The 57,671-nt window shown below is 39.6% G+C and carries 49 protein-coding genes and 1 riboswitch (2 of these 50 only partly in view); of the genes, 31 read left to right on the top strand and 18 right to left on the bottom strand.

Translation table 11 applies throughout. The features are described from left to right. The 5 genes from AJGP001_RS16930 to AJGP001_RS16910 form a co-directional block, all read left to right on the top strand. Positions 1-1,638: the 3' portion of a sensor domain-containing protein gene (locus AJGP001_RS16930; RefSeq protein ID WP_071152912.1), read on the top strand. The gene continues 837 nt to the left of window position 1, outside the view; the window shows 1,638 of its 2,475 coding nt (coding positions 838-2,475); its start codon lies beyond the left edge, outside the window; the stop codon is at positions 1,636-1,638. Positions 1,639-1,822: 184 nt separating this feature from the next. Next, complete coding sequence (locus AJGP001_RS16925; protein ID WP_078080796.1) at positions 1,823-3,736, top strand: PTS mannitol transporter subunit IICBA; 1,914 nt, start codon at positions 1,823-1,825, stop codon at positions 3,734-3,736. A 96-nt stretch (positions 3,737-3,832) separates the two neighbouring features. Continuing rightward, the gene (locus tag AJGP001_RS16920) at positions 3,833-5,920 is read left to right on the top strand and encodes a BglG family transcription antiterminator (protein ID WP_071152911.1); all 2,088 of its coding nucleotides are present in this window, start codon (positions 3,833-3,835) and stop codon (positions 5,918-5,920) included. 5 nt (positions 5,921-5,925) lie between these two features. After that, positions 5,926-7,065 (top strand): mannitol-1-phosphate 5-dehydrogenase, encoded by a 1,140-nt coding sequence (locus tag AJGP001_RS16915; RefSeq protein ID WP_071152968.1) that lies wholly within the window; start codon positions 5,926-5,928, stop codon positions 7,063-7,065. A gap of 274 nt (positions 7,066-7,339) precedes the next feature. Further along, the gene (locus AJGP001_RS16910) at positions 7,340-8,839 is read left to right on the top strand and encodes a malate:quinone oxidoreductase (protein ID WP_071152910.1); all 1,500 of its coding nucleotides are present in this window, start codon (positions 7,340-7,342) and stop codon (positions 8,837-8,839) included. Positions 8,840-9,240: 401 nt separating this feature from the next. Here AJGP001_RS16910 and AJGP001_RS16905 read toward each other — a convergent pair whose 3' ends face one another. From AJGP001_RS16905 to glcT, 3 genes are all read right to left on the bottom strand, one after another. Beyond that, the gene (locus tag AJGP001_RS16905; RefSeq protein ID WP_071152909.1) at positions 9,241-9,783 is read right to left on the bottom strand and encodes an ECF transporter S component; all 543 of its coding nucleotides are present in this window, start codon (positions 9,781-9,783) and stop codon (positions 9,241-9,243) included. A gap of 197 nt (positions 9,784-9,980) precedes the next feature. Then, positions 9,981-12,017 carry a glucose-specific PTS transporter subunit IIBC gene (gene ptsG, locus AJGP001_RS16900; protein ID WP_078080795.1) on the bottom strand — a complete coding sequence of 679 codons (2,037 nt, stop codon included), beginning with the start codon at positions 12,015-12,017 and terminating at the stop codon, positions 9,981-9,983. Positions 12,018-12,174: 157 nt separating this feature from the next. Continuing rightward, positions 12,175-13,017, bottom strand: coding sequence for a glucose PTS transporter transcription antiterminator GlcT (gene glcT / locus AJGP001_RS16895; RefSeq protein ID WP_071152908.1), 843 nt, complete (start codon positions 13,015-13,017; stop codon positions 12,175-12,177). A 317-nt stretch (positions 13,018-13,334) separates the two neighbouring features. Here glcT and AJGP001_RS16890 point away from each other — a divergent pair, with 317 nt between their 5' ends. After that, positions 13,335-14,216: a Cof-type HAD-IIB family hydrolase gene (locus AJGP001_RS16890; RefSeq protein WP_071152907.1), complete on the top strand. Its 882-nt coding sequence runs from the start codon at positions 13,335-13,337 to the stop codon at positions 14,214-14,216. Positions 14,217-14,279: 63 nt separating this feature from the next. On the opposite strand, the gene AJGP001_RS16885 is transcribed toward AJGP001_RS16890, so the two are convergent. After that, on the bottom strand, positions 14,280-15,263 hold the full coding sequence (locus tag AJGP001_RS16885) for a cation diffusion facilitator family transporter (protein WP_071152906.1): 984 nt from the start codon (positions 15,261-15,263) through the stop codon (positions 14,280-14,282). Positions 15,264-15,467: 204 nt separating this feature from the next. On the opposite strand from AJGP001_RS16885, the gene mnmH reads away from it, so the two are divergent. The 8 genes from mnmH to AJGP001_RS16845 all read left to right on the top strand — a co-directional run bounded on the left by mnmH (position 15,468) and on the right by AJGP001_RS16845 (position 27,368). Beyond that, positions 15,468-16,517 carry a tRNA 2-selenouridine(34) synthase MnmH gene (mnmH, locus tag AJGP001_RS16880; protein ID WP_078080794.1) on the top strand — a complete coding sequence of 350 codons (1,050 nt, stop codon included), beginning with the start codon at positions 15,468-15,470 and terminating at the stop codon, positions 16,515-16,517. Between the two features lie 170 nt (positions 16,518-16,687). Next, positions 16,688-19,840, top strand: a complete 3,153-nt coding sequence (locus AJGP001_RS16875) for a DEAD/DEAH box helicase (RefSeq protein WP_078080793.1) — start codon at positions 16,688-16,690, stop codon at positions 19,838-19,840. 86 nt (positions 19,841-19,926) lie between these two features. After that, a complete protein-coding gene (locus AJGP001_RS16870; RefSeq protein ID WP_058383938.1) occupies positions 19,927-20,541 on the top strand; it encodes an NUDIX hydrolase in 615 nt (204 codons plus the stop codon). Positions 20,542-20,683: 142 nt separating this feature from the next. After that, complete coding sequence (locus AJGP001_RS16865; protein ID WP_058383939.1) at positions 20,684-21,757, top strand: branched-chain amino acid aminotransferase; 1,074 nt, start codon at positions 20,684-20,686, stop codon at positions 21,755-21,757. A gap of 211 nt (positions 21,758-21,968) precedes the next feature. Further along, a complete protein-coding gene (locus AJGP001_RS16860) occupies positions 21,969-23,174 on the top strand; it encodes a multidrug effflux MFS transporter (protein ID WP_071152905.1) in 1,206 nt (401 codons plus the stop codon). 174 nt (positions 23,175-23,348) lie between these two features. Then, positions 23,349-24,746 carry an alkaline phosphatase gene (locus AJGP001_RS16855; protein ID WP_071152904.1) on the top strand — a complete coding sequence of 466 codons (1,398 nt, stop codon included), beginning with the start codon at positions 23,349-23,351 and terminating at the stop codon, positions 24,744-24,746. 545 nt (positions 24,747-25,291) lie between these two features. Beyond that, positions 25,292-26,062: a glutamate 5-kinase gene (proB, locus tag AJGP001_RS16850; protein ID WP_058383942.1), complete on the top strand. Its 771-nt coding sequence runs from the start codon at positions 25,292-25,294 to the stop codon at positions 26,060-26,062. A 28-nt stretch (positions 26,063-26,090) separates the two neighbouring features. After that, the gene (locus AJGP001_RS16845; RefSeq protein WP_071152903.1) at positions 26,091-27,368 is read left to right on the top strand and encodes a glutamate-5-semialdehyde dehydrogenase; all 1,278 of its coding nucleotides are present in this window, start codon (positions 26,091-26,093) and stop codon (positions 27,366-27,368) included. 49 nt (positions 27,369-27,417) lie between these two features. Here AJGP001_RS16845 and AJGP001_RS16840 read toward each other — a convergent pair whose 3' ends face one another. Both AJGP001_RS16840 and mgtE read right to left on the bottom strand, forming a co-directional pair. Beyond that, positions 27,418-27,831: a DUF4395 domain-containing protein gene (locus AJGP001_RS16840; protein ID WP_058383944.1), complete on the bottom strand. Its 414-nt coding sequence runs from the start codon at positions 27,829-27,831 to the stop codon at positions 27,418-27,420. A 136-nt stretch (positions 27,832-27,967) separates the two neighbouring features. Further along, positions 27,968-29,326: a magnesium transporter gene (gene mgtE / locus AJGP001_RS16835; RefSeq protein ID WP_058383945.1), complete on the bottom strand. Its 1,359-nt coding sequence runs from the start codon at positions 29,324-29,326 to the stop codon at positions 27,968-27,970. A 130-nt stretch (positions 29,327-29,456) separates the two neighbouring features. Further along, a riboswitch (cyclic di-GMP riboswitch) is annotated at positions 29,457-29,544 on the top strand. Positions 29,545-29,591: 47 nt separating this feature from the next. Here mgtE and AJGP001_RS16830 point away from each other — a divergent pair. After that, positions 29,592-30,461, top strand: coding sequence for an amidase (locus AJGP001_RS16830; RefSeq protein WP_071152902.1), 870 nt, complete (start codon positions 29,592-29,594; stop codon positions 30,459-30,461). Positions 30,462-30,566: 105 nt separating this feature from the next. Here the strand turns inward: AJGP001_RS16830 and AJGP001_RS16825 are convergent, their stop codons facing one another. Further along, positions 30,567-33,764 carry a hypothetical protein gene (locus AJGP001_RS16825; RefSeq protein WP_078080792.1) on the bottom strand — a complete coding sequence of 1,066 codons (3,198 nt, stop codon included), beginning with the start codon at positions 33,762-33,764 and terminating at the stop codon, positions 30,567-30,569. A 709-nt stretch (positions 33,765-34,473) separates the two neighbouring features. Between AJGP001_RS16825 and AJGP001_RS16820 the strand changes: the two genes are divergently transcribed. Both AJGP001_RS16820 and AJGP001_RS17805 read left to right on the top strand, forming a co-directional pair. Next, entirely contained in the window at positions 34,474-34,806 is a 333-nt protein-coding gene (locus AJGP001_RS16820) for a hypothetical protein (RefSeq protein WP_071152901.1), read from the top strand. A gap of 84 nt (positions 34,807-34,890) precedes the next feature. Beyond that, on the top strand, positions 34,891-35,325 hold the full coding sequence (locus AJGP001_RS17805) for a DUF4181 domain-containing protein (protein ID WP_078080791.1): 435 nt from the start codon (positions 34,891-34,893) through the stop codon (positions 35,323-35,325). A gap of 242 nt (positions 35,326-35,567) precedes the next feature. On the opposite strand, the gene AJGP001_RS16810 is transcribed toward AJGP001_RS17805, so the two are convergent. Continuing rightward, the gene (locus tag AJGP001_RS16810; RefSeq protein ID WP_071152899.1) at positions 35,568-35,969 is read right to left on the bottom strand and encodes a hypothetical protein; all 402 of its coding nucleotides are present in this window, start codon (positions 35,967-35,969) and stop codon (positions 35,568-35,570) included. 605 nt (positions 35,970-36,574) lie between these two features. Here AJGP001_RS16810 and AJGP001_RS16805 point away from each other — a divergent pair. The 6 genes from AJGP001_RS16805 (at position 36,575) to AJGP001_RS16780 (ending at position 42,411) form a co-directional block, all read left to right on the top strand. Further along, positions 36,575-36,847 (top strand): hypothetical protein, encoded by a 273-nt coding sequence (locus tag AJGP001_RS16805; protein WP_078080790.1) that lies wholly within the window; start codon positions 36,575-36,577, stop codon positions 36,845-36,847. 229 nt (positions 36,848-37,076) lie between these two features. Further along, positions 37,077-37,421, top strand: a complete 345-nt coding sequence (locus tag AJGP001_RS16800) for a hypothetical protein (RefSeq protein ID WP_071152898.1) — start codon at positions 37,077-37,079, stop codon at positions 37,419-37,421. Positions 37,422-37,887: 466 nt separating this feature from the next. Beyond that, positions 37,888-38,982: an NAD/NADP octopine/nopaline dehydrogenase family protein gene (locus tag AJGP001_RS16795; RefSeq protein WP_078080789.1), complete on the top strand. Its 1,095-nt coding sequence runs from the start codon at positions 37,888-37,890 to the stop codon at positions 38,980-38,982. A gap of 28 nt (positions 38,983-39,010) precedes the next feature. After that, positions 39,011-40,459, top strand: a complete 1,449-nt coding sequence (gene nhaC, locus AJGP001_RS16790) for a Na+/H+ antiporter NhaC (RefSeq protein ID WP_071152896.1) — start codon at positions 39,011-39,013, stop codon at positions 40,457-40,459. Positions 40,460-40,476: 17 nt separating this feature from the next. Beyond that, the gene (locus AJGP001_RS16785) at positions 40,477-41,196 is read left to right on the top strand and encodes a sulfite exporter TauE/SafE family protein (RefSeq protein WP_071152895.1); all 720 of its coding nucleotides are present in this window, start codon (positions 40,477-40,479) and stop codon (positions 41,194-41,196) included. A gap of 99 nt (positions 41,197-41,295) precedes the next feature. Further along, positions 41,296-42,411 (top strand): PucR family transcriptional regulator, encoded by a 1,116-nt coding sequence (locus AJGP001_RS16780; RefSeq protein WP_151897522.1) that lies wholly within the window; start codon positions 41,296-41,298, stop codon positions 42,409-42,411. Between the two features lie 236 nt (positions 42,412-42,647). Here AJGP001_RS16780 and AJGP001_RS16775 read toward each other — a convergent pair whose 3' ends face one another. Next, positions 42,648-42,932 carry an addiction module toxin RelE gene (locus tag AJGP001_RS16775; RefSeq protein ID WP_071152892.1) on the bottom strand — a complete coding sequence of 95 codons (285 nt, stop codon included), beginning with the start codon at positions 42,930-42,932 and terminating at the stop codon, positions 42,648-42,650. Between the two features lie 174 nt (positions 42,933-43,106). Here AJGP001_RS16775 and AJGP001_RS16770 point away from each other — a divergent pair, with 174 nt between their 5' ends. The 3 genes from AJGP001_RS16770 to AJGP001_RS16760 all read left to right on the top strand — a co-directional run bounded on the left by AJGP001_RS16770 (position 43,107) and on the right by AJGP001_RS16760 (position 45,320). Then, the gene (locus AJGP001_RS16770; protein ID WP_058383971.1) at positions 43,107-43,415 is read left to right on the top strand and encodes a PadR family transcriptional regulator; all 309 of its coding nucleotides are present in this window, start codon (positions 43,107-43,109) and stop codon (positions 43,413-43,415) included. A gap of 23 nt (positions 43,416-43,438) precedes the next feature. Continuing rightward, positions 43,439-44,632: a chromate efflux transporter gene (gene chrA / locus AJGP001_RS16765; protein WP_071152967.1), complete on the top strand. Its 1,194-nt coding sequence runs from the start codon at positions 43,439-43,441 to the stop codon at positions 44,630-44,632. Between the two features lie 199 nt (positions 44,633-44,831). Beyond that, a complete protein-coding gene (locus tag AJGP001_RS16760) occupies positions 44,832-45,320 on the top strand; it encodes a hypothetical protein (protein WP_071152891.1) in 489 nt (162 codons plus the stop codon). 122 nt (positions 45,321-45,442) lie between these two features. On the opposite strand, the gene AJGP001_RS16755 is transcribed toward AJGP001_RS16760, so the two are convergent. Continuing rightward, positions 45,443-45,979 carry a dihydrofolate reductase family protein gene (locus AJGP001_RS16755; protein ID WP_071152890.1) on the bottom strand — a complete coding sequence of 179 codons (537 nt, stop codon included), beginning with the start codon at positions 45,977-45,979 and terminating at the stop codon, positions 45,443-45,445. A 228-nt stretch (positions 45,980-46,207) separates the two neighbouring features. On the opposite strand from AJGP001_RS16755, the gene AJGP001_RS16750 reads away from it, so the two are divergent. Both AJGP001_RS16750 and AJGP001_RS16745 read left to right on the top strand, forming a co-directional pair. Then, positions 46,208-47,200 (top strand): EAL domain-containing protein, encoded by a 993-nt coding sequence (locus AJGP001_RS16750; protein WP_071152889.1) that lies wholly within the window; start codon positions 46,208-46,210, stop codon positions 47,198-47,200. A 118-nt stretch (positions 47,201-47,318) separates the two neighbouring features. Continuing rightward, on the top strand, positions 47,319-47,678 hold the full coding sequence (locus tag AJGP001_RS16745) for a potassium channel family protein (RefSeq protein ID WP_058383975.1): 360 nt from the start codon (positions 47,319-47,321) through the stop codon (positions 47,676-47,678). A gap of 47 nt (positions 47,679-47,725) precedes the next feature. Here AJGP001_RS16745 and AJGP001_RS16740 read toward each other — a convergent pair whose 3' ends face one another. The 4 genes from AJGP001_RS16740 to AJGP001_RS16725 form a co-directional block, all read right to left on the bottom strand. Continuing rightward, positions 47,726-48,733 carry a FecCD family ABC transporter permease gene (locus AJGP001_RS16740; protein ID WP_071152888.1) on the bottom strand — a complete coding sequence of 336 codons (1,008 nt, stop codon included), beginning with the start codon at positions 48,731-48,733 and terminating at the stop codon, positions 47,726-47,728. Then, entirely contained in the window at positions 48,730-49,728 is a 999-nt protein-coding gene (locus AJGP001_RS16735) for a FecCD family ABC transporter permease (protein WP_143039488.1), read from the bottom strand. Before AJGP001_RS16735 ends, AJGP001_RS16740 begins: the two co-directional genes overlap by 4 nt. An 88-nt stretch (positions 49,729-49,816) precedes the next feature. Further along, complete coding sequence (locus tag AJGP001_RS16730; protein WP_071152886.1) at positions 49,817-50,743, bottom strand: iron-hydroxamate ABC transporter substrate-binding protein; 927 nt, start codon at positions 50,741-50,743, stop codon at positions 49,817-49,819. A 5-nt stretch (positions 50,744-50,748) separates the two neighbouring features. After that, positions 50,749-51,540, bottom strand: a complete 792-nt coding sequence (locus AJGP001_RS16725; RefSeq protein WP_058383979.1) for an ABC transporter ATP-binding protein — start codon at positions 51,538-51,540, stop codon at positions 50,749-50,751. Positions 51,541-51,671: 131 nt separating this feature from the next. Between AJGP001_RS16725 and AJGP001_RS16720 the strand changes: the two genes are divergently transcribed. Beyond that, positions 51,672-52,721 carry an NAD(P)/FAD-dependent oxidoreductase gene (locus AJGP001_RS16720; RefSeq protein ID WP_071152885.1) on the top strand — a complete coding sequence of 350 codons (1,050 nt, stop codon included), beginning with the start codon at positions 51,672-51,674 and terminating at the stop codon, positions 52,719-52,721. Positions 52,722-52,878: 157 nt separating this feature from the next. Here the strand turns inward: AJGP001_RS16720 and AJGP001_RS16715 are convergent, their stop codons facing one another. Continuing rightward, positions 52,879-54,078: an MFS transporter gene (locus AJGP001_RS16715; RefSeq protein WP_071152884.1), complete on the bottom strand. Its 1,200-nt coding sequence runs from the start codon at positions 54,076-54,078 to the stop codon at positions 52,879-52,881. Positions 54,079-54,177: 99 nt separating this feature from the next. After that, positions 54,178-54,522, bottom strand: a complete 345-nt coding sequence (locus AJGP001_RS16710; RefSeq protein WP_071152883.1) for a heme oxygenase — start codon at positions 54,520-54,522, stop codon at positions 54,178-54,180. 159 nt (positions 54,523-54,681) lie between these two features. Here AJGP001_RS16710 and AJGP001_RS16705 point away from each other — a divergent pair, with 159 nt between their 5' ends. After that, a complete protein-coding gene (locus tag AJGP001_RS16705; protein WP_071152882.1) occupies positions 54,682-55,494 on the top strand; it encodes a PP2C family serine/threonine-protein phosphatase in 813 nt (270 codons plus the stop codon). On the opposite strand, the gene AJGP001_RS16700 is transcribed toward AJGP001_RS16705, so the two are convergent. Next, positions 55,488-56,081 carry a histidine phosphatase family protein gene (locus AJGP001_RS16700; RefSeq protein WP_071152881.1) on the bottom strand — a complete coding sequence of 198 codons (594 nt, stop codon included), beginning with the start codon at positions 56,079-56,081 and terminating at the stop codon, positions 55,488-55,490. The two genes, AJGP001_RS16705 and AJGP001_RS16700, sit on opposite strands and share 7 nt — an antisense overlap. 159 nt (positions 56,082-56,240) lie before the next feature. On the opposite strand from AJGP001_RS16700, the gene AJGP001_RS16695 reads away from it, so the two are divergent. Further along, positions 56,241-56,810, top strand: a complete 570-nt coding sequence (locus AJGP001_RS16695; RefSeq protein ID WP_071152880.1) for a class I SAM-dependent methyltransferase — start codon at positions 56,241-56,243, stop codon at positions 56,808-56,810. A gap of 87 nt (positions 56,811-56,897) precedes the next feature. On the opposite strand, the gene AJGP001_RS16690 is transcribed toward AJGP001_RS16695, so the two are convergent. Beyond that, a protein-coding gene (locus AJGP001_RS16690) for a dicarboxylate/amino acid:cation symporter (RefSeq protein ID WP_058383986.1) crosses the window boundary here: on the bottom strand, positions 56,898-57,671 show its 3' portion. The gene runs 453 nt beyond the window's last position; only the last 774 of its 1,227 coding nucleotides appear in the window; the start codon falls outside the window, past its right edge; it ends in the stop codon at positions 56,898-56,900.

Genomic DNA, 57,671 nt, shown 5'->3' with positions numbered 1-57,671 from the left:
GCGACTCAAGAAATGTTAGGTTTTCAACTAAAGGAGTTAAAAGAATTGTCTTCGTTTAGTGAATTGATTCATGCTCAACGAAAAGATGAGTTTCTAAGTTTATCGGTAATAGCCTTTAACGGGGAATCACAAATGTTCGAAACGAAGTTACTCACTCATATGAAAACGGAGGTCAATGTACAAATCACGTTAGTGCCTAATTTTTTAGAAGAAGAGTTAACACATATCACTATTTTTGCAAAAGACATTTCGGAAATTGTTGAGGCGAGAGAAAAAATTCATCATATGGCTTACCATGATCCACTCACTCTCTTACCAAATAGAAGGTTTTTTGAAGAAGAGTTAAGTCGTAGAATTGCTGCTTCTAGCCCCGACGCACAGATGGCTGTGTGTTTCTTGGATTTGGATCGTTTTAAGTTGGTGAACGATATATTGGGTCATCAAGCAGGAGATCATTTGCTTCAGGTATTAGCAAATCGATTTACCGCTATGAACAAACAAGACCTAGTCATTTCAAGGTTAGGCGGGGATGAGTTTACTTTTCTGTTTTCGGATATTTCATCACATGAAAATTTCGAAAAACAGATAGAAGATGTTTTAAGTCAAATACAAACGCCGTTTCTTCTCGAAAATCAGGAATTTTACATAACAGGAAGTATCGGAATAGCTTTATATCCTCAGGATAGTTGCTTTGGAGAAGATCTGATGAAATTTGCGGATGCGGCGATGTATAGTGCTAAGGAAAAGGGTAAAAACATGTATGAGTTTTATCAAAATCACCTGAAAGAAATGAACCCTAAACAATTGTTGTTAGAAGCAGATATGAGAAAAGCAGTAAAAGAAAAGCAATTCGAGATATATTATCAACCTCAGATAAATTTCGCGACTGGAAAAGTATTTGGCGTAGAAGCTTTATTGAGATGGAATCATCCAGAGGAAGGATTGATCAGTCCAGAAGATTTTATTGCAACAGCGGAAAACAACCAGTTGATTATTGAATTGGGGCAGTGGGTGTTAGCAGAGTCTAGTAAACAGGTTAAAATTTGGCAAGAAGCAGGACACGAGAAACTGCACTTGAGTGTAAACGTCTCCATTAAACAATTTTTCCACCAGAACTTTATCAAGAATATTGAAGAGATCGTTAAAAACACGGGCTATGCTCTTAACATGCTCGACTTAGAAATAACGGAAAGTATGGCTATTAGAGATGTAGAATATGCCAAGGATATTTTTGATAAGATAAGAAATCTCGGCATTTCAATTAGCATGGATGACTTTGGGACAGGCTATAGTTCGTTAAATCACTTAAAAAACTTTTCAATCGATCGCTTGAAGATTGATGGTTCTCTTGTTCAAGACATTGCAACCGATGAAAAAGCAAGAACCATCATCAATACCATCATTGTCATGGCCAAAAACTTAAAGTTAGTTTCGCTTGCGGAGCGAGTGGAAACGGTAGAGCAACAAGATTACTTAACCGCTATCGGGTGTAATGAAGTACAAGGGTATTTGTATGCCAAACCTTTAAATCGAAATGAAATGACGAAGTTTTTGAAAGAGAACTTTAATGCTAACTTGCTAAAAAGCTCACAAATGGATTACGTTCCTCCTAATTATTTAGGGGTGACAGACAATTAAAAATTAGTTCTAATGAATGTAAAGCTGTTGAGTTCTCGACAGCTTTTTTTGCTACCTACAGAAACAGTAGCCTTGTCGTGAAGGGAACGACAAAGTTGACTTTGCTTGTTATTGAATACGCTTCCAATTATGAACTATGATAAAGAAACAACATAACTAACTATTTTGAGAAAGGGAGGATCACATGAACGATTCGAAAACAAAGGTCGGGATACAAAAGTTTGGGAACTTTTTGAGCTCTATGGTTTTACCGAATATTGGTGCATTTATTGCGTGGGGATTAATCACAGCTTTGTTTATTCCAACAGGGTTCTTTCCTAACGAAGAGCTTGGGAAATTAGTTGGACCAATGGTTCACTATATGCTGCCGCTTCTTATCGGCTATACAGGTGGGCGCTTGATTTATGACCAGCGAGGTGCAGTAGTCGGAACAATTGCGACCATGGGTGTCATTATTGGGGCTCCTGATACACCTATGTTTTTAGGTGCTATGATTATGGGTCCTCTCGGTGCATATGTGATCAAGAAATTTGATCAGTTGATTGATGGGAAAATTCGGACTGGCTTTGAAATGTTGGTCAACAACTTCTCTGCAGGAATTCTGGGTGGGGCACTGGCAATTTTTGCGTTTCTCGGTATCGGTCCTGCTGTAAGTGCCTTTACGAGCGTTCTCGTTTCAGGTGTAGACTGGTTGTTAGAAGCTGGATTGTTACCATTGACGAGTATTTTGATTGAACCTGCGAAAATTTTGTTCTTAAATAACGCAATTAACCATGGTGTTTTGACACCGATCGGCTTGGAACAAGTTCAACAAGCAGGAAAATCAATTTTGTTTCTACTTGAAGCGAATCCAGGTCCAGGACTCGGTGTTCTACTGGGCTTTATGTTCTTTGGAAAAGGAATTGCGAAACAATCGGCACCTGGAGCAGCGATCATTCATTTCTTCGGGGGAATTCACGAAATTTATTTCCCCTATGTACTAATGAAGCCAATGTTGTTGTTGGCCGTAATTTTTGGGGGGATGAGTGGCGTCTTTACTCTTGTGTTAATGGGTGGCGGATTGGTTGCGCCTGCATCACCAGGAAGTATTTTAGCCATTGCAGCGGTCACACCACCTGAAGGATTGGCATACTTAGCCAACTTTACTGCGGTATTTGTTGCAACGGCCGTATCTTTTGTTATTTCAGCAATCGTTTTAAAATCAAGCAAACAAACAGATGAAGGAATCGAAGAAGCAACAAAGAAAATGGAACAGATGAAAGGGAAGAAGAGTTCTATTTCCCAGGAAATAATTCCAACAGCTACAGCTACTAGCAGTGTATTTCCTGGAAATGTCCAAAAAATTGTCTTTGCTTGTGATGCCGGGATGGGATCAAGTGCTATGGGTGCTTCTTTATTACGTAAGAAAGTAAAAGAGGCAGGATTAGGTATAGTCGTCACAAATACGGCCATCAGCACAATTCCAAGTGACTCACAAATCGTCATTACGCAGGAAAAATTGACACCGCGTGCTGAAAATAAGGTGCCAGCTGCTTATCATATTTCAGTTGACAATTTTCTATCGAGTCCGGAATACGACAAGCTGATCGAGCGTTTACAAAACGATGCGACGAGTGAAGAGCAAGAAGTGGTGAAAGAAAATCGAGCGGTTGTCGCTGGCAGCGCTGAAGAGGATCAGCTGTTGCTTGAAGAAAATGTCTTTATCGGACAAAGATTCCGCACAAAAGAAGAAGCTATTCGATTTGCTGGACAGGCATTAGTAAAAGCGGGTTATGTGGAAGAATCTTATGTGGGGGATATGCTCAAGCGTGAGGAAATCACAACGACATACATGGGCAATAACGTTGCCATTCCTCATGGCACAGAAGAGGCGAAAAAAGCAGTCATCAAGTCTGGCTTTACTGTTGTTCAAGTCCCAAATGGAGTAGACTTTGATGGAGAGCGTGCAAAAATGATTTTTGGGATTGCTGGAAAAGATGGCACACATTTAGAAATCCTTTCAGGAATCGCAGTCGTTTGTGCGGACCAAGACAATGTCGATCGACTCGTAGCAGCGAAATCTGCTAAAGAAATCATCGACATCATTAACAGCAATTAAATGACAACAACAAAAAGGCGGGAGCTCCTGCCTTTTTGTGCTATTTGCATTTCCCAGTCTTGTTGAAGGCATTTTAAAGCGAAATGAGTGAGCTGCATGTTTATCACGTTTAGAGAAAAATCCATAATCGAGCTAATTGTTAAAACCTCTGGAAAACATACGGTAAATTCGCTGTCTTCCTATTTGGATGTTAGTGCTCGAACCATTCAGCGGGATTTAAAATCAGTAGGAAAGCTATTGCAGCAATTCGACTTGACGGTGGAACGTACCGCGGATGAAGGGCTTTTTATCGAAGGACCCAACGATCAAGTTTATCGTCTCATACAAAATTTGATAACGACCAGTCCGGCAGATGAAACAGCAGAGGAGAGAAAATTGAAGTTGCTCCTAATTTTGCTGCATGAAGGCCCGTTTTTTAAAAAGCAAATGCTCGCCAACAATCTAGGTGTCAGCACCGCTACACTAACCGTTTATTTAGAAGATCTAATAAGCTGGTTAGGGAAATTTTCAGTTGAGTTATCACGAACACGTGGCGTAGGTGTGGAAGTGGTTGGTAGAGAGACCGACAAGCGTCATGCTTTAGGAAGTTATGTTTTGTCCTTTTTTTACGAAGAGATGGTTGAAAGTTTGTATTTTCTTCAACAAGGAAAAAAACAACAACAAAAAATTCTCGGTTATTTTTTACCGGGATACATGATTGTCGTGGATGGATTAGTTGACCAGAAAATCAATAAAGAACAAACGAAGTTAGCAGATAGAGATTATATTGGCCTGGTTGTTTATTGCTGCTTGACAGTACAGCGCACGGAAAATGGATTTCCGATTGAACTTGAAGAACAAACAGAGTATGGCACTGAGCGCGAACATCAATTGATGGATGCAGTTTGTCGAGAGTTGAGTAAACAGCTTTCTATTCCATTGACTGCGGAAGATATCTATTTTTTATCAGTGATTTTAAAAGGGTCAAAAGTTCAAGCGGCTGATACGGGTTATTACGATAGCGTCTTGCTAGGTCGATTGATAAAAAATTTAATCCGCGACGTTTCAGCGCAACTACATGTAGATCTTGTCGATGACTTTTCATTGTACCAAGGATTGCTTGCGCATATGGGCCCATCGATTTTCCGTTTAAATCAAAAACTAGAATCCTTTAATCCGTTAACAGACGAGATCAAACGAAAATACCCCGTTTTGTTTATGGCAGTCAAGCAAAGTTTAGAAAGTGAATTTGAGGATTTGGATTTTCCGGCAGGTGAGATCGCCTATGTCGTCCTGCATTTCGGCTCAGCTTTACTGATGAATGAAGAAAGGGTTCGGATTGATGCAGTTGTTATTTGTCCAACAGGCATCGGAACTTCTAAAATGCTAGCCAGTCGGATTCAAAAAGAACTTCCTGAAATCAATTCAGTTGAAATTCTTTCTATTAATGAATTTCAGACAGCTCATTTCCAAGATTACGATCTAGTCATTTCGACAATTAGATTGCCTGTAACAGAAGTGGATTATATTATGGTTAGTCCTTTATTGAGTGATCAAGATATTGGCTATATTGAAAACTATTTGCAAAAAAATGTAGAAAAAATTACTAGTAAGAAACGATATTTGGATCTTGAAAATTCTGACCGGTCGGTAACTGCTAACAAAAAGCCGAATATTCAAAACGTATTGAGGGAAATTAAAGAAGTACAAGTAAGCATGGATACACTGTTAACTAACTTTAAAGTCATTAACACACAGCTTGCTACAGATCATTGGCAAGTTTTGCGGGAAGTAATAGAACAGGCTGAAAAAGAAGCACTTATTACAGACATTGACGCTGCCATGCGTGAACTAAAAGAACGAGAGAAAAAAGGTGGACTTGGAATTCCAGATACGAATATGGCTCTTTTTCATTGTCGTGACGACTCTATCCGTGGGCTATTGTTTCAAGTTGTTCATCTCGATACCGCTCTTGTTGTTCGAGGGATGGATGGGAAAGAAATGCGTATAAAAAACCTCTTATTAATGCTAGCCCCTACATTGCTGACAGCTAGAGAGCAGGAAATACTAAGTTTAATCAGTACCAGTTTGATTGAAAGCGAAAGGTCTATGATGATTTACACATCAGCTAACGAAAAAGTAATTCGGCAAAAATTAGAAGAACTCTTTTTGGATTATTTACAAAATAAGTTGATAAAGGAATGATGACAGTGAAGAAGGCTATTCATTTTGGAGCGGGAAACATTGGTAGAGGATTTATCGGTGCGTTATTTTCCGAATCGGGCTATCACGTAGCGTTTGTGGATGTTGCAGATCAAGTAATCAATAAGTTAAATGAAGAAAAAGGCTATCAAGTAAAATTGGCACAATCGCAGGAAGAAACCATTGCGATCACCAATGTTTCGGGTATTAACAACCGGACACATGAAAATGACGTCATTGAGGCGATTCAACAAGCAACTTATTTAACCACTGCCATCGGTCCGAATATTTTGCCGTTAATTGCCCCGTTAATTGCCCGTGGTTTAGCTAAGCGCATCACGGCAACAGAGGATAAGCTTTATGTTATTGCCTGTGAAAATCAAATTGGGGCGACCGACATACTAAAGCAGCACATTTTGGACAATCTAGACGAAGAAACGCAAATCCAACTGGAAGAGAAAATTTGCTTTTTCAACTCAGCGGTTGACCGCATTGTGCCAATCCAAAATCAGGATTCATTGGATGTGTTAGTTGAACCATATTACGAGTGGGTCGTGGAAACGACAGAGGATATTCCGCCAGTAACTGGCATGACAATAGTCAAAGATCTTGCACCGTTTATCGAACGGAAGTTGTTTACCGTGAATACTGGTCATGCCGTGATTGCTTATTTGGGCTATTTAGCGGGAAAAACGACCATTGATGAAACCTTAGGCGATGAAGAAATTGTTAGGGAAGTAAGAGCGACGTTAAAAGAAACAGGTGCTTATTTAATAAAGCAATACAAACTTGATGAAGCTGATCATTTGGCCTATATTGATAAAAATATCGAGCGCTTTAAAAATGCTTATTTGAACGATGGCGTGACACGAGTCGGACGTGCTCCTATTCGTAAGCTAGGACCTGAAGATCGGCTAATTCGACCAGCTACACAAGCGCAAAAAGCGGGATTGCCGTACACACATCTAGCGAATGCGGTTGCAGCTGCGTTATTATTCGATTACCCAGAAGATGAAGAAGCGGTGGAAATCCAAGAAATGATTCGTGAACATGGACTTGCAGAGACGTTACAGAAGTTTAGTGGCCTCGCTGAAGATAGTGATGTTACCAAAGAAGTTATTCGTCGTTATAAAGTGCTGCAAGGGTAAAATCCAACGGAAAAGGCCATTACTGATAACAAGTAGTGGCCTTTTTTAATTGCTTCGAGTAAATCTCCAATTGCGCTGGAGGTCTTTCTTTTTTACAGGCTCTAAGTAAGGTATAATTGACAGGCAAAACCACATAGGTCGAATCGAAAAATGTGATATAATTATTAAATTGAAGCAGAAAAGGTGTGTTTTACGGTTGAGCCTGGCTTTTTGTATTATTTGATCAGGAGCAAGCTGCACCTATTTGCAAATATACGGGATAAGGAAGGTTATAATGGACAACCAACAAAAAAACAAGAACGTTATCTTGATCGGCGCTGGAGTTATGAGCGCGACTTTGGGAGCAATGCTTAAAGAGTTAGCCCCTAGCTGGAATATTAAAGTGTTTGAAAAACTTGAAAAAGCAGGAGCCGAAAGTTCAAATGAATGGAATAACGCTGGAACAGGACATGCAGCACTTTGCGAGCTGAACTATACGCCTGAACAAGCTGACGGCTCTATCGATATAAAAAAAGCGAGTAGCATCAACGAACAGTTTCAGCTTTCGAGACAATTTTGGTCGTTTCTTGTAAATCACAAACGCATTGCTAATCCACAGGACTTTATTATGTCGATTCCGCACATGAGTTTGGTACAAGGAGAAGACAATGTACGTTTCTTAAACAACCGATTTGAAGCATTATCAAAAAGTCCTTTATTTAAAGGCATGGAATATTCAGCTGACCTAGAAAAGTTGAAAGAATGGATTCCCCTTATTATGGAAGGTCGAACTTCAACTGAAGCCATAGCGGCAACCAAAATTGATACGGGTACGGATGTTAACTTTGGTGCTTTAACGGAAATGCTGTTTACTCATTTGGAAGAGCAACAAGTCGAAATGAACTACAACCATGCAGTTAAAGACATTAAACGTAGTAGTGATAGCACGTGGGAAGTCAAAGTTCAGGACCTTGAAAACAACAAAATTGAGTACCATAACGCGGACTTCGTCTTTATCGGCGGCGGTGGCGGAAGTTTGCCTTTGCTTCAAAAGACGGGGATTCCTGAGTCTAAGCATATTGGTGGCTTCCCGGTGAGTGGCTTGTTCTTAGTTTGCAACGATCCTGAAATTGTAGAGCAACATCATGCAAAAGTATATGGAAAAGCAAAAGTTGGCGCTCCGCCAATGTCCGTACCGCATTTGGATACACGCTTTATTGACGGCAAGAAATCATTATTGTTCGGACCATTTGCAGGATTTTCACCGAAATTCCTGAAAACAGGCTCAAACATGGATTTACTCGGTTCTGTAAAACCAAATAACGTCTTTACCATGCTTGCTGCAGGGGCGAAAGAAATGTCGTTAACAAAATATTTGGTTCAGCAAGTATTGCTATCCAATGAAAAACGTGTGGAAGAACTGCGCGAATTTATTCCGACTGCCAAACTTGCAGACTGGGATGTAGTAGTCGCAGGACAGCGTGTACAAGTTATTAAAGATACGGATAAAGGCAAAGGAACTCTTCAGTTTGGTACGGAAATTGTTACTTCTGGGGACGGTTCGGTTGCTGCTTTATTAGGCGCTTCACCAGGTGCATCTACGGCTGTTCATGCCATGCTTGAAATTTTCCAAAGATGTTTTCCGGATCATGTGGGCGAATGGGAACCGAAGATCAAAGAGATGATTCCGTCTTACGGCATCTCGTTGGCTGAGAATCCTGAGCTTCTTCAAGAAATCCATACTTCAACAGCAAAAGCGTTGCAATTGGATGAAAAAAGCCCAATCGGAATTTAAGTAGAAAAATATATCAAAAGGGCTGTCCCAAAAGTCATGAAAAATGACTTTTCAGGGCAGCCCTTTTTTGTATGGCTGAGAAATAGTTGCTGTCCATTCCGACGGACGCTTTCCGCGGGCACGGCCTCAGCCGGCTGCCGTCTTCACCACGCGTCGTTCCGTCGATTCCTCCTCCCGGGCCTCGATAAAGTGTATACGGCGTTCGAAATTGTGGCATGGACCTACAATCTTCTAAAAGCAGCCGGCATCGTCAACTGCGTTCAGGAAGCTCATCACAAAAAAAAGACGATGAAAAAAATTTCTTTTTCATCGTCTTTTTAGGGACTTATGGGACAGCCCCTTTTAAATTCTACTTTTTACATTCCCAGTGGCAATTCAAAAACTATTTTTCTCCGGTTGTGTTATTTGAAGAATGGAGTTTTTTTCAAGGCAACTGCAACTGGAATGGCAATAATCAGTCCGACGAAGTTTTGAACTAGGTTTCCGGGAATCGAAGCAGCAGGAATAATCCAACTGCTAAAGATAATAGCTTCCCCGACGTAATAAATGGCAACCATCAGCGGAATTGAAAGAGTTGCTGCAAAAATATTGAAAGCTGTACTGCTACCATTTCTGCCACCAGACCAAGCAATTTTCCCGACTAAGTAACCTTGGAGACCACGAGCCACAATTGTAATGGGCGCCCATAAAGTCCACCCAGAAACTAAATCAAATAGCCCCATGCCGATTGCACCGGCAATCAAGCCTTTTTTAGAACCAAAAAGAATGGCGATGATGAAAAGCATCGCAGTACCAAGGTGGACAAGGCCGCCGTTTGCAGCAATTGGCAAGCGAATATTTAGTAGTAAAGTAGCGACGAAGACAAGGGCAATGGCCATAGCGCTCAAAATCAAATCGAGTGTCCGTGAATTAGCGGCAGGTGAATAGCTAGTCGTTTTTTGCATCGTTAGTAACCTTCCCATCTGTTCGTTTTCACATAACATTAGCAGAGGATTGGACTAGTTAAAAGTATCAATTCCGAACAAAACTTAGAGGTCAGATTGTATTTTTAAATTGATAGGAGAAATTTATAAGACGATAAAGCCCAGCTAGATTCGGAAAGTTTCCGAGTCTAGCTGGGCTTTTAAGTAGGGGTATCAAGTCAAACAACAGGTTCTCCATGGATAATTTCTATAATTCCTGTATCTTTAGCTGTCACTGCACCAGACTTTAGGAGTTTGATTGACTGGCCTTCTTCAAGATTTGTGAAAACGATAGGCGTAACGATGGAAGCCGCATGTTCAGCGATATAATCAAGATCCATTTCCATCAAGAGTTGTCCTTGCTCTACCAAGTCACCTTGTTCAATATGCGATGTAAACCCTTCACCTTTTAGATGGACTGTATCAATACCGATGTGAATTAGAATTTCCGTACCGTTGTCTGCCGCAATCCCAATAGCGTGCTTAGTAGGGAAGACCGTAACAACTTTTCCGTTTACCGGAGAAAAAACTTTTCCTTCTGTCGGTTTAATTGCAAATCCATCTCCAACCATTTTGCCGGAGAATACTTGGTCCGGAACTTCTGAAATTGGAAGAAGTTCACCTGTAATCGGGCTATTGAATTCCAATGGCGTCGCCGATGCAACTGTATTTTCCGTCGGAGCAGCAGTTTTGGAAGCTGGACGAGGGGATTTACCATTCATGATATCTTGCATTTGTCCGCGTAAGCTATCCGAAACCGGTCCGAAGATCGCCTGAATGTTGTTGCCGACTTCCATGACACCGGAAGCGCCAAGTTTTTTCAATCTCTTTTTATCGACGTTTCCTTTATTTGCTACACTGACGCGCAGACGTGTGATACAAGCATCAAGGTGTTTGATGTTTTCTTGTCCGCCCATGGCAGCAAGAATTTCATACGGTAAGTCGCCGATTTCTTCCATCTCTTCGTCGCCTTCTTCTTCTGGTTCGCGTCCAGGTGTCATCAAGTTGAATTTCAAGATGGCAAAACGGAAACCAAAGTAGTAGATGACCGAGAACACGAGACCGACAACGATGACCCAAAACCATTCTGTTCTACCGGGTAAAACACCGAAGAGCAAAAAGTCAATCAGTCCACCGGAGAACGTCATTCCGATTTTAACATCGAGCAAGTGCATCGTCATAAACGATAATCCTGCGAAAATAGCATGAATACCAAACAACACAGGAGCTACAAATAAAAATGAGAATTCAAGTGGTTCTGTAATTCCAGTTAAGAAAGAAGTCAACGCACCTGAGGCCATAATACCGCCAACAATTTTCTTTTTCTCAGGGCGTGCACAATGATAGATAGCAAGTGCTGCAGCGGGAAGGCCGAACATCATGAATGGAAATTTACCGGTCATAAATGTACCAGCCGTAAAGTCTACACCGTCCTGCAATTGAGCAAAGAAGATCCGTTGGTCGCCGCGGACAATTTCACCAGCCGCAGTTGTGTATTGACCGAATTCAAACCAGAAAGGCGAGTAGAAAATATGGTGCAATCCAAATGGAATCAGAGAGCGTTCAATAACACCGAATACAAAAGCTGCAAGCGTACGGTTTGTCTCCAACATGAAATGGGAAAGTGTATTTAATCCAGTTTGAGCGAATGGCCAAACCATGAACATAATAATGCCAAGAAAAACAGCAGAGAAAGCCGTAACGATGGGAACAAAGCGCTTTCCTGCAAAAAATCCTAAAAACTGTGGCAATTGGATATTGAAAAATTTATTGTACATGAAAGCGGCTAAGACACCAACGATAATTCCGCCGAAAACACCGGTCTGTAGCGTAGGGATGCCTAATACATTAGCGTATGCTGGATCAGTCGTCATTTCCAGCGTAATTCCACCAAATGCCTTCATCGTGACATTCATAATCAAGTAACCGATGATGGCTGCGAGTCCTGCTACCCCGTCACCGCCAGCAAGACCAATGGCGACACCTACAGCAAATAGTAAAGGCAAGTTGTCAAAAACAACGCCACCTGCTTCTGCCATAACGAATAATAATTGCTGAATCCAGTTAGCTCCCATAAAAGGAACCGCTTCCAAAAATGATTCTTGTGCAAAACTAGTACCAAAAGCTAACAGAATACCAGCAGCGGGCAAGAGTGCGACAGGTAACATTAAAGCTTTACCTACTTTTTGCAAAGTACCGAAAAAATTGAATGACATATAACTTCCTCCTTTATGTTTTAACTATGAAAAAACAATTGAATGGATACAAAAAGGCATGAGCAGAAAAGGGAAAGTTGTCAGAGGGCAGGTTTGTCCTAGTAGTCAACTTTTCATCTTTTCATACTCATGCCTGATCGAATCAGTAACACGTATGTCAGAATTTATGTGTTAAGCGTTGCAGATGAATGGTCAAATACATGACTTCCGCTTCATCTACCGGCTTATTCAATTGATTTTGCATGACTTTAATGAGCTTATAGGCAAGATTATAGCATACAGGATATTCACTTTTCAACATAGCAGCTAATTTATTTTCTTCACCAAGCAACGTGCCTTTTGCGGCTCGGTCAATCGCGCGGTGAAGGTGTTGAATGAGACGATGATAGTCAATATTGTTTTTTTCCAATTGAATATCAAGATTATCTTCGATAATATTCACCATTTTTGAAATCAGCGCATGGTATCGATTGATGTCGCGTAAAGGCTTGTCTGTTACCGCACTGTGAATATGGAGCGCGATAAAACCAACTTCACCTTCTGGAAAAGAAACGCCTGTCCGCTCTTCCACTTTTGTCACAACGTCTTTGGCCACTAAGTATTCTTTTGGATACAGTGACTCAATTTCAAATAAAAAAGGATTGGAGAATTGAATCTCTTTTTTCGCACGATTAATGGCAAACGCAATGTGATCAGTCAAAGCCACGTGGATATGCTCGTTCAATTGCTTATCCATTTTTTCCTCGATGAAAAGAAGGAGTTCATGAATAAAGATAAGGAGCTTTTCCTCAATATAAGGAAGTAAATTTACATATTGTTCCATTTCGTTCTCGTCTTTTAGCAAAAATGTTTTATCTGCTTCGTCAAAAGGAATCGAATCTCCTTTTTTTCGATTGAATCCGAGGCCATTGCCAATTAATACGACTTCTTTATAGGTATCATGGTGGGCAATCACAACATTATTATTCAATACTTTTTGAATGATTAAAATTTGTTCCATACTAGCCTCCATCTGCAGCTTCAACTTATGTAACAGCTGGATATTTCTTACGTGTTAGGCGTATTTTCTGTGAACCATACGTAAAATTCGAAATTCCTCTTTCCGTCATTCTAACATTTTCTGTCTATTCGCAATAGAAATTTATTACGCTATATTCTAGAACTAAGGATATCTAGCTATTTGGATGCCTTAAAGAAGGTACCAGAGTTTTAATCGGTGTAGATACGGTAGGCGGCACGGCAGATTCATTGAGTTTAAAAATAACAGGACGTATACTTGTATTAATTAGTTGTCTTTAATCAACAGGAGGTAATAACGTGTCAGTCAAACCTAAAGCCGTCTTTTTGGACATGGATGGAACAATTTTAAATCACCACAACAAAGTGAGTGCAGAAACGAAACAAATTATAGATGAGCTGCGAAATGAAGGCATTTTCGTATTTGTGGCGACAGGAAGGTCTTCTGCTGAACTGGTAGGGATGCTACCGGAAGGGTTTATGGTAGATGGCATCATTACCGCAAACGGCATGGCGGGTTACATTGGAAACGAAGTAGTTTTTGAGCACTCTCTTCCACTGGATTTAGTAGAAGCCATCATCAAGAAAGCGCGTGAACATAAAATCTATTACGAACTTTTTCCGCATGGTCAATCCCAGCAAGTATTAAAGCAGGACAAAGAATTTGTCGAAGCTGCAGTGCGCGAACCCAAGCCCGAATCGGTACAGACGAACGAATGGATTTCACGCCAACAAGCAATCAAAGAAGATATTAGATGGGTAGAGGAACTAACAGAAAGTCATTTCTCCAAATTTTATTTTTTTGCAAGAACTCGCGATGAAATCGACAACTGGAAACAAGAGTTAGAAGAGCTACAAAAGCTTATGCAGTTTACGATGACTCCCTCTTCTCCAAATAATATGGAAGTAATGGTCGCGAATGTGAGTAAGGCGTCTGGAATCGCTCAAATGCTGGAACGCTTTGGGTTAATCGGCTGTGAAACACTCGCCATTGGAGACAGTGACAACGATGTGAAAATGTTCGAATACGTATCTCACGCTGTAGCAATGAAAAACGCCCCCGCTCACATTCAAGCAGTAGTGGATGAAGTCACAGCGTTTACTTGTGATGAAAACGGTGTTTACCATTACTTGAAAACGAGTGTGTTGGCAAATATCGCTAAGAAATCACCAAGAGCTTAAAATAACCCAAACCGGAGATGTTTTCATTTTCCAGTTTGGGTTATTTTTTATGAAACCACGAAACTATTGGTTATCTTTAGGAGAGATACTGCTCCATGTATCAATACCATCATCGTCGTCAAATTCAATAATAACATCTGTTACATTTTTTACGCTTTCTTTTATTTTCTTCTCAATATAATTTCGAATATCATCTGCTTCTTTAATGGTCATATTGGAATCTACTTCAACTTTGAGTTCAACATGAAGACTTTCACCTTCTTTAATGACGTCCAGATCTTGAATGTCGTTGATGTGTGGATGTTGTAAAATTCGAGCACCCATCCGTGCCTGCATTTTCACATCAGCTACACCAAGTGCACCGGCTGCATTATCCATAAAGATACGACCGACTACCAAAACAAGTGCAATACCAATAATAATCGAAGCGTAGCCTGTCGCACTATGGAAAGGTGTATATGTCGCAACGATAATTGCCAGTATGGCGAGGACCGCTCCACCAACTGCAACATTGTCTTCTAAAAAGACCAATTTCGAAGCAGGTTTAGCATCTTTCACGTGTTTATAGCTTTCTGGAATCAATTTAAATCCTTTAACTTGTTCTTTTGGAAGGTGCTCCGTAATTTCTTTCATGGCTTTATAAAGAACAGCAGCTTCAAGAAGCGCCGAAGCACCCAATACACCAATATTCAACCAAAACCAATCTTCTGAATGTGTAGCATTCGAAATGTGATGAATTCCCTCAACAATTGTTTCATAAGCTAAGACAGCAACAATCAATACGGCACCGAGCAGGACGAGATTGACCAAACGTCCAAATCCTCCAGGAAATTTTTCTGTTGGTTCTTTCTTACTCAATGCGGAGCCGATAAACACAAAAAATTGATTGGCGGCATCACCAAAGCTATGCATCATTTCAGCAAACATCGCGACATTCCCAGTAATCATATAGGCTGCCGTCTTGATGATGGCAACGACACTATTAATAACGGCTGCCCATAAAGCCGACCTTGTACCGAATTTCATCAATCCGAAAAGTTCCCTCATACTATTTTCTCCTTCCAGCCATGAGACATTGATAATTTACCATTAGTTAATTCGATTCCCTCAGTCCCGAAGTTGAAACACAGAGCAGTTGGCAGAGAACAATAAAACGGTGAAAATCTGATGAGCAATCAAAAAAGAAAACCGTTCCATATGGGTGTATACTGTTACAATACGTAAAACAAGCGCGTGTTTGGAGGAAAAAGGATGTTTAGCAATATTTCAGTAAATGAATTGATGCCTTTAAGTGAACAGAAAAAGATGGTGCTAATCGATGTCAGGTCGCCATCGGAGTATAAGAATTTTTCAATACCAGGCAGCATCAATATTCCTTTTTTCGATGATACAGAACGAGCAGAAATTGGAACTCTTTATAAGCAAGCGAGTGTGGAAGCTGCAAAAGTACGAGGTCTGGAGATTATATCAGCTAAATTACCAGAATTTGTTCAACGGTTTAAGCAGGTTGAAGGCAGCAAAACGGTCTTTTGCTGGCGCGGTGGCATGCGTAGCCGCACTACAGCTACACTTTTGTCATTGATGGACGTTCACGTCAGTCGCTTAGAGGGCGGAATCCGCGAATACCGCAGATGGGTTGTGAGCCAGCTCGACCAGCCAGAAGCGCCTTTTAAAGCATATGTATTGAACGGCTTAACCGGTACAGGTAAAACAAGAATTTTAAAAGCTTTGGAAAAGCAGGGCTATCCGGTTATCGATTTAGAAGGACTGGCCAATCATAAAGGTTCGATCTTCGGTCATATTGGCGTTGAGCCACATAATCAGAAAATGTTTGATTCGTTGCTAGTCCAGCAATGCCGAGAGCTAGAGAAATCTCCATTTATTCTTTTTGAAGCCGAAAGCGCGAGAATCGGGAAAATTGTCATTCCGAGTTGGCTAACAGAATTGAAAGCCAATAGCGTTCAACTGATCATCGACATGCCCATGGAAGAACGAATCAAAGAAATTATTGAAGATTACCGTCCAGTGGAATACCAAGCCGAGTGTATCGCAGCTTTTCAACGAATCAAAACACGGATGCCTTTAAACATTTCAAAGCAAATTGAAGTAGCTTTAGAAGTCGGTGAATTTCCCTCTGCAGTAAGATTGCTGCTGGAGTATTATTACGATTCACGCTATCAACATACAGGTCTTCAATATCCTGATGCGCAAAAAAAAGTACTGCAAGTTAGGAATTTAGAAGAAGCCATTGAAGCGATAAAAAAACAGATTCCGAAAATTGAAGAATCTCCAATCATATAAATGATAAGTAACTTTTAAAATCAAAAAAAACCCCCTCAACGTCTTGTTGGAGGGGATTTTCTTTAACTATCAAAGTCGAACAGGTAGAGAAGTTGATTCACCCTCCGCAGTCGGGGATAATAAAGACAACTGTCACCGGTATTCGGGTGTCCTGGAAAGGAACTACTATCATGAATTTTTCACTTAATGAAATAAAAATAAAAAAATTATGCGGAATCGCGGCTTATAAAAAAGGCAAAAGCTTTATTCAAGCTGGAAAAATTCGGCTATTACCAGATTTGAGTGATGACCGACTGATAAAAGCTGTTGTTACAGGACGTAATGAATTTTACGTGAGCGTTAAACAACAGGAGGATGGTGAAATTCTCGCTTCTTGTAGCTGTCCACCGGTAGGTTTTGTGCAGACCTATTGCCATCATATTGCAGGAGTTTTACTAGCGATAGATGACATGCAACAACGTGAGAATCCAGCTGTGAAAATGTTGGATTTGTTTGCGCGACAGAAGAATGGGACGAAAGGACGCCAATATTTTGATAAACGGCAATTGCTTCACATTGAATTTAGTTTGTTGCCGGTGATGTCGGGAGAAAACGATCACGTACTCGCCTTACGAGTCGCTGCGGGTATTGAACATTTAGCAACTATTGGTGATCTCGATACGTTTTTAAAGGCGGTCAGAGCGGAAGAAACTTATAGCGAGTCTACTGGCTTTTATTACTCACCGGAAGAGCATCGTCTGCAAGACGAAACCACAACAGTGCTCGATTATTTAGCAAGGACTCGACTTGCTGGCGCAGTAAGAACAGAAGGCACAGAACTGCTAGTCATGGCAGCTCCGGATTGGGAGCGGTTATTGCCGTTACTTCAAGCCGCACCTTACGTCAAACTTGTTAGAGACCGAGTCATTACGGACGGCATTCGCGTGGAAAAAGAATTGCCTTTGTCTTTTCATTTTGCTGAGCATCGTTCTGGAGGGTTCCGGCTAGATGTTGAAGGACTCGAAGAAGTGCTAATTCTAAAAGATTATGAAATGGCAATTGCGGATGAGGCATTGTTCTATTTGGCCGAAGAAGACGCTAGACACTTAACAGAACTAAAGGAATTTCTGCCAAACTCCGTTGATCAGTTGCTTATCTCAGCACAAGAAATCGATCATTTCATGGCGACAGTCGTACCTGGACTAGAACGTTTGGGAAACGTGTATATTGCAGACGCAGTAGCAGAACGATTAGTGAAAACGCCTCTTCGTGCCAAATTATTCCTCGATCGCATTAAACATCGCTTACTAGCCGGAGTGGAATTCCATTATGGCCACTTAGTTATTAATCCATGTGAAGAAGCAGAAGGTGGACCTCGCCATTATCCGGGGATCCGTAGACAACGTCACCAAGAACAAGATATTCTACAAATTATGAAAGACAGTGAGTTTACACAAACCGATAGCGGCTTCTATATGCAAGACGAGGAAGCGGAGTATCATTTTCTCTATCACGTTATGCCTGTGCTCGAAGAATTGATGCAGGTATTTGCAACAACTGCTGTAAAAATGCGCGTTCAAAAAAATTATGGTGGTCCGAAAGTAAAGGTGGAAATAAGTGAACGTACAGATTGGCTAGAGTTCCGCTTTGACTTACAAGACATTCCAGAATCTGAAATCAAGAAAATTTTGGAGGCGTTAGAAGAGAAACGACCATTTTACCGAATCCCTAACGGAACGTTAATGTCTTTAGAAACTCAACAATTCCTTGAGTTGAGTGATTTTTTACGTGACTTGGCTGTTACTGCAACTAATTTTGGAAGAGAAGAGATCCGAATTCCATTGATCCATGGGTTGCAAGTAGTCGCTTCACTAGAAGATGGACAATTGCTCGATCCAGGCGCAGATTTTTCCAGTTTGTTGCAAAGCTTGAATCGTCCAGAAAAATTGACTACAGATATACCAGAAAGTTTAAATGGAGTTCTTCGAGATTATCAGGAAGCCGGCTTTCGTTGGCTTAAGCTGCTCGCGAAATACCAATTCGGTGGTATTTTGGCTGATGACATGGGGCTTGGAAAAACCTTGCAAAGCATCGCTTTTATCGTATCGGTACTCCCCGAGATTCGGAAGCAGCGGCAACCTGTACTCGTAGTTGCTCCTTCGTCGCTAGTTTACAATTGGCTGAACGAACTAGCTAAATTTGCACCAAGCATTAAAGCTGGCATTATAGACGGTGACAAAAGACAAAGAGCTTTGTCGATTAAAAAAATGCGAGAGTCGGACGTTATCATTACTTCTTACCCTTCAATGCGCATGGATCAAGTGCTATACCGAGAGCAACGCTTTCATACTTTGTTTTTGGACGAAGCCCAGGCTTTTAAAAATCCGGTTACGCAAACAGCAAAAGCAGTTAAGGCGATTCAAGCAGATTACCGATTTGCATTGACTGGAACCCCAATTGAAAACTCTTTAGACGAATTGTGGTCGATTTTCAACGTGATATTTCCTGAACTTCTCCCAAATCGTAGGCTGTTTAGCGAAATGAGACGTGACAGCATCAAAAAACGAGTTCGACCATTTATTTTGCGGCGCATCAAAACAGAGGTGTTAACAGAACTTCCAGATAAAGTAGAAACGATTCGATTTTCAGAACTACAAAAAGAACAAAAACAATTATACGCTGCGTACTTAGCTGAATTAAAACAAGATGCGCTGAAGCATTTAAACAAAGATAGCTTTCAAAAAAACCGAATTCGAATTTTGGCAGGTCTTACGAGGTTGCGTCAATTATGCTGCCATCCGGCATTATTTGTGGAAGACTATAATGGAGGATCTGCTAAGTTTGACCAACTGATGGAGCTCATAGAGGAATGCCGACTGACTGGCCGGCGTGTGCTAGTCTTTTCACAGTTTACTAAGATGCTCGGCATGATTGGCCATCAATTAACAAAAGAAGGGGTCTCTTACTTTTATTTAGATGGTCAAACGCCGCCAGCGGAACGAGTAGACTTATGCACACGTTTTAATGAGGGTCAAGGTGAGTTATTTTTGATTTCTTTAAAAGCGGGGGGCACCGGTTTGAATTTAACAGGTGCGGATACGGTGGTGTTGTATGATCTTTGGTGGAACCCAGCTGTCGAGCAACAAGCAGCGGATCGTGCCCATCGGATGGGACAAAAAAAGGAAGTTCAAGTTGTCCGATTAATTGCTAAGGGGACTATTGAAGAGAAAATCAATGAACTGCAAATGAAAAAGAAAAACTTGATTGATGATGTAATCCAATCGGGGGAAGAACCGTTAAAGGCGATGTCGGCAGAGGATATCCGAGAAATTTTGATGACATAGTCAATTCGAATCGCCACAAGGTCTTTTCTGAAAAGGAATTTTCGAGTTGAATTTGATAAAATGGAAAGAAGAGATGAGGTGTTGATATGGATCCACAAAGTATGCTGAAAAAAGTAAAAAACCGCACTCCTGAAGTTTTAGGAAATAAGGAATTTTCGAAATACGCAATTCTTTTACCTCTTATCGAAAAAGATGGAGAAATCCATGTCCTCTTTGAAGTTCGTTCTTACGATCTTAGAAATCAGCCCGGAGAAATTTGTTTTCCAGGTGGGAAAATTGATTTTCAGGATCAGACAGAAGAAGACACGGCAGTCCGTGAAACAATTGAAGAATTGGGAATAGAACGAGCAGAAATCTCAGATATTTATCCGTTGGACTATATCGTTTCGCCTTTTGGCATGATCGTCTACACATTCGCTGGTGTGATTAATCCAGAAACGGCATTCACTCCTAATCCACCGGAAGTTGACAGCATTTTTACGGTGCCACTATCTTTTTTCTTGGAAAAGGAACCGAAAATCTATCGTGTCAATTTTGATATCCAACCAGAAGAAAGTTTTCCTTTTGATTTGATTGCTGGAGGCGAAAACTACAATTGGCGAACACGCCAGGTAGATGAGTATTTTTACATTTATGGTGACAAAGTCATTTGGGGATTAACTGCCAAGATTCTGGCACACTTTATTGAGATCATTCGCTGAATGGTCTTTTTTTTTGAAAAAACAGGTCTTTTATCATGATTTTAGAATAATGCATAGAGAAGCTATTAAAGAAGAGAATGAACGTGTATAATTATTCATATAACTGATAATTATAATTATTTTGATAGAAGGAGTCCTGATAATGACAACACAGCAACTTGAAGTTATTAACAATACCAGCAAAAAAGAAAAGCCGGTGAAAGACCAAGTGCCATTCGGGACTACCTTTACAGATCATATGTATATGCTCGAATACCAAACAGAAAAAGGTTGGTATGATCCTAAAATTGTACCCTATGGACCCATTAGCTTAGATCCGGCAGCGATGATCTTCCATTACGGTCAAACAGTTTTTGAAGGCATGAAGGCTTATCATACAGAAGACGGCCGCATTCTGTTATTCCGTCCTGAGAAAAACTTTGAACGTCTCAATCTTTCTAGCGAACGTCTAAGCATTCCAGCAATCGATGAGCAACTAGCGCTCGAGCATTTAATGCAATTAGTCAAATTGGAAAAAGAGTGGGTACCCAAAACGCCTGGAACTTCTCTTTATATCCGCCCTTATATTATTTCAACAGATGCAAATTTAGCAGTCGGACCTTCTCAAACCTATAAATATATGGTCATTTTGTCGCCGGTAGGCTCTTATTTCTCAGGCGGTCTTCAGCCAGTAGTCATTCATGTAGAAGAGAAATTTACTCGCGCTGTCAAAGGCGGAACGGGGATGGCCAAAACAGCAGGAAACTATTCGTCAGGCTACCAAGCACAAGCAGATGCTAAAAAAGAAGGCAACGCGGATGTCTTGTGGCTCGATGGTGTTGAGAAAAAATACATTGAAGAAGTTGGCAGCATGAACATCTTCTTCAAAATAAATGGGGAAGTCGTAACACCTGAGTTAAATGGCAGTATCTTAAAAGGCATTACGCGCATGTCCATTATTGAATTGCTCGGCACATGGGGAATCGCTGTAACAGAAAAACGCGTTTCTATTGATGAGTTGTATGAAGCTTATGAAGCGGGCCACGTAGAAGAAGTCTTTGGTACAGGTACAGCTGCAGTTATCTCACCGGTAGGAGAACTAAACTACAAAGGTAAAAAAATGATCGTTAATAACCATGAAATTGGTGAGTTGTCACAAAAGCTATACGACACGATTACGGGAATCCAAACAGGAAAAATTGAAGATACACTTGGTTGGACAGTAGAAGTAAAATAAAAAAATCTTTTTAATCGCTCTATTTCAACCCATAGCTGTTAGCTTATCCATTGTGATAAACTAATAGCTATGGGTTTTTTAGTTATGTCATTCACAAAACTTACAGAGACAAACTGAGTTTTTATCACAAAACAGAAAATGTCACTGCGTGCAGCTGACTAAAGCTTGCTTAGCATAGATAAGTAATAGAAGAAAAGAAGGTGTAAAACGAGTGGGAAGTTCAACTGGTCTAAAACGCAACCAATTTATTTTACTAATGGGTGCGTTGACTACTTTAGTGCCATTTACCATTGATATGTATTTACCAGCGTTCCCAATTTTAGCGGACGTTTATGAAACAAATGCTAGTTCTGTTCAATTAAGCTTAACAGCATGCTTGTTAGGACTAGCAATCGGCCAATTGATTGCTGGTGCACTCAGCGATATGCACGGAAGGCGAAAACCGTTATTAATTTCCTTAGTGGCTTATATTGTCGCATCAATCGCTTGTATATTTGCTCCGAACATTTATCTATTTGTTTTCCTACGCTTTATACAAGGCTTAGCAGCTTCTGGTGGACTTGTTATTTCCCGGGCAATTGTGCGGGATGTCAGTAGTGGACCAGAACTGACACGGTTGTTTGCGTTATTAATGGTTATTGGTAATTTAGTTCCGTTAATTGCGCCTTCTATTGGTAGCGGCGTCTTATTGTTTGCAGATTGGAAAGGGATTTTCATGCTGTTAACGACACTAGGAATTGTTCTGTTACTTCTTTCGGCTTTTCGTTTAACAGAAAGTTTACCGTCTGAAAAACGAGTACCAAGTAATCTAAAATCAACATTCGGTAACTTTGCAGGAATTTTAAGAAATCGCCAATTTACAGGGTATGCGTTAGCACAAGGCTTTTTAATCGGCGGTGTTTTTGCTTATGTATCGGGTACTCCTTTTATCTATCAAAACATCTACGGGACTTCCCCTCAAATGTTTAGTGTGCTCTTTGGGATGAATGGCATTGGGCTGATTATGGGTAGCTACGCTGTTGGCCGATTTTCTTATAGATGGTCTGAAAAGAAACTTTTAGAAACGGCTCTCTATACCGCAACGCTTGCTGGTGCAGTGTTATTAGCTGTCGTGTTCATACAAGGACCTCTGTGGGCAGTGGTGATTCCAATTTTCTTTTTCATCATGTCGATTGGTGTAGTGGGGACAGCCTCTTTTACTCTTGCTATGGAAAGTCAAGGTCACGTAGCAGGAAGTGCTTCTGCGTTACTTGGGCTATTGCCTTTTATCCTAGGGGCTGCGACTGCACCGTTAGTAGGGATTGCTGGAGAAAATACGGCTGTTCCGATGGGACTTGTTATTTTTTCGATGTGCACAATCGCCCTACTTGCGTATTTACTATTAGCAAAAAATACAACTTCATCTACTGCTAATTAAGTAGAAGGGGCTGTCTCCAAAGGTCATGAACAAATGACTTTTGAGTGCAGCCCCTTTTGTGTTGCCTAAAATGCTTTATTTATTATTTTACAAAAGCTAAACAATTCCTCAACCATAACTTAATAAACGATCCTTATACTGAACTTATAGCTAGAATTGACTGGAGGAGAAAAAATGATACGTAAAAAGTTGAAAACAAAAGTACTGCCAATTGCTTTAGTATCAGTATTGGCCGTTACTGGAATCACGACCTTTACTTTATCGACTAAAGCCGATTCTTCGAGTAGCAACCAAAGCAAAGAGGATAAAAAGGACAACGTACAAAACATTATTTTCTTGATTGGTGATGGAGTAGGTACTTCATATACGTCAGCGTATCGCTACTTACAAGATGATGTTTCTACTAAAAAAGTTGAAGAAATCTCTTTTGATTCATATTTAGTCGGCCAGCAATCGACTTATCCCGATGATCCTGCAGAAAATGTTACTGACTCTGCGTCGGCTGCAACAGCTATGGCTGCGGGTATCAAAACTTATAATAATGCGATTGCTGTCGACAACGACGAAAGTAATGTGACAACAGTACTCGAAGCTGCAAAGAAAAAAGGCAAAGCCACAGGATTGGTTGCAACTTCTGAAATTACACATGCAACTCCGGCATCATTCGGAGCTCACGATCTTGCACGAAAAAATATGACCGCGATTGCCGATGACTATTACGACGAATTAATAGATGGTGAGCACAAAGTGGATGTTCTGCTAGGAGGAGGAACCGAGTTATTCGATCGAACAGACCGTAACCTTACGAAAGAGTTTCAAAAAGACGGCTACAGCTATGTCACTGACCGAGACGAATTACTCAGTGACGATGGCGAGCAGGTGCTTGGATTGTTTGCACCCGCAGGTCTTCCTAAAATGATCGACCGTGATGAGAACATCCCTTCATTAGAAGAAATGACGACATCCGCAATTGATCGTTTGTCAGAGGATAAAGATGGATTCTTCCTCATGGTAGAAGGTAGCCAAGTCGACTGGTCAGGACACGATAATGATATCGTAGCCGCAATGAGCGAAATGGAAGACTACGACAAAGCATTTCAGGCAGCAATAGAATTTGCTAAAAAAGATGGGAATACGTTAGTCGTAGCAACTGCGGACCATTCGACAGGCGGTTTTTCGATAGGTGCAGATGGTGTTTACAATTGGCTTACGGAACCGATTAAAGCGGCAAAGCGTACACCAGACTTCATGGCGCAGCAAATTGTTGACGGTGCTAGTGTTGAAGAAACCTTACACGAGTACATTGATCTGGATCTAACTGCTGAAGAAGTGGATATGGTAAAAAAAGTGGAAAAGAGTAATGACGTTACAGTTATCGATGATTCTATTGAAAAGATTTTTGATAAACGCTCACACACGGGCTGGACAACTAGTGGTCACACGGGAGAAGATGTACCCGTTTATGCATACGGTCCGGCAAGTCGAAAGTTTGCAGGACAGCTCGATAATACAGATCACGCTAAAATCATTTTTGATTTACTAAAAGCGAAAGTCACAATTGATGACAAGTAAAATCGAATGGAAGAATTGTTGCCCATAAAAGCGACCAAAAGATTGCCACAAGCGATAGCTTAAGTGATCTATGTAAACAGACTCATCTCAATGAGTCTGTTTCAGCTTGTAGACAAAAGAATACTTATTCATTTTTTTGTATGCATCTAGGATTCTCCACACCAAGCGAAGTGGCCAGCCCAGTTGGAGATTATACATCACTATTTAGTTTGATAAGACGTTGTCTATAGTCTGAAGCATGGAGTTGGTGTTCCATGCTTTTTTAATTGTCTTGACGTAATTAAAGTTCCCTTAATCTAAAAAGTTTATAGAGTTATTTATTTTATGCATAAATATACATAAAGAATATTAAGCGAATACTGTTAAATAGAATAAAATTTAAATATTCTTTTTATTTTATTGACTTAAAATACAAGAGAGTGCATAATAACTCTATTAAAGAGATTCACACAAACTTGTCGAAAGAGTCATGGAGTCAAGGTTCTTCCGCTTTTAGGTAAAATGGAAGAACTTTTTTATTTATCAAAAACGGGTGGTGACTGCACATGGAGAAGAAAAGGATTGTAGTGAAGATCGGCAGCAGCTCATTAACGGACGATGAAGGCAAACTGTCGATTGAGAAGTTACGCGAGCATGTGGATGCGCTGGCCAGCTTAAGAACACATGGACATGAAGTCATATTGATATCGTCTGGAGCAGTCGCTGCGGGATGTATGGGCATGGGCTATTTATCGCGACCGGACACAGTGGTCGACAAACAATCAGCAGCAGCAGTGGGGCAGAGCCTATTATCGCAGGCATATGCAGACGAATGCAAGAAACACCGTATTGTGGCTGCACAGTTACTGCTGACGAAAGATCTTTATAAAAACGCCAATGCGACAATTTCCAAGTTATTAGAACGCAACGTCTTACCTATCATCAATGAGAATGATTCGGTTTCCGCAGAAGAGCTGACTTTTGGTGACAATGATATGTTATCAGCATTGGTCAGTGGTCTTGTGCATGCAGATATTTTAATGATTTTGACAGATATTAACGGCATTTACCAGGACAACCCAAGAACAAATCCGCAAGCGCAAAAATACCTTCACCTTCACGAAATCCCCGATGAATTAATAGATGCCACTTCCTCAGATAGCTCCACTGTGGGTACAGGCGGTATGAAATCAAAAGTTGAAGCAGCTCGAACGGCGTTAGCTTTCGGAGTTCAAGTATTTATCGGTTCGGGAACGGGCAGTGAAAAATTAGTTGATATTTTCAAAGGCAAAGGCGATGGAACTTATATTGGCGTAAAAACGACAATGAGTGTTTGAAGCATGGAAAATCGAAAGGGGCATCAGAATGACTGAACTTCTCCAAGAACAGCAAACGTCTACAAGTGAACTGATACAAAAAGCGCAACTAGCAAAACAAGCTTCAGCAGTATTAGCAAAATCGACAACAAAGCAAAAAAATAATGCATTGCGTTCTATTTCAGCGCAATTACTAAAAGAACAAGCCTTTATTTTGGAGGAAAACAGCAAAGATATTGAAGTAGGACGTCAAAATGGCATGAGTGAGTCGTTACTAGACCGCTTGAAATTAGATGGAGACCGCTTAACGGAAATGGCTGATGCCTTGATTCAATTGACAAAACTAGCAGATCCTGTTGGTGAAGTATTAGAAAAGTGGGAACGGCCAAACGGTTTAACCATGTCTAAAATTCGTGTGCCTTTAGGCGTTGTGGGAATGATCTACGAAGCACGTCCGAATGTTACTGTTGATGCTTCTAGTTTGTGCTTAAAAACCGGCAATGCAGTGGTACTGCGAGGTAGTTCTACAGCAATACACTCCAACAAAGCCATCGTGGCGGTGATTCACAGAGCTCTTGAGAACAGTGAATTGCCTATTGATTCGGTACAATTGATGGAAGATACAAGTAGAGAAGCAGCTTCTCATATGTTCAAACTCAACAAATATTTAGATGTGCTCATTCCTCGTGGAGGCGCTAAATTGATTCAGACGGTCGTTCAAAACGCTACAGTTCCAGTATTAGAAACGGGAGCAGGGAATTGCCATATTTATATTGATGAGACAGCAACTGTTCAAATGGCGATTGATATCGCATTAAATGCTAAAATACAGCGACCTTCTGTTTGTAATGCCTGTGAAAGTATTTTGGTTCATAAAGATTGGGCGGACAAGCATTTGCCACTGTTGCTAAGTGCGCTACTGGCTCAACAAGTAACTATTCATGGGGACGAATCCGTACAAAAACGCTCTCCTGATGTTATCCCTGCAAAGGAAGAGGATTGGGGAACGGAGTACTTGGGATTAGAGGTAGCGATGAAAATTGTAGCTGATGTCAGTGAAGCGATTCAGCATATCAATACGTATGGTACAAAGCATTCCGAAGCAATCATTTCGAAAAACTCGGAAAACGTCGATCAATTTTTTATGGAAATCGATGCTTCCGCTGTTTATCACAACGCATCCACTCGATTTACAGATGGGTTTGAATTTGGTTTTGGTGCCGAAATTGGTATTAGTACGCAAAAACTTCATGCACGTGGACCAATGGGCTTGCCTGCTTTAACATCGACTAAGTACATCGTGCGTGGCAATGGCCAAGTAAAGTAAAGGTTCTATCATCGAAAAAAGACAGAGAGCAACTTGCTCCCTGTCTTTTTTATACCTGCACTTTTGTTCGATTATGCTTCCACATCATGTACCGGAAGCGAATCGTACAGCCGATACAATAGCCCATCAACGCAACACCTGCTGCGATAATGACCATAATACTGAAGACAAAGCCCAACGATGGTATGCCAAAAGAAAAGAAAATCAAGGACAGTCCTAAGGAAATTGTCGCAATCCACTGGTTAAACAATTGCTGATCTTTATCTTCTTGCTGATAACTTGCCGCCGGCTTTTTCAAAAAGAGATGGCCCAATTGAATCACTGGATTTTTCTTTGTCACTAATGTATAAGCTCCAACAACAAACGGCAACAGTAAAATGGCTGGATGGAACAACAACGCCGCTACGACAGTAACGACAACAAACGTCTGATTGGTTTGAACAAGGGGTTTTGGAATGGTCATAAGCGCGCCTCCTTCGATTACAACCTATTATACCTAGTGTCTTACTTGGTATAAAGTTATTTGCCTGAAAAAGTGCGAATCACCATACGTTGAGTCAGTAATTATTTTTAGTGAAAGTTTTACTCAGGGACTTTTCTTACATCAATTGTGAAATGAACAGTGTGGCCATTCCAAAATAAATGAGCAGAGATAGAATATCGTTGATGGTAGTAATCAGTGGACCGGAAGCAACGGCTGGATCAATATTGAATCGGTACAGAATCAGTGGGATAATAGTTCCGGCTAAAGTACCAATAATTAAAGTCATTAATAGAGAGCCACCCACGACAATTCCTAAAATAAAGCTACCTTGCCATACATAAGCAATCAATAAAATAAGAACAGAACAAATCACGCCAATAATGATGCCGACCCATAATTCTCGGATGATCAGTTTAACGGTTTGCTTGAAATCTAGCTTTTGCGAAGCTAGTCCACGAACAACAACAGATAGGGATTGTGTGCCGGTATTTCCAGTCATCCCAGCAATCAACGGCATAAAAAAGGTTAATGCGACAACTGCTTGCAACGTATCTTCAAAACGGCTAATGATGCTGCCTGAAAATAGACCAATGAACAGCAGGAGGATTAGCCAAGGAAGGCGACGATAAGCTGCCGTCCAAGCCGGAGTATTAAAATCAATCGATTTACCAGATGCCGAAAGTTTTTCAATGTCTTCATTGGCTTCTTGCATCACGACATCAATGACGTCATCAACCGTTACAACCCCTGCGAGTGTATTGTCATGTTCCACAATGGGCAATGTCACAAAGTCATAGCGGCTAATGATGTGTGCCACATCTTCTTGGTCCATCAATACATCAGCTTTGACGACGCGGTTGTACATAATGTCTTCTACTTTATCCTCAAGATTTCCAAGAATTAAATCCTTATAGGAAATCACGCCGCGTAGTTTTTTATCTTCGTCTACTACGTAAAGGTAATTGAGATACTCCGCTATTTCTGCAAAATGCTTGATTTTATCAATAGCATCTCGAATTGTATAATGCCGTGGAATCCATACGTAACGGTTATTCATAAGACGTCCTGCAGTTTCTGGCGGATAATTGATCGTTCTTTGAACAAATTTAGAATCGTCTTGGTTAATTTGAGATAACAATTCGTTAATGCGATCAGGCTCTAAATCATCTAAGAATAAAGCCAAATCATCGTTATCCATACGATCCAACACTTTTTTTGATTTTTCTACACCCAATTTTTGCAGAATTTCGGCTTGCTCTGTTTTAGGCAGCTCTTGCATTAAATCTGTGAGTTGAAAAATCGTTAAATACAACAAAAATTTGTTTCGATGTTTTTCTGGCAAATGTCGATAATGAACACCCATATCGTAAGGTTGGAGTTCACTCAATATTGCCTGAAATTCATTACTATTGCCTTCTTGTAAAGACTGAATTAATGCCAATGTAATTTCGTCTTCACGTATTGCTGTAGACATTGTAGGTCACTCCTTAGTAATAAAAGATGTAGACAAATCCTACTGTTGATTATTGCCTTAAACTTCACAATTTGAAAGGGCTATTTAAAAAAGGTAGTAAAATCTCATAAATTAACATATAATAATGAAAATCTGAAAAAGGCAAACTCCATCGAAAGAGGAGGACGCAAAGCCATGAGCCTACCCGTTGAAAAACGCAAGGTCGTCTGGTTGCCAGGGTCTCGTTCTTTGAGCTCCGGCTTACAGAATGGGAGGATATCAGAAGATGAAAAAAATAATAATGGCAGGTGTGTGTTTGTTGATTATGCTGACACAAAGTGGAGTGAGTGCACAAGCAGCTGAGACGGAAGTCAAAGCTACCTGGTTATGGAATCCGTGGATGATTTATAGCGATGAAGCGGGAACCCTTGCTTTTTTAGACAGTAAGGATGTCAATAAAGTCTACGTGCAGATTGACGCGGATATTCCCGTGGATGTCTATAAAAGGTTTATTGAAAAAGCGGGACTATTAGGAATGACGATTTACGCATTGGACGGTGCTAGTGACTGGGTAGCACCAAAGGGCTTTACCAAGCAAGATCGGTTGATGAACTGGTTATCGTCTTATCAACAAGGTGCTTTGCAAGCTCAAAAATTTGCAGGTGTTCATTTGGATGTAGAGCCTTACCTTTATAGCGGTTGGAATACGAACCGAGCGGCCACTGTAAAATCCTATCAAGCCCTTTTGAGTAAAGCTAGTGCTAGTACAGCTGCAATGAACTTACCCCTTGAAGCAGATTTGCCTTTTTGGTTTGATGAAATCACTTATAAAAATATTTATGGCAAAGGGATACTTGCAGAGTGGGTGATTGCTAACACACATAGTGTGACCTTGATGGCTTATAGAGATTCTGCTGCTTTGATTACAGAACTTGTAAAGAACGAAGTGGCCTATGCAGAAAAATACGGCAAATCAGTAGTAGTCGGAGTTGAAACTGGTGAGACTGATGAAGGCGACAACATTTCTTTCTATGAAGAGGGCGAAACTTTCATGGAAGGTGAATTAGCTGCAGTAACTGCACACTATGCAGGGATACCTGGTTTTGGCGGCGTCGCGATTCACCACGTAGATAGCTGGAAAACGATGACACCCTAAAAAAACAGCAAGGTTGGCCGGTATGGCTCAACCTTGCTGTTTTTTTATGATTTACTCATCTATAAAACCATAAACCGGACACGCTACTAACATGTCCGGTTTATATCACTGAGTGTTGCCAAAAGTTTCTTGAAGAATGTAATACGATTGCTTCAAGCGTTCTTTGGATTGTGGCAGTCCCCATGTGTCCCATGAATACTGGGCTGCTTGAGTTGCAGTAAAGGTTTCAGTTGCTTTACCATTATCATCCGTTAAACTAGCAGCGACATCTATTCCTTCAATTGTTCTCGAAGCCTCAATGCCGTCTTGTTGAAGATCCCCTGTAAATTCTCGTTTTGCCGGATCTTTAGCATTCAGCAACATCCAAGGAATTCGGATTTCCATGATGCCTGTTTTTTCATCGTAGTAATAATCGTTCAAAGAATCATAGTTTTCATGCTCCGGATTGGCAATACCAAATCGGAAAACACCGGTTTCATAAGAAGAAAATGGCAGTGTTTCTCCAGTATCGGGACGCACAAATTCTTTGTTCAATGCGAGTCGAATCGGATGGAAAGTCGACTCAATATTTTCTTCTGCAGGAATCATCTTTAAACGGTTGTGATAATCATAATAGAAGCTGTCGTAATCGCCTGCAACTTGCATTTGTGCTTGTTTTAAATCGTTCATCTTCAACTGAAAATCTGCGAGAAATTCTGTTTTCCCCAACGCATCAACTGCAATGCCTTGGTCTTCACGAATACTAAAGTACAAATTGAAATCCTGTTCAGTCCACCAGGTTTTATCGGTAGGATCGAATTGGGCTTTGATGTAAACGTAGCGCTCATCTGAATCCATGGTCAAGGTTCTGAGGGCACCGTTGTCTTTTTCGTATAGCTTTTGCCCATCTTGCCAATCATCTTCACCATCGACTTTCACTTTATGACGATCAAAGCTCAACAATCCGAATTGCTGCTCATTTGTTTGAGCATTGGACCAAAATGGCCGTTCGTTTGGATTGTCATACTCCATCGTATTCCACGTACGCTTAAACCACTCATCTTGCCATGTGAAAACCATACCGCCCATCAGTCCTTCTTCAAGGATATCCTCATACATATGGCTGACGATTTCGCCTTGCTGTTGTTCAGAGATAAACCCTTGGTTCCAACCGAACGGATTTTCATGAGTCATGCCGCGAGAAGAAGGAATACCGAACTCGGCGATGACAATTGGCATATCGTGAGAATCGTTCAAATCCTTCAAGTAGCCGGCGTAGTTATTGAATTCCCCGCGGTGGTCTACGTATTCAGTGTATCGTTCTTCTAAATTCAAGAAATCTGGATAGTACGGGTAAACATGATAAGAAGCGAACATGCCAACTGTATCCGTGATGCCTTTGGTTTTAATGTGATTTGGATCGACAGTTGCCATATCTTCTTGTTCACTTGGCTCTGCTGGTTGGTCCACATTATCTGTCGTTACCCAGTTAGTAAAACTCAAAGGACGCATACTTTGGTAGGTATCTAGTTCGTACGATGCTAACAAGTCCAGCTGCTGTGCCAACCAATTTTCCATCGGGTTGGCCTCTTCTGTGTATACATGCGTACCTTGAAAATCACCAAGCTCAGGATAATCAAGTTCCATTTGTTGAACCGTAAACGGATACCATTCGATACCAATCATCCAACCAATAACGTAAGAGGAGATGTCAGTTTTGTAGGTACCATATGCATGGCCAGGTTCTTGTTCGACAACAGCATCACCGTGAATAACGTCTACTATTTTCTGAACCTCATTTTGGAAACGCTCAGTAATCTCAGGAGTAAAGGCGTCGAGTGTTTCAACTAGTGGCTCTTCATCAATCCAGACGCCGTGGTACAGGTAAAGTGGCTGTTTAGCACTTGCATTATAAGCAGCAAATGCTTCATAGAAAGCAGGCGGGTGAAGCGTATACACACGAATCGCATTGGCATTCATCTCACCGATCGCTTTAAACCAGCGGTCGTATTCCTCACGCGAGATTGCGGCTTCTCCAGGAAACGTTCCGGGCTTAGCCATGCCCATATTAACGCCTTTAATCGTAAATGGCTGCCATTCGCCATCTTCATACACTTCGAATGTCTGTCCGTTTACACGGGAAGGATAAGAAATACCTTCTTCCTTAGCAACTTCTTTAACTGCTGTAACTTGTGATTCTTTGTCTTCTGCATTTGCTAAAATAGCTTCCATCATTGGTACATAGGTCTTCCAATAAAAACTCTTTTCAGCATCTAACGATTCCATGGAAAGGAATGAGCGCATTTTTGCAAAACCAGAATAACGGTAAAAGTTTGGAACATCGTCAATATCGACAAAATCACCTGCAAAATAGTATAGATCTGCACCGTATTTAGACTGGTGGAATACAGCTGGAAAGCTCTGTGGAATTCCTGCTTTTTCTAGCTTTTCACTACCTGTAGCTTGCAGGTCCCACTGATAATCTGCTAAGACATCCGTTCCTTCAGTGGCTTCATTAATATCAAACCAATAACCAAAAGAAGGGCTATCCGTTAAGTTGAATTGAGCGGTGCCTTGTTCAGTAAAGGTAAGATGAAGACCGTCAGAACCGATTTCACCTGCTTCTTCAGAAAGAACTACAATTTCGCCGGTATCGTCATTAACCAATATAAATCCAGCACCTTTAAAATGCCACTTGGCCTCATTTTTCTCGTAGTTATCAATAATCCATTGAGGGATTTCACTGTCAGAAGAGTCAAGATCGACAAAGTAACGACCACTCCAGCCACTCCACTCCAAGCCAAGAAATTTGTTTATGTCTGTTGCGACTTCTTTAGGCGTTGGAGAAGCAAATGTATTAAACTCCATTACCAAATCAGTGCCTTCAGCTTGAACTTGTTGCTTAATCGTGTTCCACTCAGCCATACTCAGTCCGCCGGTAATCATGGATGAACTGCCAGGCTTTTTCTCGGTCGTTTGCCATGGTAAATTTTCTTCGTAAACTCCGTAGGAATCTGCAAGATAGATCAGGTCAGTTCCAGACAAGTCTCCGGGTAAATCACGAGTAGTGTAGCTTTCTTCTTTTTCATTAGGGACGAAGCCATAATAATCTGTGTCGGCCAGATAAGCTTCTCCAGATTCACTTACGTAACGTTGATGATTTAATAGCCAAGTCAGGCCTTTATGCTCCCGGTAGCTTTCAGTAGGAACCGTTTTATCAATGATTGCAATAGTGACTGTTTTTTCATCTTTAAAAAACCATATGATAATAGGGAGTGCCAACAAAATAATGACTCCGAATAAGTATAGAAATGTCTTTTTCATACATACCACTCTTCTCTATTTACAAAATATAACTCACAAGTCATTATAGCTTAAAAGTCACTATAAATAGAAAGAAATTACCTGATTTTTTAAAGAGCCAAATTTTATCACAAGAAAATTGGGACACTGCTTGAGAATGTATCAATGACGTAAGAAGGCGAATGATCTAGCCATCCGGACGTAGAAAGACGCTGACGAAAGAGTCTGCAATAAAGGTTCTACACACTATCTTTATATGGAGTCGTACCGAGTAATCGCTTATCTAGCCCTACTATGTCGAATTTTCGAATAACGTGTTTGAGTAATTGTTTGTTGGAACTCTCAAAAATTTTTACTACGCTGCTTATCTAAATAAATATTCCGATCAGTGCTTCCGATTTGACGCGTATGCAATCAAATTTGCGAGGGTGCATAATTCATCTCAGTAAACGATTTTTTCTCTTATTCTAACTAAAAAGCGTTCGTAAAAGCGTCTGTAATTCCCGAACGTTCGTAAATTGATTTACTACATTTGCGAACGCTTTTTCCGGTCATTTTTAGTCCTTTTTAAAGCGTTCGGAAAACTGCACTTTTACGAACGCTTATTTTCTGATGAAATGTCTTTGAATATAATTCCAATATGATATTATTGGTAAAACATAAAAATCATAAACATAAAAATCATAAAAAGACATCTCTGTTGAACGATAATTAAGAGGAGGATTACATTGTGGAATGGAATTGGAATAAAACGAGCATCACGCTTCCCTATTCCTATGAAAATCTTAAGAGTCTTTTAGACACCGTGTGCAAGCAAGAAAACCAATTCCCTCAGGTGGATTTTTGTATGTGGTGTGATAATTTAACAACGGCTTGGTTGGATGAAGATTTAAGCGGTCAGGATGAAGAGGCCTATTATGTGGCCCAAAGCATTGAATGTCAATGGGATTTGCATTGGTACGAATTTTATTCCCATGAACAACTGATGAAGATGGATCTCTCAAAATTGGAATTACCATCCGATTGGTTTAAGCGATGGGCAGCTGAATTGGCCGAGAAATAACCAATAAAATCAGGGTTTTGAATGTAACTTATGTGCAGTTAAGTTACATTCAGATGCGATGAGAAAGTATGCAAGGACTTATTGATGAACTCCTGGAGGGATAGCGAGATGGTTTGGGTAAAATTTGTAGGATTTATTTTAATCATAATTTTTGTAGTTTCACTCGTAAATGCAGTGTTAAGAAAAATATTTAAGATTGAGAAAGAAAAAAAAGCCTTCTTCCCTTTCAATTACACAAATAAATTACATCGAAAAATTGATATATCTATAAATATAATTGCTGCTTTCGTATACATATTCTGCTTTTACCTTATAGTTTTCAAAGGATACTCTGTAAATATCTTTCTAGTTTCAGTGATTTTATTTACGATACTAGACCACTCAGTACAGGCCATTTTTGAATGGAAGTACTCCCAAAATCCGAAAAAAGCTGTATTAACCATTAGTGAAATGTCTTTAGTGGTCATAGCTATAATTCTAACGATTCAATTTGATTTATTTAGCCTCCTGATATTTTAAAAGGAAATGAATGTAACTTATTGTGAATTAAGTTACATTCAAAACAAAGATAATCCCTGATTGACCAAATATCCAATAGGGGATTATTACAGGCTTTATTTAGTATAAAAAGACTTTAATCACCTGATCTTTCTGAACTAAATGTTTTTCAGCATTAATCTATCACAACATTTAATTTAATGACTGGAGAAAAATCTTTCCAAAAAGATGAAGGCGAATGTATGAAATTAATATTTAAGTCCTTAACCTTCAGCAATTATTACATACAGCCTTTTTTTATTGTTAACCACAGCAATATACCCCTGGTTTGGGCTAGCGGCTTCATAGATTACTGTCCCTACCGCCAACTTAGAAGCTGTCCCATTTACAAAATCATCAGCGTCATCTGTTTGAGTTTTGATTTCAAGTACTTTTTTCCCTAATTCTAATTCCGGATAAAAATCTCTGTCGATCTCCTCGGCATTGATGTAAGTAAGATCACCCACCATGATAATGTCCGCATCTGGATTTTCTGTTAACCGTTCCTCAGGATTTGGGTTTCCAAGGGTTTCATCGTTAGTGGGCTGATCTATTGAATCATCATTACAGCTTATAAGTATCAAAGAAACTAAAAAAAACACAAGTAACAGTATTGGGTTGCGCATATAAAAACCTCCTTTCTGACAGGGTCATCTCAATATTCTTCAGTGATTTTCCAATATATTTGCTTAATATTACATTACACATTGTGAGACCCATTTAGCATTAAATAAATTAAGATATTTTAATTTATTTACCCTATAAAAATTTAAAAAATTAAAGAAGCTCACTCTTTTTTTCGTCAAATCCGAATGTAACATAAGTGTAAGTAAGTTACATTCAAAAACTTGATTCTACTGGCTTCACCAGAAATCATTCGGAACTAATTTCATTAGAAAAAATGATACATTCAGAATGCTGTTCTATAAGGTTTTAAAACTTGAATCTCACAAGATCTAGGTTTACATATCGCAGCTTATCGGAAGTCTATAAAAGCAAACTGTAGAAGATGCTGGTCCTAAGCATCTTCTTTTTTCGTTCATGTAAGTGTACTTTTACGAACGGTTATTACATTAAAATTTATCAGCAAAGGTCATTAGTAAAATGATTCATAGAAATGAAACATTACTAGTTTTGTAACGACTAATTGCAAATAGAAAAGAAAAAAAGATTTATTGAAAATTACTTGCTTTAAGATTAAGTTCAATTAAGTAGATAGGAGGACATGAAAATGAGGAAAACAGTTTCTGCTATATTTGTCTTACTAATTTTTATTGTAGGTGGTTGTAATAGTCCAGAATTGAAAATATCAGAAGAAGATGCGAAATCCAGTGTCATTGAATACCACACTGGACACATCGGTAACGTCAAAATACTTTCAATAGAACTAAAAAAGAATAATTATATAGTAGAGTGGGAAAATGAAGAAAATTGTGAGCAGGGCATTGATTCTGTTGATGGAGAAAATGGTGATATTGAAATGATTGAGGCTTCAATTTGTTAATGATCAACGTCAGAAACTTCCTACTGCTTCAATCAAAATTCACTAAGAAATTAAGTCTTATTTAAGAAATAACTATATAAAATTCATCAGAAAACTTTATTTTACATACCACGTGTTAATGGGTAGGGAAATTGAAAAAAGTTCACTTCTTAAAGGTAATGATTGTTCTAGTCATTCTTCTTTTTATCATTCTAAGTTATTCCATAAATAATAGAAATGGAGTGTTAAAATGAAACGGTTTTCTGTAAGTATTTTTCTTCTAGCTCTAATAGTCTTAACTGGATGTACAACGAATAATACTTTGGAAGCCGGGACAAAAAATGACGGAGAAGAGGTTGTTATTTCTGAAATTAACGGAGATGAATTAGTGGTCTATAAAGATTTACAAGATCCTACAGCTGAATACCCTTCCTTTATTATACAAGTCAGCGATGAGACACGAGTGATAATTAATGGAAAAGAAAAAGAGTTAACAGATTTACAAATAAACCAAACTGCACAAGTTTTATTGGAAGAAGGAATTTTGAATGAATCAAAAGAAATGTTAGCGGTTAAGATCAAGGTAATTGAGTGAGAGTAAGAAACAAGCGAATTGTACTGCAGAAAAATAGTGTGGTAATAGCGCAAAAATTTGATTTGTAAAACCTATCGCTTTTAAATTATTTGATTTTGAAGGCATAGCTAATAGGGAAGGTTCATATTGGGTAATAAACCTTAAGAAACAAATATTAAGGTCTGTTAGGAGAATTCTAGTTTACATATCATCAGTTATTGGAAGAGAGAAAGAAACTTAGCTTTTGCTTAGGTTCTAAGGATGTGTAGTTAAATAGATAGTCTGGTTAAAGAATTTTAAAGTAGCTATAAGATGCAAAGCCGATTTATCAAGAATTTTTCCTTTTAATATTTATGGAGAATTTAAATAACTCAGAGGAAAACGAAATCCATTGTGCTCAAGCACAATGGATTTCGTTTTTCTTACAGTATAATTCTATTGCTTCGTTTGATATATTGTGAATAATCGAATAAAGGGAGAGGTTTTTATGAAAATAGAAAAAATCGCAATTTTAGGTGCTGGGAATGGTGGAATTACAGCTGCAGCTGATTTGAAAAGTAAAGGTTTTCAAATCAATTTATATGAAATGCCTCAATTTAAAAATAACCTTGAAGGGATTATTGAAAAAGGAGGAATTACTCTAAAAGATGATAATGGTGAAAATTTCTTTCCTATAGATCTTGTGACCACAGATATAGCCGAAGCAGTAAAAGATGCTGAACTTGTCATGATGACAGTACCGGGATTCGCTATTGAACAGTTTGCAGAGTTACTTGCACCTGTAGTAAAGGAATCTCAATTTATTTTAATAAACGGTGCAGGAGCAATGGGATGTATGCGTTTTGTATCGCAGGCTAGAAAAGTTGGAGTTGAAACCGCTTTCAAAATAGCGGAAACAAATTCACTTACCTATGGAACACGAGCATTTCCAAATGAAGCACGTGTAGAATTATCACTTCGTGTTAAAAAACTATTTTTAGCAGCATATCCAAAAGAAGACACCGAACTTATACTAAATGTTTGTTCGCAAGTATATGACTGCTTTGTAGCAGCAGATAATATTTGGCATACAACTTTAGAGAACGGAAATCCAGAAGTACATCCAGGACCATCACTTTTAAATGCTGGAAGAATCGACTTCTCTGAAGGTGAGTTTTGGCTATATAAAGAAGGAATAACTGAGCATACAGTAAAGGTAATCAAAGGAATTGAAAGGGAGCGGATGGAAATTGGTGAAGCTTTTGGATTTACCTTAGAGAATGCTGTTCAAAGTAGAGCACGTCGTGGCTATTTTAGTAATGAGAATGAAGATTTACAAACGCTATTCAATACTAGCGAAGTTTTTTCGAAAATAAAAGGTCCTGTAAGTGTAAACTCACGCTACTTTACGGAAGACATATCAAGTGGTTTAGTTTTATGGTCCGATTTAGGGAAAGTTGCAAAAGTTGCAACTCCTACTATTGATTCTGTTATTAATTTAGGCGGTACAATCTTGGAACGTGATTTCTTTGAAGAAGGCTTAACATTAAAAAAACTAGGGTTAGACAATTTACCTTTAGAAAAATTAATAGACTTGGTATAAGAAATTGGAGTTAAGAGGGGGCGTTAATTTGAAACGAGCACCTACACTATTTGAGGCAATCTCAACTTTTGTATTTTTGATAGTTGTAATTGGAGTAGGATTTGGAATTTATAAAATCCCAATCCAACCTTTGTTGTTACTTGCAACTGCATATGCTGCATTTATAGCGATACGCGTCGGCTTAACATGGTCTGAGATGGAAGCTGGAATCATTGAAAGGTTAAAAACTGCAATGCCAGCAATTTTCATATTATTTTCAGTTGGTATTATTATCAGTACGTGGATTTATTCAGGCACAGTCCCAATGTTGATATACTACGGACTGAAAATAATTGATCCTTCCTATTTTCTTGTTACCGCTTTTGTTATCGTCGCGATAGTTTCAATTGCTACAGGAACTGCATGGGGATCGACAGCAACTGCTGGCGTGGCGTTAATTGGGATAGCAGTAGAATTAAATATCCCACTAGGAATTGCAGCAGGCGCTATTATTTCTGGAGGTGTTTTTGGGGATAAGTTATCTCCTTTATCAGATACGACGAATTTAGCACCATTAGTAGTGGGTGTTGATTTATATGACCATATTAAACATATGCTGTATACCACCATACCAGCTTCAATTGTTGGATTGATAGTTTGGTTCTTTGTTGGATTGAAAGTAGGTGGGAACTCTACAAGTAATGAAGGCGTAATTGCTTTAATGGGCCAATTGGATAGTATTTATAATTGGAACTTGTTTATGCTATTGCCCTTCGCCATTATATTATTTGGAGCATTTAGAAAGCTCCCAACAGTACCTATCATGTTGTTATCTTCTATGGTTGCTGTTTTCATCGGAATGTTTTCAAATGGATTTAGTTTTGTCGATGGTATGAAATCAATGGCGAATGGATTTAATATGACGATGATAACTTCTGAAAACTTTGACCCTACTTTGATTTCAGAGACGGTTACATCATTAATTTCACGCGGCGGTATTTTTTCCATGACAACAATTGTTGTGACGATTTTTTGCGGGTATGCATTTGCAGGAATTGTTGAGGTATCAGGATGTTTAGAAAGAATTTTACAATCTTTTTCTAATAAAGTAAAAACGATAAGTCAACTAGTTGGTGCTACGATAATTGCTAGTGCCACCATTGTATTTACTGCAGGTGTTGCATCTATTTCAATTATTATGGTAGGTGTTCTCATGAAAGAGGCATACGAGCAAAAAGGGTTACACGCGAAGAACTTAGCGCGAACATTAGAAGATTCAGGAACTATGCTTCTTCCGTTCGTTCCTTGGGGTGTCTCTGGAGTATTTTATTTAGAAGTATTAGGAGTCGGACCGGGAGAGTATTGGATGTGGGCAATTCCTTGCTACTTGAGCATAGTTTTTGCGATGTTTTATGCTAAAACAGGAATAGGAATGGCTAAAATTGATAAGGCTAATGTCGTTGAAGATAAACTGGAAGCTTTACCTGAAAAGTATTAAAGCGAGGGATTTAATAAATGACAATTTATGAAATATTATTTCTACTCGTTATATTTATTGCTAATATTTTTGAAGCGATGACAGGATTTGCGGGGACTTTACTTGCAATGCCTTTTTCAATGTTGCTAATTGGAATAAATGAGGCCAAAACAATCTTAAACATATTAGCGTTGATAGCCTGTTTTTATATAACGATTACAAATTTAAAACATATTAATAAGCAAGAGTTTTTCAAAATTACTGTTTTTATGCTAGTTGGCTTAGCAATTGGGATGATGCTTTTTCAAAAACTAGCGCTTGGTTATTTGCTAAATATTTATGCTGTAGTTATTATTCTAATAGCTTTGAAAAACATGTTTATTAAAAAATCAATCGTCAAAATACCATTCATGGTAACCATTGTCATTTTGCTTTTAGCTGGAGTGATTCATGGTATGTTTTTATCAGGAGGATCATTACTTGTTATTTATGCAATGACCACACTGAAAGGAAAATCCGAGTTTAGAGCAACGTTAGCTGCAATTTGGGTAGTATTAGACATAGGTATGATAATTAATCAATTAAGATTAGGATATGTAACGTCAGAAGTACTAACACTAACAAGTATAGCTTTGATCCCGTTATTTTTTGCAATAGTTATTGGGAATTTTTTTCACAAATATATAAAACAAGAGTTATTTCTAAAAATCACTTATGTACTTCTGCTGATTTCAGGGGTATCATTACTCGTAAATTAAAAAGATTCTACTACTGATGTATTATCAGCAGTAGAATCTTTTTTAGAGTAAGGAGGAAATACTATTTCAGTTTATCTAAATAGAGTGTATCGAAATGTCGTGAATGATTACAAAATAGAGTTAGTTGCAGGCGAAGCAGGATTGACGAACGAAGTTAAGTGGGTACATATGGTTGAAAATGAAGAAATTTCTTCTTTTTTAGATGGACAAGAAATTGTATTCACGACGGGGATTGGTATAAGTTCTGATGAAGAATTACTGTCTCTTATTAAGCACAATGTGAAAAATGGAGCCAGTGGAATGGTAATTAATAAAGGACCCTATATCAAACGAATTACAAAAGAAATGGTTGATTATTGTAACAAATCAGGGTTTCCTTTATTTGCCGTTCCATGGGAAGAAAAAATGGCGCGGATCATGAAAGTCTTCTCTTTTTATATCTTAGAAGAAGAGAAAAAGAAGATCGAACTAAGTAGCGCAATTAAAAATGCTATACTTTCATCAAATCAAGAAGTCCTTTTTCTTCCGACATTAGAGAAATATGGCTTCAAACCACAAGGCAATTTTAGGGTTGCTTTGTTTGATGTAGTGGATAATTCTAAATTACCTCAAATAAAAAAAGATTTAGAATTTCTCCTCGAAAATAAGAATCTTGATGTTGCGATTACAGTAATGGAAGACGTTATATTTATATTATTTTCAAATTTTAATAACCAAATAATCACACAATTAAATAAGGAAATAGAAGAGATAATTCATTTAAAATATAAAAACGTTCATTATTTCTTCTCTATTGGGGGTGAAATAAATCAGCTTCAGGCTATTAAGAAAAGTTATAAACAAGCACTGTTTGTACAAAAAGTCTTAAAAAATAAGAAATTTGGATTTTATGAAGACATCGGGGCGTATCAAGTGCTATTTGAGTTAAGTTATACGAGTGGGGTTAGAAGTTTTGTCACTACAAATTTAGACGTTTTGTCTAATTATGATCTCGTGAAAAATACGAATTACACGGAAGTATTACGACTGTATATTGAATCAAATGGAAGTGTAATGGAAGTAGCAGATAAGTTGTACCTACATCGAAATACGATTAACTATCGAATTTCTCGTATTGAAGAATTAATGAACTGTAATCTTGATGAATTTAATACACGATTAAATATAGCACTAGCATTTATGTTATTAGATGTGTTTGGAAACGAATCAACTTAACTCTTTTATAGTTAGATGTGAGGGAATAATCTGAACGAGTTTTTGAAAAAATCTAATAAAGGAACTTTTTATAAATTTTCTATTTTACATATTCCGGATTATCAGAAGTTATAGTCATCAAATTGGAGAATAATCTGGTTCAACAAAATAAGAGTCCGGTAAAGCGAGCACTTCTAAAGTGTTCGCTTTGTCGGACTCTTTTTAGTCGGGAAAACCTGTTCTTCATTTCAATTAGCTTAATCACTCTTCAGCCATTTTATAATTTTTTCTTTATCGCGTTTCCCAATGGCTACAATCTGAATTATTTGGATGGTCGCCTCGGCTTCGCTCAAAATAATCCGCAGGCCCATCTTCTTGGTTTTCAGTTTGTTGCATTGCGCCAAATTGCCATGAAGGGATTGGCCCGCTTCCACGCCTCTCAATTTGATTCGGTCCAGCGCTTTATGGACGAAAATCTTTTGGCTGCCATCCAGCTGTTCATAATCTTCCGTTGAATACTGTGTCCATTCAAGCTGATACAACGGTTATTCCCACCCGTCTTCTTCATCAAAATAGTATTTCCACTATTTCTTTAATGTTAAATGACTGTAAATTTTATGGAATTGCGCTGATATATATAAGGTGTATGTTATCTTAGTAACAAACACTAATATCGGAATTCAATATTGGAAACCGTTATTAAAAGGAGAAGTCGAATGGAAGACAAAGTGCTTCGCAAACTTTTTTTGGGATTTATTCATATCCATATCTTGCACCATGCTAAAGTGATGCCGATTTATGGCGTTTGGATGCTGGAGGAACTTCAGGAACATGGCTACAGCATCGGACCGGGAACGCTTTATCCGATTCTTCATTCCATGGAATCCGATGGCTTGCTGATGAGAGAAGACCGGAACGTAGAAGGTAAAATCCGGAAGTACTACAGTATTACGGAAAAAGGGGAACACGTTTTAGTTGAGGCTCAAAAAAAAGCCTATGAACTGTTTAAGGAGATAAAAGACTGAATCAAAGGAGAGAAGAGAGAATGATGAATCAAAAAAAATCGACTGTCAGTTTCAAATCATTACTGGAAATCTTTATTGTTTCCATCCGGTTAGGACTTACTTCATTTGGAGGACCTATTGCGCACCTAGGCTATTTTCATGAAGAGTACGTACGAAGAAAAAAATGGATGGATGAGAAAAGTTATGCGGATCTAGTTGCGCTAGCTCAATTTCTTCCTGGACCTGCTAGTAGCCAGGTAGGGATCGGAATTGGAGCGATGCGTGCAGGCGTATCAGGGGGAATCGTGAGCTTCATTGGTTTTACCCTTCCATCGGTTATCGCGTTGATTCTATTTGCGTTGCTATTACAAAGTTTTGATGTATCGGATGCTGGATGGCTAAAAGGATTGAAAATTGTTGCCGTCGCAGTAGTGGCTCATGCCGTTTTAGGTATGGCAAAAAATCTCGCACCCGACTTGAAGAGGAAAGCGATTGTCTTGTTTGCCTTGATTGGGACGCTTTTCTGGCAGACTGCTTTTACGCAAGTGGGTGTCATCTTGATTGCAGCTTTAATTGGTTATATTCTGTATAAAAACACTGCCGAAACAACAGAGGGACAGATGCAATTTCCAATTACGAAAAAGGTAGGAACTGCTTGCTTGGTGTTATTTTTTGGATTCCTTTTTTTTCTGCCAATTCTCCGAGAAGTTACCGGCTCATACTGGGTAGCGATGTTCGATAGTTTTTATCGTGCTGGCTCATTGGTTTTTGGTGGGGGACATGTGGTCTTGCCACTTTTGCAGCAGGAATTTGTCCCGACAGGCTGGTTGAGTGAAGAAGCCTTTCTGGCTGGATACGGGGCGACTCAAGCAGTACCGGGACCCTTGTTTACCTTTGCAGCTTATTTAGGAACGGTCATGAATGGCTGGATTGGTGGCCTATTCGCTACTTTCGCTATCTTTTTACCGGCGTTCTTGTTGATTGTGGGAGCCTTGCCTTTTTGGGATACACTGCGCGCAAATCGGAAAGTAAAGGGTGCAATCATGGGGGTCAATGCGGCAGTTCTGGGGATTTTAATTTCTGCGTTCTACACGCCAATTTGGACAAGTTCCATCATAGAAGCAAAGGATTTCGCTTTGGCAGCTGCCTTATTCAGTATGTTGGCTTATTGGAAATTGCCACCATGGCTGGTAGTTGTCACAGGAGCATTAGGCGGTTCTTTGCTTGCTTTATTCTAAGCGAATACCTAGAAAATGGGTAAATAATCGATTAAAAAGAAATTCTTTAAGTATTCGAATTTATTTTTCAACCTTACTTGAGAAAAAGGATGTTTTATTTTCTAAAGTCGATTACTTAGTTTACATATCATCAGATTATCGGAAGAGAAGGAGCTAATAAGCTTTTCTCTTCTAAACATTCAAGAGTGGGGAAGTTTTTATGAGAAAGTTGCTGTTTTTTTTGTATATTGTTTCTTTGCTGGCAGTTTTAATTGGATTCTATGGAATGAACGTCTTCACTGAATCTATTGAAGAGGACGGCACTGGCGGTGGTAATGGTAACCCAGCACTGTTTATTCTAGTTTTCCTCATGCCATTTCTCTTTTATTTTTTATATGGCACTACAGAACTTTCCATGCGGTTTGTAGAAAGATATAAAAAGAGGCGAACTCTTGTTATCAGCTTAGTATTTAGTGTAGTAGCAACAATAAGCATAGGTGTTTACACTTTTTTAAAAGCTCAAGCTTTACGAAACGAAATCATACAGAGACTAGAGAATTTTGATGATGTTTCTCAGATTTCTTTATGGAATGCCTTTTCCAACTCTGTTTTTTTTAATCCATTGACTTTTATTCTCGTTATATTAGTTTGCTATATTTTCGGTGTGATTTGGAATAGTAGTAAAAACCGTAGAAAGAAAATACTTTAAACTAAAAAAGAGCGCTTGATCGATTACTTTCGATAGCGTTCTTTTTAGTTTAAATTTCTCCCTAGATTGCAATATTAAATGCAACAAAACATGTGCGAAATAGCAACTAAAGTGACAGGCTACTATTTATCCGGTGTGTAACTGGCAATTAAGACGCCAGAATCTGTTGAACGGACGTTCTTGAGATTGAACATTTTCTGATCAGCATTTTCTTTAAACAGCCGCTTGCCTTCACCTAATACGAGCGGAAATGTCATTAAATGTAGTTCATCAATTAAATCGTGTTTGAGCAAAGATTCAATGAGTTCTGCACTGCCGTAGACTACTAAACGCTGACCTGTTTTTTTCAATTTGCTGACTTCTTGCGGTATGTCGCGGGTAATCAAGCGGGCATTCCACTCTGTGCGCTTCAAGGTAGTAGAAACCACATACTTTGGTAATTTGTTGATTCGTTCTGCAAATCCCTCTTCATCTTCTGCTGCTGGCCATGCTGCAGCAAATCCTTCGTATGTGACTCGGCCAAGTAGAAGTGCGTCACTCCTAAATAACAGTTCCAACTGGAATTTAGCTAACTCATCATCCCAGTAGGGTGCAGTCCAAGAAGGTTCTTCCATAACTCCATCAAGTGTTACATACATCACGACAACAATTTTTCCCATAATCATTCTCCTTTGTGAATGAAGTAAGAGCGAGTGAACAAAAATCTATGTATTAGAAATAATTCTAGCTCAATAGAAAATCTCCTTTAAACTGATAAAGGTAGACTGTCGTTGCCAAACGGTTGAAAACATTATAATAAAGAAAAATTGGGTTTATTTATAAAATATTAACAGTTTTTAGTGTTTTTAAAGTAAACTATAACTACTGTAAAAGAGGAGTGATAAATTATGCAATGCAATAGCTGCGCAGTGGCGGCCATCAAATTTGAAATTAAGCTGGAAGGGGAAACTAATCTTTCGGCGTTGCAGATAGTTGTAGATCATTTGAACAGAAGAGAAATAGAAGTTGTGCAAAAAAAAAATAAGCTACAAATAGATGAAAAAGGTGCTAGAGAATTTCTCGATTTTTGCAGTGATTTACTAGATGTAAATCAAGTGATGTTCCGTATTAACCAAGAGACATGGCAGCCGTTAGAAGGCATGCCTGCGGTGTTTGCAACTGAATGGATCGACGAGGTCATTAAAGAACAACGACTCATTTGTCATTATCAGCCAATAGTAGATGCAGATGAAAACATTTTTGCTTATGAAATGTTGGCGCGTTTTCAACACAAAGACGGTTCGATGATTTATCCAAACGAAATTTTTCCAGCAGCTAAGACCCGTGGACGATTGTATGCATTAGACCGAGTTTGTAGAATGACTGCGGTAAAATATGCAGCAGCACTCAATGGAGAAAAAGCATTCATTAACTTTATTCCGACTTCGATTTATTCGCCCGAATTTTGCTTACGTTCAACTATTGAATTAGCTGAGCAATTGGATGTAAATCCAAAATCTCTAGTGTTTGAAGTGGTGGAAACCGAGAAAGTAGACGATCTTAATCATTTAAAGAAAATCTTGCGCTACTATAGAGATAGAGGATTTGATTACGCATTAGATGATGTGGGTGAAGGCTATAGCACGATTGAGTTACTAGCCGACTTAAAGCCAAATTACATGAAGTTAGACATGCAATATGTCTTTAATGTTGCTGAAGATACAGAAAAGCAAAAAGTCGCAAAGCGATTTTTAGAAAAAGCTCAAGAAATCGGCTCTGTTCCATTAGCTGAGGGAATTGAAACACAAGCGGATTTTGAATGGCTGAAAAAGCTTGGCTATCAATTGTTCCAAGGCTATTATTTTGGTAAGCCAGCAGCAAAACCTTTGTCTAAAATGTAAACAAAAATTTGAACAAAAGCCCAACAGCCACATATGGTTGTTGGGCTTTTGTAAAAAAAAACGTATACTGTAGAAATGCTAAATTTTTAACTTAGCAATAGAAAGAGGGAAGACGAAGATGATATCGTTTGTTTTAACGTTAAGACGAATGCTAAAAACTTTTTTTCAATTAATTCGAAACAAAGAGTTCCAAGTACTACTCGGGTTAACAATCATGATGTTAGTATCGGGCACTATTTTCTATTCAACTGTAGAAGGATTCTCTGTAGTGGATGCATTGTATTTTAGTGTAACGATTTTGACAACAGTTGGTTCGGCTACGCTAGAGCCTTCAACGGACTTCGGTAAAATTTTCACGATTTTTTATACGATTACCGGAATCGGGGTCATGTTGAGCCTGATTTTGCAATTGTCTATTCAAATGCGCAATGAAAAAAAGCGACCAGTTGTAAAAGACGAAACAATAGCTCCAAAATAAATCACAAAAACACACAGCAAGCTTCATAAACGAAGCTTGTTGTGTGTTTATTTTTTTAGTAACAGATAAACGAAATAAGGAGCTCCGATCAACGCAGCCATAATACCTGCTGGAATACCAGAAGGTTCGAGCAAATTCCGTCCGATGGTATCAGCTAGCAGCAGCAACCAGCCACCGATTAAAATGGCGAGCGGCAAGAATAGTTGATGCCGCGGTCCGACAATGGCTTTCGCAATATGTGGTGCCATCAAGCCGATAAATGCGATTCCACCGGTAACAGAAACTGCAGATGCGGCTAGAGCGACAGCAGCTAGTAGCAAGATTATGCGTTCTTTTTCAATAGAGACACCAATGCCTACAGCCACCGGATCACTAAGACCAAGAACATTCATGCGATTTGCTTTGTATAAAGTGAAAGGAATTAATACGACTAGCCAAGGGAGAATAGCCAAGATGAATGGCCAATCCGCCCCCCAAATACTACCGGCTAGCCAGTTGGCAATAAAATCGACTTTTTCCGGTTCAGCAGAAGATATTAGTACAATCATGACGCCAGACAATGCCATCGAAAAACCAATTCCGACTAGCACTAAACGAATAGGTTGCAGCCCCGTACTGCGAGAGTATGAAAATGCATAAATCAAGACAGCAGTTAAAAGTGCTCCTCCAAAGGCAACGATAGGAAGCAAATAAGCAAACGCACCAGCTTCTACAGGAACAAATAAGAAGAACACTGAAATGGCAACACCGGCACCTGAATTGATACCGATAATTCCAGGATCTGCAAGGTCATTGCGTGTGATGCTTTGCAAAATAGCTCCAGACAAAGCCAATGCCATTCCGGCAAGCAAGGTGATTAAAATACGTGGCAGCCGGATGGAAAACAGGATAAATTCTTCTTTAAAAGTGCCTTCTCCTAATAGTGCAGGCACTAAGCGGTCATAGGAGATAGGAGAATAACCTAAGCCAATACTCGTGATGGCAGTCAACAAGATTAACGTCAGTAATAGGTAATACGAAATTCGTTGTTTTTTTCGTAAGCTTGGATGAATCATGCGAATGCTTTGCCTCCTTTACGGACAATAACGAGGAAGAAAGGCAAACCGATAATCGCAATAATTGCTGCGACTGGCGTTTCAAACGGTGCATTGATTGTTCGGCCGATCAGATCAGCCAACAGCATGAAAATGGCTCCAGCTAATGCAGACATGGGGATGATAAACCGATAATCAGTCCCCACAATGGCTCTTACGACGTGAGGAATCATTAAGCCGATAAAGGCCATATTACCAGCAAGTGCAACAGCAGCCCCCGCAAGTAATGTGATGATAACAAAGAGAATGGCTTTGATTTGTGCTGTTTTCTGCCCAAGACCGATGGCGGTTTCTTCGCTCAAACTGAGAATGGTCAATTGCCGTGACAGCAATATAGCAATCAATAAAGACACAGCGATAAAAGGAACAACTACTTGCAGTTGTCCCCAGGAGGTACCGATCAAACCGCCTGCTGTCCATTGTGAAATGTTTTTAGAGATATTAAAGTAAAGACCAATGCCTTCCGCAATCGCTGTCAGAAACGCAGATATGGCCGCACCAGCGAGCACGATACGAAATGGCGAAAACCCACCTTTTTTAGCAGCACCAATCCCGAACACTAACGCTGCACCGACTGCAGCACCGATAAAGCAAGCAATCATGATGCCGAAATAATTAGCAGCAGGAACAAACGCTAAAGTAAATGCAAGCGCAGCATTCGCACCAGCTGTTAAGCCGAGTAGCCCAGGGTCAGCGAGCGGGTTGCGAGTCATGCCTTGCATCATGGCACCCGAAACGGCGAGTGCCGCGCCAACAAAAACAGCAGCAATTTCACGAGGCAGTCGAATTTCGCGAATTACCCCGATGCCATCACTAGAAGAAGTCGAAAACAAAGCGAGTGCGACTTCTTTTAAGCTAATATCTGCTGCGCCGAAAATCAATGAAACAATTAAGGTTAGTACAAGTAAGGCTAGACTCAACGTTAATTTAATTGAGAAGGGAATTTTAAGTGTCATTGTCATCATCTTTTCCTAAGAATAAAAGAGGGATTCTTCAGCAGAATCCCTCTTTTTTGTTAGATACGTTAAACCCATCGATGTTCCATCACTTACCTAAAAAGTTTTCAATAAAGAATTCCAATTGGTATTCCAGTGTAATCGGATCATTAAAATAAAATTCTTTAGCATTGGCCACAAAAATCTGTCCGTTTTTGGCAGCAGGTGTATTTTTGTACAGGTCTGTTTCCTGGAACGAATTATCCTGTGTGCTGTCTTTGCTAAAGATGACATAGTCGCCCATGTATTCCGGTAATACTTCTTGTGACAACATGTAATAACCGTCCGCTAACGCCATTTCTTCCACTTTTGCAGGCATTTTTAGTTTCATTTCTTGATAAAGAATTTCTGTTCCGCGGCCCCAGTTGTCGCCGAAAACATACAGTTGCTTGTCAAAGTTTTCAATAACCGAAACGGTTGCATCTTCACCGATTTCAGCGCGGATGTCTTCTCCCGCTTGCTGTGCGCGTTCTTGGAAGTCGGTAATCCAAGTTTGTGCTTCTTTTTCTTTATTGAGGACTTTACCGATTTCAAGGTGTTGCTCCAAATAACCCAATTTGCCATAAGTAAAAGTAACAGTCGGTGCGATTTTGCTTAATTTGTCGATGTTATTAATGGTTGAACCACCAATGATCAAGTCCGGCTCTAATTCAATGATTTTCTCAAGGTCTGTATCTGCCACTTCTTCTACATCTACTAACTTTTCTTCAAAACGCGGGTTGTTTTTTGACCATGAATCGACGCCTACTAAAGGAACGTCTAGAGACATCACGTCACCGCTATACGTGGAAAGAACAATAACGCGTTGTGGATCCGCAGGAACTTCAACAGGACCGCTTTCAGATTCATATGTAATTGTATCAGGAGCTTTGTCACTTTCTCCAGCAGTCGTTTCCTCAGCAGTGGACTCAGAATTACAGGCACCCAGGATTAGCAGTAACGTAAATAAGAATAGCGGTAAAATAATTTTTTTCATATCGGTTAAACTCCTTTAACTAAGTTGTATGTTATGCACATCGGTTTTTGTGTTCGCGGATCGAGCCCGATGTCAGCGTCGATGCGGAATACTTCTTTTAGAACAGGTTGAGTAATGACTTCATGGCAGTTGCCAGATTTAATGATTTGTCCGTCTTTCATGGCGATGATGTGGTCTGCAAAACGTGCTGCTTGGTTCAGGTCGTGGAGCACCATAATAATGGTCCGCTCTTGTTCCCGGTTTAGCTGCTGAAGCAGTTCGAGAATTTCCAATTGGTGAGCCATATCCAAGTATGTGGTAGGCTCGTCTAGAAAAATCATTTCGGTTTCCTGTGCCAGAGCCATGGCAATCCAGACGCGCTGGCGTTGGCCACCCGATAAAGCGTCAACCGGATGATATTTGAAAAATTGCGTGCCGGTGACGTCAAGCGCCCAGTTGATGATTTCATAATCTCTTTTAGAAAGTCGGCCAAAGCCTTTTTGATAAGGAAATCGTCCGTAAGAAACTAGCTCGCCAACGGTTAATCCGGCGGCACTATCTGGCGTTTGAGGAAGAATCGCCATTTTTTTGGCTAGCGACTTCGTATTCTCCTGTGCAATATTACTACCGTCTAATACGACTGTTCCGGATTGATGCGGAATCACACGAGTAATCGCTTTTAGCAGCGTTGATTTGCCGCAGCCATTCGAACCAATAATCGTCGTAATTTTTTTGTCTGGAATTTGGACAGTCAAATCTTTGACAATCAAGCGGTCTCCATAGCTAATAGTTAGCTCCTCGGTGAACAAACGCACCATCCAAAAAACCTCCTAATTTAAATTTATTATCTTTTTCATTGATAATGATTATCATTTTCAGTACAATCAATACTATAAGACTAAATTATAAGGTTGTCAATAGAAATACAATGCGATAGGAGTGAAGATAGATGGTGGAAAAAGAGCTTTTTGATGTAACGATTATAGGTGGAGGTCCTGCGGGTTTATATTCAGCCTTTTATAGTGGGTTACGAGAAATGAAAACCAAGCTTGTTGAATTTCAGCCACAATTGGGCGGTAAAATTCATGTGTACCCGGAGAAGATGATTTGGGATGTAGGAGGACAGCCACCAATTCAAGGAGCAAAGCTTATTGATCAACTAGTTGCACAAGGGCTAACCTTCCAACCAGAAGTCGTATTGAATGAAAAAATAGAGGCCATAGCGAAAAATGAGAATGGTTTTTTTGAACTAATTGGCTCTTCCGGCCAGATTCATTTATCAAAAACGGTTATTGTAGCTGTGGGTGGAGGTATTTTGAACCCTCAAAAGCTGAAGATTGAAGGGGCCGAACGTTTTGAAGTGTCGAACTTGAATTATACGGTCAAATCCCTTGAACGATTCAAAGACAAGACCGTTCTCATTTCGGGCGGTGGAAATTCGGCAATCGATTGGGCCAATGAGCTGGAGCCACTTGCCAAACAAGTGTATGTCACTTATCGGAAACCAGAGCTTGCGGGACACGAAGCGCAGGTGACACAGTTGATGAATGGATCGGCTATTTGTTGCCTTCATACGAATATCACACGCTTGATCGCTTCAGATGATCGAGATGTCATTGAATTTGTCGAACTCACTCATCAGGGAACAAAAGAAATACAGCTGTTGCCAATCGATGAAATGATTATCAACCACGGGTATGAACGCGACATTAGTTTACTCGGCAACAGCCCATTGAACATTGAAGTTGCCGATGATTATTACATCGCAGGTACGTCGAATAGTGAATCTTCAGAGGAAGGTCTTTTTGCAGCCGGTGACATTCTGCAGCATGAAGGGAAATTAAATTTGATTGCTGGGACATTCCACGATGCGGCAAATGCAGTCAACAAAGCCAAGCAATATATCCAGCCGGAAGCGAATAAAATCGCAATGGTTTCTTCTCACAATGAAGTGTTCAAAAAACGCAACAAAGAATTGGTTAAGCAACTGTTAGTATGAGAGGGTAGAAGTTAGTCGACGTCTATCTTTCATCGTTAAATTGGGAAATATCTATTTTATCCATTGTCGGCAACAATTCAAAAAACAGACGGAGAAAAAGTATTCTTTTTCTCCGTCTGTTCTATTTTAGACGCTTATGTGACAGCCTCTTTTTAAATTATTTATACCCTAATGCTACTGCATCAGCTCGTTCTTTTTTACCGTGCAATACATAATATAAAAATGCAGTTGCAAGTACCACAAACCCTAGTATTCCATAGAGTGAGTTATAGCCAATTACCGGAATGATAAAGCCGAGAAGATAGGGGCCAAAACCTAATCCAGCGTCCATCGCAATGAAAAATGTTGAAGTGGCAAGCCCCATACGATGCGTGGGTGTCAGTTTGATCGCGACAGCTTGAGTGGTTGACTGCATATTACCAAATCCTAATCCAATTAAAGCACCTGCGACCAATAATCCGGTGCTGCTACTGGAGACGTTTAATAAAAACAATCCCGCTGCAAAAATAACGAACGCTGGATACATAATAAAATTAGCACCTTTTAGATCCATAAGCCGTCCAGTAAATGGACGAGATAGCAAAATCGCAATTGCATAAACCAAGAAGAAGTAACTAGCAGCTTGTACAAGGTTTTCTTCCATCGCATAAAAATTGATAAATGATAGGACGCTTGAATAACAAAGCGCAACCACTAAACAAACGATGGCAATAGGAACTGCTTTCAGTTCAACAAATTCCGAGATTTTAAACCCTTTCGTAACGTTCTTTGTTAGTGGTACTTCAACTGGTGGTACATAAACTAACAAAGAGACGACTAGGCTGACCACACCAAGAGCTAGACAAACAGAGAAGATCATTTCATAGCTGCTATATTGACTCAACATCAAGCCAATAAATGGTCCAAAAGCAGCTGCCAATGTTGAGCTCATACTAAAATAGCCGATGCCTTCACCTTTACGGGTCATGGGAATAATTTGTGCAACAATTGTTCCTGCAGCGGTACTCGCCATTCCCAAAGTCATGCCGTGAAGAAAGCGGTTGGCCATTAAAAACGGCAGTCCAAAATTTAAGAAGTAAAAAAAAGTTGTCAATGTAAACAAGGTCGTGCCGATAATCAGCGTTTTTTTACGGCCAATTTTATCGATGCTGCGGCCAATAAAAATTCGACCCGTCAGTGCACCTAAGATGAATATGCCTGTCACTAGTCCAGCTTCGCTTGTTGAAGCGCCGTATTCTGCAACCGCATAAACAGCGATGGTTACCATCAATAAATAAAAAATAAGGATTAAAAAGAAATTCACTAACGAAGTGAGGATAAAATCTCTTGTCCATAAAGCAGGTTTTAAAGTGTTCAATAGAAATGCTCCTTGCTAAGTAAAATAATTCGTAAGGCTGGGAGGTAGATAGGCACAAAAGAAACAGACAGCCAACTCGAGGCTATCTGTTAGTTTTTATCAGTTTGAAGTTTTGGCTTCAAGTAGGCCAACGATTTTCGTAATAGTCAGTTGACTGCCAAGCATTGGCGATTCTTTTTTCGGTTCGTTGCTGTCAGCACTTGCTGCAGGACGTTTATGTGCTTCTTTAAAGACGTCGCTCGTTTTCCATGCTTCATAATTTTCAAGAGTCTCCCAGTACATACTGACATTCAATTCATCGTACTCAGTCGAATCTTGTGTAATTGCGACTTCAACTTTCATAAATCCGTCCATTTCCTGTAAAGCACCAGGGCGTGAAAAGTTAGGCGCCATTTTTTCTGCGAATCCGGATTTCATTTTGATGCGGTTGGTTACGATATACATGAAGAATCTCTCCTTTTGCGTTCGAATTTGAGTTGCTCACTGCTATTCACTTTATCACATTTTGGATATAAATGTCTGTGCTGTTAGTACCGAATTCTTTTTCTATTTAATTTACTAGCCGTCATTTATAATTGAAAGAATAGGGAAAGAGGGATTTTTATGCCACGTCAAAGAGAAATCATCAGTTGGGTAGGGAGCAATAACGCTTATATCGATCAACTAGACATTCAGCAATTCAACCATTTGATACTCGGCCGGTTTGGCGGAAATTCTACAGCTGGCCAAGTTAAAAATGAAGACGGTTGCTTGATTTGGATGGACGAAAAAGAAGATTGGGAATTTGTTATGATTTTGGATGCCCATCGTTCAGCTGAAAGTGCTGAATTGGTTGTTAGGCAATTTCAAAAAAATATGAGTATTGTCGCTTCTTTACTATCTGGTAAGGTTAGTGTTGGGGTTTTTAGTAGATTAGAAAAAAGGTTGCTGCAACTATTTCAAGAAGACAGTTTTTTAGAGGCATGTCGTCGTGTTGAAGGCGAGACAGCCTGTCTAATTGCGGTGAGAAAAGAAAAGTACCTTTACTGGTTTTCTGTCGGTGATTGCCTACTATACTTGTTTCATCCCGAATTGATCGATTTTGGACAGTATCAGCTTAACCAACGACAATTTTATGATTGGATTGGACAAGTAAATACTTTTGAACAAGCGGTGCCCAGTTTTAGTAGCGGTGTCCGAGAATTACGGCAAGGAGAAAATCAGCTCTTGCTGACAACAGATGGACTGGTAGAATGTCCTGGCGCCGTATTTTCTGAACCCGATAGTATTTGGCAAAAATGTAAGGACACCGCTACCACTGATAGCGTAAGTGCTCTACTCGCTACGATTCAAAAAAACCACGTTCGTGACAGCACGACAGTGGTTTCATGGAAAGTAACTATTGCAGAAGCAGCAAGTTATGCTAGCAATCAATAGCTTTCGCTTTTTACTAAGTGCGTTGTGCAGTTAAATAGAGAGCAACTCCATTGATTTTCAGTATGCGTTAATAACGTGATAGAGGTGTTATCCATAGACGTTTTTTGGAACGTTTCAGGCATTAGTTTTTGCAACGTTAGACCAATCAAAGCGCCATGGCTAACAAGTAATACACGTTGATCACTGAAATGTTCTAAGACATCTTGAACACAGGCCAGTCCTCTTTCAGAAGCGTCTTCCAAGTTTTCCATCGCTAAATCTAAGGTACGCCAATCGGTTCCCCATTTTTCAAGACGTTCCTCTTCTGTTGTGCCTTCGATTTTGCCACCACTTCGCTCACGCAGCCGTGGTTCAAAATGATGAACGGGCAAACCAAGCGTGTTACTAATAATTTCAGCTGTTTCTTTAGCACGTGCTAAATCACTAGAGATAATGACGTCCCATTCTTCTTCAGAAACGAGTCGTTCTGCAAGTGACGCGGCTTGTTGTCTGCCGGTTTCATTGAGGGGAACGTCTGCAGAACCTTGCGCGATGCCTTGTATGTTCCAATCTGTGATGCCATGCCGTACCAATCCAATAGTCGTCATTCAAGTCAACTCCTTTGTTATCCTCTGTAATAGGATAACTGAAAGAGATCGGATACAACAAGGCGAATAGGTTAGGAGAAAGATTGAGAGTCGATTTATCCTAGCGAATGACTTGTTGCTTTCTAAGTAAAAAAAAGATTTTAATAGAGGTGGGTTCAGATGAAAAAAGTAGCATATGATGGGTATTATAAAGAAGAAAACTATTTTGGAAACCCTTATCCAGGACTACTGGAATTTTTCTCGACTTTTCAACCTAAAGGAACTGTTGTTGATTTAGGTTGTGGGCAAGGAAGAGATGCATTGTCACTAGGTGAGCTTGGTTACAACGTAATTGGAATTGACCATTCGGTTGTTGGTATTGAACAGTTGAATCGAGAAGCTAAGAAGAGAGAGTTAACTGTAGAAGGAATAGTTGGTGATGTATACACATATCAAATTTCAAAAGATGTCGATGTTGTGTTACTAGATTCGATGTTGCATTTTTACAAAAATGATTTAAAAAAAGAAACCGAATTGGTAGAGATGATCCTTACTCAGCTTAAAGAAGGCGGAGTTTTCGTGAACTGTATCATTAAAGGCGATAAAGGTGAAAAGATCTTAAAGAAAATTATTGACGAGTCGCCATCTGAATGGGAAATCCTTATCGATGAATATACAGACTACCGTGAAGCGAGTGTGGAATATCATCTGCTTGCTGTTAAAAAAGGAAAGCCTAGTAAAAATTTGTAGAACATACTAGCAACTTGTAGAAATACATTAAAAAAATCCTCCGAACTGAGCTAGTGCTCAGTTCAGGGGATTTTATCTATTTAGCAGTCAGGATACAGTTTGTCGTTTCTTTTCATTTTTATCAATCACTGTTGTACCTACTAGGTCTCCCGTAACGTTAAGCCCTGTAGCACCCATTCCGACAATTGCATCAATAGCTGTTAGTAATGCGACAGCTTCTATTGGCAATCCTAGCTGGACGAATACGGTAGCAATCATGACAATCCCAGCACCTGGAACGCCGGCAGTTCCGATAGATGCCAACGTACCGACAAGGACAACCATCAGCATTTCAGAAAGACTCAGTGGGTCTCCAACAAGATTTGCTGCGAAAACGGCAGAAACGGCAATTCGTATTGCTGCGCCGTCCATATTGATCGTGGCACCGAGCGGTAAACTAAAGCCGTATAAACTTTTTGATAATCCTAAGTTTTTAGCAGCATTCAAAGTTAATGGCAACGTACCAGAACTGCTTTGTGTCACAAACGCAGTCAGCATCGGCGTACGTGCTTGTTTGAAAAATTCTAACGGATTCACTTTAAACACGAATAGAAGCAATACATAGAGCAGAATTTGAACAAGTAATGCGGCATATAACACTAAAATCATCTCACCTAGGGAAAACAACGTATCTAAGCCTTGGCTTCCAACGGTTTTTGCCATAATAGCAAAAATTCCAATCGGTACATACTGCAGAACCGCTTTCAGTACAATCAACGTCATTTCATTTAGTGCATTAACGGTTTTGTACAAATGCTCGCCTAAGCTTCCCAATTCAGTGGAATTGCGCATGTAAGACAATGCAATGCCAAAAGCAAAAGC

It is taken from the genome of Planococcus faecalis (assembly GCF_002009235.1).
In the GTDB taxonomy this organism is placed as follows: Bacteria; Bacillota; Bacilli; order Bacillales_A; family Planococcaceae; genus Planococcus; species Planococcus kocurii.
The sequence above is the reverse complement of the archived record's forward strand: the minus strand, read 5'-3'. Positions and strand labels throughout refer to the sequence as shown.

Coding starts and splice junctions, on each gene's coding strand:
- mnmH (WP_078080794.1), top strand. CDS start 15,468: ATGTTTAGCAATATTTCAGTAAATGAATTGATGCCTTTAAGTGAACAG.
- AJGP001_RS16750 (WP_071152889.1), top strand. CDS start 46,208: ATGCAATGCAATAGCTGCGCAGTGGCGGCCATCAAATTTGAAATTAAG.
- AJGP001_RS16735 (WP_143039488.1), bottom strand. CDS start 49,728: ATGACACTTAAAATTCCCTTCTCAATTAAATTAACGTTGAGTCTAGCC.
- AJGP001_RS16730 (WP_071152886.1), bottom strand. CDS start 50,743: ATGAAAAAAATTATTTTACCGCTATTCTTATTTACGTTACTGCTAATC.
- AJGP001_RS16740 (WP_071152888.1), bottom strand. CDS start 48,733: ATGATTCATCCAAGCTTACGAAAAAAACAACGAATTTCGTATTACCTA.
- AJGP001_RS16745 (WP_058383975.1), top strand. CDS start 47,319: ATGATATCGTTTGTTTTAACGTTAAGACGAATGCTAAAAACTTTTTTT.
- AJGP001_RS16695 (WP_071152880.1), top strand. CDS start 56,241: ATGAAAAAAGTAGCATATGATGGGTATTATAAAGAAGAAAACTATTTT.
- AJGP001_RS16875 (WP_078080793.1), top strand. CDS start 16,688: ATGAATTTTTCACTTAATGAAATAAAAATAAAAAAATTATGCGGAATC.
- AJGP001_RS16905 (WP_071152909.1), bottom strand. CDS start 9,783: ATGCAAAAAACGACTAGCTATTCACCTGCCGCTAATTCACGGACACTC.
- AJGP001_RS16920 (WP_071152911.1), top strand. CDS start 3,833: ATGTTTATCACGTTTAGAGAAAAATCCATAATCGAGCTAATTGTTAAA.
- AJGP001_RS16755 (WP_071152890.1), bottom strand. CDS start 45,979: ATGGGAAAAATTGTTGTCGTGATGTATGTAACACTTGATGGAGTTATG.
- AJGP001_RS16760 (WP_071152891.1), top strand. CDS start 44,832: ATGAGAAAGTTGCTGTTTTTTTTGTATATTGTTTCTTTGCTGGCAGTT.
- AJGP001_RS16925 (WP_078080796.1), top strand. CDS start 1,823: ATGAACGATTCGAAAACAAAGGTCGGGATACAAAAGTTTGGGAACTTT.
- AJGP001_RS16855 (WP_071152904.1), top strand. CDS start 23,349: ATGATACGTAAAAAGTTGAAAACAAAAGTACTGCCAATTGCTTTAGTA.
- AJGP001_RS16865 (WP_058383939.1), top strand. CDS start 20,684: ATGACAACACAGCAACTTGAAGTTATTAACAATACCAGCAAAAAAGAA.
- AJGP001_RS17805 (WP_078080791.1), top strand. CDS start 34,891: ATGAACTCCTGGAGGGATAGCGAGATGGTTTGGGTAAAATTTGTAGGA.
- AJGP001_RS16770 (WP_058383971.1), top strand. CDS start 43,107: ATGGAAGACAAAGTGCTTCGCAAACTTTTTTTGGGATTTATTCATATC.
- ptsG (WP_078080795.1), bottom strand. CDS start 12,017: ATGTCATTCAATTTTTTCGGTACTTTGCAAAAAGTAGGTAAAGCTTTA.
- AJGP001_RS16800 (WP_071152898.1), top strand. CDS start 37,077: ATGAAACGGTTTTCTGTAAGTATTTTTCTTCTAGCTCTAATAGTCTTA.
- AJGP001_RS16710 (WP_071152883.1), bottom strand. CDS start 54,522: ATGTATATCGTAACCAACCGCATCAAAATGAAATCCGGATTCGCAGAA.
- AJGP001_RS16810 (WP_071152899.1), bottom strand. CDS start 35,969: ATGCGCAACCCAATACTGTTACTTGTGTTTTTTTTAGTTTCTTTGATA.
- AJGP001_RS16805 (WP_078080790.1), top strand. CDS start 36,575: ATGAGGAAAACAGTTTCTGCTATATTTGTCTTACTAATTTTTATTGTA.
- AJGP001_RS16725 (WP_058383979.1), bottom strand. CDS start 51,540: ATGGTGCGTTTGTTCACCGAGGAGCTAACTATTAGCTATGGAGACCGC.
- AJGP001_RS16785 (WP_071152895.1), top strand. CDS start 40,477: ATGACAATTTATGAAATATTATTTCTACTCGTTATATTTATTGCTAAT.
- AJGP001_RS16825 (WP_078080792.1), bottom strand. CDS start 33,764: ATGAAAAAGACATTTCTATACTTATTCGGAGTCATTATTTTGTTGGCA.
- AJGP001_RS16830 (WP_071152902.1), top strand. CDS start 29,592: ATGAAAAAAATAATAATGGCAGGTGTGTGTTTGTTGATTATGCTGACA.
- AJGP001_RS16720 (WP_071152885.1), top strand. CDS start 51,672: ATGGTGGAAAAAGAGCTTTTTGATGTAACGATTATAGGTGGAGGTCCT.
- AJGP001_RS16870 (WP_058383938.1), top strand. CDS start 19,927: ATGGATCCACAAAGTATGCTGAAAAAAGTAAAAAACCGCACTCCTGAA.
- glcT (WP_071152908.1), bottom strand. CDS start 13,017: ATGGAACAAATTTTAATCATTCAAAAAGTATTGAATAATAATGTTGTG.
- AJGP001_RS16700 (WP_071152881.1), bottom strand. CDS start 56,081: ATGACGACTATTGGATTGGTACGGCATGGCATCACAGATTGGAACATA.
- AJGP001_RS16795 (WP_078080789.1), top strand. CDS start 37,888: ATGAAAATAGAAAAAATCGCAATTTTAGGTGCTGGGAATGGTGGAATT.
- AJGP001_RS16885 (WP_071152906.1), bottom strand. CDS start 15,263: ATGAGGGAACTTTTCGGATTGATGAAATTCGGTACAAGGTCGGCTTTA.
- AJGP001_RS16840 (WP_058383944.1), bottom strand. CDS start 27,831: ATGACCATTCCAAAACCCCTTGTTCAAACCAATCAGACGTTTGTTGTC.
- AJGP001_RS16845 (WP_071152903.1), top strand. CDS start 26,091: ATGACTGAACTTCTCCAAGAACAGCAAACGTCTACAAGTGAACTGATA.
- mgtE (WP_058383945.1), bottom strand. CDS start 29,326: ATGTCTACAGCAATACGTGAAGACGAAATTACATTGGCATTAATTCAG.
- AJGP001_RS16705 (WP_071152882.1), top strand. CDS start 54,682: ATGCCACGTCAAAGAGAAATCATCAGTTGGGTAGGGAGCAATAACGCT.
- chrA (WP_071152967.1), top strand. CDS start 43,439: ATGAATCAAAAAAAATCGACTGTCAGTTTCAAATCATTACTGGAAATC.
- AJGP001_RS16910 (WP_071152910.1), top strand. CDS start 7,340: ATGGACAACCAACAAAAAAACAAGAACGTTATCTTGATCGGCGCTGGA.
- proB (WP_058383942.1), top strand. CDS start 25,292: ATGGAGAAGAAAAGGATTGTAGTGAAGATCGGCAGCAGCTCATTAACG.